Origin of the sequence: Paenibacillus sabuli (genome assembly GCF_014705605.1) — a bacterium.
Lineage (GTDB): Bacteria > Bacillota > Bacilli > Paenibacillales > Paenibacillaceae > Paenibacillus_D > Paenibacillus_D sabuli.
The window spans coordinates 1-57,671 of record NZ_JACXIZ010000019.1 but is presented as its reverse complement, the minus strand read 5'-3'; the positions used below and the strand labels follow the sequence as shown (position 1 = coordinate 57,671).

Here is a 57,671-nt window from a genome sequence, read left to right as displayed (position 1 = left end):
TATATGGTTCCTTGTGCTGGAGCTGGCGATGCTGGGCGTGTTCCTGGCGCGGGACCTCGTGCTTTTCTTCCTGTTTTTCGAGCTTACGCTGATTGCGGCCTTTTTCCTGATCGGCATCTGGGGCTATCAGCGCCGGGAGAAGACTGCGGTCCAATTCCTGATCTACAACGGCATCGGATCGGCGTTGATGCTGCTGGCGTTCCTGATCCTCATCTCGACGGCGGGCATCCGCGTCGAGCCCGGCGATCTGGGCGCTGCGCTTATCTATAGCGGCAGCTACGATCAACTGCTGGCCAATCTGGCCGATCCGCAAGGCTTCGCCAATCAGCTGCCGCAGGAGATGGGCGGCTACAATCCGTTCTATCTGAGCGACGGATTGGCCGGCGCGGTGTTCGTCTTGCTGCTCGTCGGCTTCGGCATCAAGCTGCCGATCTTCCCGCTTCATACCTGGATGGTACGGGTACATGCCGAGGCGCACCCGTCGGTCGTGATGCTGCATGCAGGGGTATTGCTGAAGATGGGGGCTTACGGGTTGCTGCGTTTCGGCATCGGGCTGCTGCCCGCCCAGGCCGAGGCCTGGGGGCCGGCGCTGGCCGTGCTGGGGGCGATCAGCATGCTCTATGGAGCGGTGCTGGCGCTCGTGCAGCGCGACCTCAAGCGCGTGCTCGCCTACTCCTCGGTCAGTCATATGGGGCTGGTGCTGCTCGGCTTTGCGACCTTGCGCGACATCGGCCTGCAGGGAGCGGTTTTTCTGCTAATCTCGCACGGGCTGATCGCGGCGCTTCTGTTTCTGCTGGTCGGCAGTCTGTACGAGCGCACGCATACGACCGAGCTGGACCGCCTGGGCGGACTGGCGCGCGAGCTACCCTTTATGTGCGGCATTCTGCTCGTGGCCGGGCTCGCGCTGCTGGGGCTGCCTGGGCTCTCCGGCTTCGTCGGCGAGTTCCTGGTGCTGCTTGGGCTTTTTGAGACGATGCCCTGGATTGCCGCAGTCGCGGGGCTCGGCTTGGTCATTACTGCTGCATATGTGCTCCGGGCGGTGCTGGCTGTGGCCTACGGCGAGCCGCGCGAGCCCTATGGAGCGCTGCGCGACGCGCGGCTCGTGGAGGCCGCGCCGATGGTTGTCCTACTGTCGTTTATCGTCCTGCTGGGCATCTACCCGTCGCTGCTGACGGGTTCGCTGCAGGACGGGGCCGTCCAGCTGCTGCGGCAGCTGGCGGCAGTCGGAAGGGGGTGAGCGGATGGCTGAACAAGATGTGACCGGACGCCTGTGGGCCAGCGACCTCGGCTTCCTCGTGCCCGAGCTGACGCTGCTCGCTGCCGCCGTCCTGCTGGCGCTGCTGGATCTGGCGCTGCCGCAGCGCTATAGCCGCCAGATTATAGGCTGGCTCGCGCTGGGAGGCATCCTGGCCGCGCTGGGCAGCGTGATCTGGTGGCTGCTGGAGCTCAATCCTTCCGCAGCCGCAGCGCGCCCCCCGGTGCGGCTGCTCGGCGACAGCTATCGGATCGATGACTACGCCTCGGTCATGAAGCTGATCCTGCTCGGCAGCGGGGCGATGGTGCTGCTGCTCGGCCTTGGCAGCGTGCGCAGCGATCCCCAGCTGCCGGACAAGGGGGAGTTCTACACCTTGCTGCTGCCGGCGCTGCTCGGGGCGATGGTGACAGTGTCCTCGGGCGACTTGATTACCTTGTATGTCGGTTTGGAGCTGCTCGCCTTGACGACCTATGTACTGGTCGGCATGCGCAAGCAGGTGTCGCTCGGAGCGGAGGCAGGGATCAAGTACGTCGTGATCGGCGGCATTTCGTCCGCCGTGACCTTGTTTGGCATGTCCTACCTGTACGGCATTACAGGGACGACGCATTTGGGCCAGATCGGCATGCAGATGGCGGAGGCGGCGGCGCGCTACGAGGCTTTTGCTTATATCGGCTTGTTGTTCGTGCTTGGCGGACTGGCCGTCAAGCTGGCGGCGGCACCCTTTCATGCGTGGGCCCCGGACGTCTATCAGGGGGCGGCCACCCCGGTGACGGCACTGCTCGCGGTGATCGCCAAGGCGGCGGTACTGGCTGCGCTGGGGCGCATCTTCTACAATGCGGTGGTCATCCCGGCCGGCGGTCTGCCGGTCGGAGAGGATATGCTGCTGGCGCTGCAGATTTTGGCGGCGGCAGCCATGCTGATCGGGACGCTGGCGGCGCTGCAGCAGCGCAACATGAAGCGGCTGCTGGCGCTGTCGGGGGTCGCGCATGCCGGGTACTTGCTTGTGCCGCTAAGCGTTGGGGTCGCCGGCTTTCAATCCAACAATTTATCTGAGCTGATTTACTATTTGCTGGCATACGCTTTGATGACGCTGGGCGCGTTCGGCGTGACGAGCGCGGTGGCCGAGGCGGCCGGTCACGAGGAGATGAGCGGCTTCGCAGGGATGTATTATCGCTCGCCGGCACTGGCGCTGGCGATGACGGTGCTGCTGCTCTCGCTCGCGGGACTTCCGATCAGCGGCGGCTTCTTCGGCAAGCTGTTCATCCTGTTCGGCGCCGCCCAGCACCATGCCTACTGGCTGGTTGCAGTCATGCTGGGGGCGACGGTGGCTGCGTACTTTATCTACTTCTCCATCCTGCGCCAAATGTTTTTGCGGCAGAGCGACGGGGGAGGACCGATCCGCCTACCGGTGCCGACGGCAGTCGTCATCTGGATCTGCGTCGCCGGAACGCTGGCGCTCGGGCTCGTCCCGGGGCCGGTGCTGGAGTGGATCGGCAGCATCGTCACCTTGCAGGGCGACCTGCTGCTGCATTGATGAGCAAAAGAAGGCCCCAGCCGGGCGCTTGCGGTACCGGCTGGGGCCTCTTTTTGTTACTTGCTTGTTACTTGCTCTTGCTGCCGAGCAGCTTCTCCAATTGGGCATCCAGACCTTGGGTGAATTCGTGTACCTCTGGGATGTTTTGCGCCGTCCCCTCGGACTGCGGCTCATACACCTGCCAGCCGCTGGCCTCCAGCACCTCCAGATATCCGGCGACGATCGTGCCGACAATCGAGTCCGGGCTGGCCGCGACCGTCTCCATGTAGCTGCTTTTCAGCGCATTCTTGATCCGGTAGGTGCCGGCTTCGAACGGATCCGTATTGCTGGATCCGTTGATGTAGCGGGACAGGTAGAGACTCATGAGCGATTTGACTTCGTCGTATTCCTCCGAGCCTGGGTAGGCTTTGAGATAAGCCTCCGCCGCGAGCGCCCGCATTGCCAATTCGTCCCACGGCACGATGAGCGTGCCGTCGCTGGCGGCGGGGTTGTCGGATTCCATCGCTTTTAACGCAATATAGGCTTGCAGATCGGGCGACAGATAGGGATCATATATTTCGAAAGCGCTATAATCTACCATTGGAGCAACGCCGTCCGCAGCCTTCAGCTTGTAAAAGCCGTCGACGGTGGTCTGGAGCAGCGTGCGCACCTCCTCTTCGGCAATGTCATTCATCGCCTGCTCGGAGATCGGCAAGGGCAGGTCGACGAGCACGCGTTGCACCAAAGGTCGCTGGTACGCTTCTTTGAGCTGCTGCAGGTCGGTCCGATAAAAGGTGAACAGATCGCGCAGCATCGCGTCAGCCGTTTCTTGTTCGACCGAAGCAATGTGGGTATCCATAAAGTCGATCAGCTCCGAGGCCTGACGGGCGGCATTCAACTGAGCGCCCCATTGCTGAAGCATGGCCAGGTCCGGTCCGGCGTCCGCTCCGCTGGCGCCCGCGCGCGCATTATTGGAAGTCGGCTTGCTCTCGGCTGCAGGAGCTGCGCCGGTCGGCTGCTCGTCGGCCGCATTGCTGCACCCGCCGATCGCCACCGCGGCCAGCACTGCCGCGCACACCGGTACGAATTTCCGTGCCGGTTTGTGCGGGTTTTGTTCCGTTACGTAGCGCAGCATGCTCGAATCACTTCCTTATGCGTAAGGTAGGCAACGGGTGCCGCTGACGGTCCGGCCCCGCACCGGTTCGTATCCATTATCCTTGGTCTGGCCCGGAATTGCAAGACTCCGCGCGCTTTCTCCATGCAGGGGAATTCGTTCCGGGACGCTGAAAAACTTATCGTTGCCCGAAAGAGCGGCGCATCGTATAATAATATTCGGTTTGCAAAGGTGGCTGGAGCTGCGCGGTTTAGGCAGTGCAAGAAATTCCATTAAATCCCTTACATAGGTCTAGAGTCCCTTTGTTTGTCGAGAAAAAGGAGAATATCCTGCGCGAAGCGAATTTATCTTGTAACGTAGTAGCACTTATTTTATTTATCGAGGTCTAGGGCCATTTATGACAAAATATAACCGGCAACAGCCAAATTGTAAAGATCGGACGGCGGGCAAGGCCAAAACAAATGCCCGCCTGCTGCTGTGTGTGCTGCTCGCATGCGCGCTGGTGCTGCCCTCTTGCTCCAATCTGATAGCTGCCCCGTCGCCCGTTCAAGTCCGTACCGGTCCTCCCTCCGAGATCGGTCTGACCGATAGCTGGCTGCTGAAATGGCAAGATTCCGCCCATCCAACAACGCTTCCGAATACGCAATTGCTGCGCCGTCAGCCCGCTGCCGGCATCGAAGTGGTGAAGCCGGCCCGCGGCGCTGACGCCCAGGCCTGGCTGGAAGAGCTGCTGGCGCTCCCCGAGGTGGAGTATGTTCATCCCAACGGCAAAGTAGAGCTGCTGACGGCCACCTCCGACGAGTCGGCTCCCGACGATCCGGAGCTCGCCAAGCAGAGCTACCTGAAGCTGATCGGGGCGTCCGATGCCTGGAAGGTCGCGCACGACCAGACGGAGCTCACCGTTGCAATCGTCGATACGGGGGTAGATCTTCAGCATTCGGATCTCAAGGCGAATCTCGTCGCCGGCACGAATCTGGTGAAGCCCGGAGCGGATCCGCAGGACGATAACGGTCACGGCACCAACGTGGCCGGCGTACTCGCCGCAGTCGGCAACAACGGCCAAGGCGTCGCGGGCCTGCTGTGGAACGCCAACATTATGCCGGTGAAGGCGCTGGATGCGGATGGCTACGGCGACGAAGAGCGGCTCGGCGAGGGCATCCTGTACGCCATCGAGCACGGCGCCAAGATTGTCCTGCTGTCGGTCGGACTGTACCGGCATTCGCCGTATATGCGGGATATTGCCGAATATGCCGAGAGCAGCGGCGTGCTGCTCGTCGCCGCGACCGGCAACGATGGGCTGAAGCACGGGGACAAGGCGGCAGTCAAGTATCCGGCCGGCTATCCGAGCGTGCTGGCGGTCGGCGGCGCCAAGCCGTCCGGGGAGCCGGAGCCGCGCGCCAATCCCGGCCCGGAGGTCGATGTCATCGCACCTTGGGATGTGTATACGACGAAGCTGGGCGGCGGCTACAAGACGCAGGAAGGCACATCGATGGCCGCTCCGCAGGCGGCGGCAGCTGCCGCGCTCGTATGGGCCAAATACCCCAATCTGAAGCCGTATCAGGTGCGGGCGCTCTTACGACAGACGGCCGAGGATGTCGGGCAGGACGGCTGGGACGAGGCTGCAGGCTACGGGCTGTTGCAGGTCGGCGAGGCTCTGACGGCCAGCTATCGGCCGGATGCTTACGAGCCCAACGAGACCAAGGCCCAGGCGCGCATGCTGCCGATGTATACCAAGCTATCGGCGCAGTTGAATACGGGGAAGGAAAAAGATTGGTTCAAGTTCAAGGTGCCATACGACGGTACGGTCACGCTGCTTTTCCAGGGGCTGACCTCGCCAGGCCAGCCCATGCCACCGGTCAATCTCATTCGGCACGATGCGGATGGCGGGACTGCTGCGGTCAATGTCAAGACCGGCAGCCGCAAGGTGCAGTGGAAGCTGAGCGCGGGGACGTATCATGTGGAGCTGCAGTTGGACGACTCCAGCAGCACGCATGTGCTGCCCTACTTGCTGACGTCCGACTTCAGCATTGCGCCGGATCCGTACGAGAGCAACGACGACAATATCGAGGCGTTCACGCTGCCGCCGCAGAGCCAAACGATAACCGGGAATTTTCATCAAAGCGGAGACCGCGACTGGTTCGCGATTACGTTTGAGCAAGGCGGTACGCTGGATGCCAAGCTCGAGACGGACACGGTCCGCATCGATCCGGCTTTTGCCATCGGCCGCGCAGGCGGGCGAATGGTGGAATTCGACGAATACGGGGACGGGCAGACCGAGCAGACGGATGACTCCACGTCCATCACGGTGACGCCCGGCAAATATTTCATTCGTGTACATAACGCAGCAGCCAGCGACGCAAGTCCTGTAGCGGGCACCTACACGCTCACGCTGGCGCTGCAGACGGTCTATGAGGATCCGAATGAACCGAACGACCGGGCCTACGAGGCGACGTCCGTGAGAGTCGATACCGACTATGTCGGGGTTATCGACGGCAGCGACGACGAGGATTGGTACCAGCTGCGGCTCCAGCAGGAGAGCATCGTCTCAATCAGCCTGGACGATATTCCATCCGGGCGCACGATGACCATGCGCGGGTACGATCGCACGCAGCAAGAACTGTTCACGGTACAGTCACAATCGGGCAAGGACCGCTTGACGACCAATCGGCGGCTCAAGGCGGGCACGTACTATATTCGAGCGACCGCGAATAGCGCGTTTACACATCAGCATTATCACTTTAGCGTGAAGGTGCAGCCGCTCGTTGCCGGCTTCGTCGATATCGACCAGCATTGGGCGCGCGAGGCGATCGTATCGCTGGCCGGGGCCGGGATCGTGAGCGGATATGGCGAATACCGCTTCGAACCGGGCCGCAGCATCACGCGGGCCGAAGCGGTCGCCGTGCTGGTCAAGGCTTTCCGCATCGAGAGCGCGGGTTCGCAGCCGGGCGCCTTCAAGGATGTGCAGAGCGGGCACTGGGCCTACTCTGCCGTCATGCGCGCGGTATCGGCCGGTTGGGTGAAGGGATACCCGGACGGGACCTTTGCGCCCGATGATCCGGTGACGCGCGCGGAGATGGCGGCGATGTTCGGCGCGGCGCTGCGTCTGCAGGGGTCGACGCCGCTGCTCCGTCCATTCTCCGACGTGAGTGTCGAGCACTGGGCTGCGCCGATGCTGCTGACGCTCAAGCAGGCCGGCTGGATCAGCGGGTACCGGGACAATGACTTCAAGCCGGGACAGTCGGCGAGCCGGGCCGAGTTCGCGACGCTCGTCTACCGGGCGCTGTAAGATTGGCCACCTAGGAGGGTGAAGCGATATGGACGGCATAGGCTCCGGCATCGGCATGAATGGTCTGATGTCGATTGTGATTACGCTGCTTAGCATAACCTTTGCCTGGTACGTCATCCAGGAGATCAAGCTGGACACTTGGCTCAAGCGCCCGCGCGGACCGCAGGCGCGGATGCTTCAGGTGCTGCTGGCGATCGTGCTGGGGCATGGATTTGCCCGTTTTATCCTCGACTACCTGCAATGGTCGAGTATGCTGCGCTGGTTTGTCGAATAAGCTGTGTGAAAAAAGTCAACAATGGGTAATACATGACGAAATCAAATGTGAACGGCTCTGCGAATACGTAGGACATGTCGAATTGTGTCGTAACTAAGGGATTTAAGGTTTAGGGTTTCAGAAGCCTGCAGCAGGGTAAGCAAGAGATATGAGTCTGTGGTCACTGTCCTTATTATCCAACAACAAGCGATGTTTCGCAGCGCCCGGGGGGACAAAAAATGAGTAAATTTATAATTAGAGGCGGTCGGCGGCTGTCGGGAACAGTGCGCGTGAGCGGAGCCAAAAATGCAGTATTGCCTATTCTGGCGGCCTCGCTGCTGGCCGAGGAGGGCCGGAGCGTCATTCATGAGGTGCCGTTGCTCGACGATGTCGTGACCATTCGCGAGGTACTGATCTCGCTGGGGGCGAGCATGGAATTTGAACAAGAACGGATGGTCGTCGACGCGTCCGACCTGCGTTCGCACGAAGCGCCGTACGAACTGGTGCGCAAGATGCGTGCATCCTTCCTGGTCATGGGTCCGCTGCTGGCACGGGCGGGCTGCGCCCGCATCAGCCTGCCTGGCGGCTGCGCGATCGGGACGAGGCCGATCGATCAGCATCTCAAGGGCTTCGAAGCGATGGGTGCGCAGATCAATCTTGGGCAGGGATACATAGAGGCCAAGATCGACGGGCGCCTGAAGGGCGCCAAAATCTATCTGGACGTAGCCAGCGTAGGGGCGACGGAGAACATTATCATGGCGGCTGCGCTGGCAGACGGCACGACAATTCTGGAAAATGCCGCTAAAGAGCCGGAAATCGTCGACTTGGCCAATTATATTAACGCGATGGGCGGCAAGGTGCGCGGCGCCGGTACCGGCGTTATTCGAATCGAGGGCGTGGAGCGGATGCGCGGCACTGAGCATACAGTCATCCCCGATCGGATCGAGGCCGGCACGTATATCGTCGCGGCGGCCATTACGGGCGGGCACGTCTACGTCGAGGGAGCGATTGCCGATCACTTGGCGCCGGTCATCTCCAAGCTTCAGGAGATGGGCGTGGACATCGCTGAGGACGAGAACGGCGTGCAGGTCCGCGCCGCTTCCCCGCTGCGGGCGGTGGATGTCAAGACGCTGCCGTATCCCGGTTTTCCGACTGATATGCAAGCACAACTGATGGCCCTCCTTTTGACGTCCGAGGGCACTAGCGTGGTCACGGAGACGGTTTTTGAGAACCGCTTCATGCATGTCGAGGAGTTCAAAAAGCTGCGCGCGCACATCAAAGTAGAGGACCGCTGCGCGATCGTCAACGGGGGCGCCGGGCTGGTGGGCGCCAAAGTATGCGCCACCGATCTGCGCGCCGGTGCGGCGCTCATCTGTGCCGCGCTCAAGGCTGAAGGGATATCCGAGGTCACGGGCGTCCAGCACATCGATCGCGGGTATGTGAACCTGACCGAAAAACTGGCGGCGCTCGGCGCGGACATCTCCCGCGTCGACGAGACGGCCGAGCGTGAAGCTCAGGAAGCCGCAGCCGAGGTGCTGGAGGAGGTCGCCGCGCAAGCAGAGCAGCTCGTGCCGGTAGCCGCGGCGCATGCCCAACCCTCGGAGGAGAAGTCGGGCTATACGCGGGAGAAAGAACAGATTCCCGTGCTCAACAAGGTCCAGCCGACCTGGGCGTAAGCTTTGCGAACGAATGGTATGGCTTGCTGTACACAAAAAGCACGGCCCCTCCCCCGGGCCGTGCTTTTTGTGTACTCAGGGGCGTCATCGCTGCGGAGAAGAGTCCCTGGACGTACCCTGATTCTCGTTCGTTCTATCCTAGTAGACCGGCTCATAGACTATAGCAGCCGGAACGAAAGGAGCTTGGAATGAAATTGCTAGGTTATCAGCGCTTGTATTGGTGGATGGCCTTTTGCGCAGGGATGGCGGCCGTCCTGGTGCTGGCGTTCGGGCTGCGAGATTCGGAATCCGCCGTGCCGCTGCCAGACGCAATTGTTCAATTGCCAGATGCGGCGTCCGGGCCAGGGTCACCTGCGGCGGGATCGACGTCTACGCCGAACGCGGGCTTGGCGGAGGAGTCGAGAGAAGCTGCCGCCAGCGCGCTGAGCAGCGATGTGGTGGAGGCGCGCAGTCTGCTGGGGGGCTTGCGGATCAGCGTGTATTTGAGCGAGACGGCGCAGATCGAGCGCCTGCCTTTAGAACTGTACGTACGCGGCGTATTGGCCGGGGAGATGCCCGCCGAGTTCGAGCTGGAGGCGCTCAAGGCGCAGGCCATCGCCGCGCGCACCTATGCAATTCGCTATCTGCGTGCCCACGGCGCGGGAGCGGAGGCCGGGGGCAGCGATATTACGGACACGGTTCAGCATCAGGTGTACGTGCCGCTCGCCGAGCTGGCGGATGCCTGGCCGGCGGACAAGTCCGCCGCTTATCTGCGCAAGCTCAGTCAGGCCGTTCGCGAGACGCGCGGCATCATCGCGACGTATGAGGGGGAGCCAATCGAGGCGTCTTTTTTCTCGACCAGCGCGGGCCGCACGGAGAATGCCGAGGATTACTGGAGCGCGGCGATCCCGTATTTGCGCAGCGTCGCGAGTCCGTGGGACGCGGCGATCGCTCCGCGCGCGGACGCCGAGCTGGAGCTGTCCGCCGGCGAGCTGGCCGACAAGCTGGGGATCCGTAAAAAAGACCTCGCCAAATTGCGTATCGCAGCGCATACTGCCGGCGGCGCAGTCGCACGCGTGGAGGCGGGCGACCACACCTGGAGCGGCCGCGAGATTCGCGAGCTGCTCGGTCTGGACAGCAGTCACTTCACGTGGCGCAGCAGCGGTCAGCGCTGGAGCATCGTTACGCGCGGCTACGGGCACGGCGTCGGCATGAGTCAGTGGGGCGCCAACGGCATGGCGCGCGAGGGCTACATGGCCGAGCAGATCCTCGCCCACTACTATACCGGAATCCGGCTCGAGACGCTGGATACGCCTAGTGCAACTAACGAAACGGCCCATTAAAAGAATCTGTAAAAATAGCAATCACCTCAGGTATAAAAGAGATTGATGTGGCAACAATGGCTACTGAGGTGATGGAAAATGAATGACCAAAACAAACCGAATGCCAAGCGTGAAGAGGCTCCCCAAACGAACCCGGGAGGTCGCGCTGCCGCACACTCCTCTTCATGGAAGAAGCTGCTGTCGAAAAAATGGGTCACACCGGCAGCATTTATGGCCGCGGCAGCTATTATCGTAACGATCATGTGGGTCTATCAGGGATCGCAACCGCAGCAAGAGACCGCAACCGAGACAAGCGAAACCGAAGAGACCCGGGGCGAGACCGACGTTGCGGTAAACGAGCAGGACCAGGACTTGCCCGTAACGGCCATTGCTGGCGAGAACGCCTTCCAATGGCCGGTGCTGAACAAGGCGGATGTCGAGGTGATCGTGCCGTTCTATGAAGCCGGGGCCACCGGAGAGGAGCGTCAAGCCGCGATGATTCAATCCGGCAACACGTTCAAGCCGCATATGGGCATGGACCTCGCGAAGGCGGATAATACGACATTCGACGTGCTCTCCGTGCTGGGCGGCAAGGTCAGCCATGTCGAGCAGCATCCGCTGAACGGCTACGTGGTCGAGATCGCTCACGCCGACGGCCTGGTGACGGTATACCAAAGTCTGACGGACGTCACGGTCAAGACCGGAGACGAGGTGGCGCAGGGCACGGTGATCGCCAAGGCCGGTCGCAGCGAGCTGGAGAAGGATCTCGGCGTTCATCTGCATCTGGAGGTGCGCCAGGATGGCGAGGCGGTCAATCCGGCCGCGGTGCTTCCGGAGTAAGACGGCATGTCCCGGATCGACGAAGAGCAGGCGGAGGCGCAAGTCTCCCCTGCTTTTTGCCGCGCCGAAAAAAGCGAAAAGTGCTCGTCAATCGGTTCTACGCGCGAAATATTTGTACGAAATAAGCTTGTCACGCTTGGCTACAAAGAATATCTACCCGCCCCCCTCATATAATGTACCAAACTATCTTGAGCAGGGAGGCGGGAACGTGCATGATTACATCAAAGAAAGAACGATAAAAATCGGCCGCTGCATCGTGGAAACCAAAAACACGGTTCGGACGATCGCCAAGGAATTCGGTGTTTCCAAAAGCACGGTGCACAAGGATCTGACAGAGCGGCTGCCGGAGATCAACCCCGATCTTGCGGACCAGGTCAAGCACATTCTCGATTATCACAAGTCCATCCGCCATCTGAGAGGAGGAGAAGCGACCAAGATTAAATACAAAAAAACACCGGGCAAAAAAAGGGAAGTGCTTGCTGCAGGAAAAAGCTGACGTTTTTTTCAACAAAAATAGAGGATTTTCGATCTTGGCGGCGAATGTTTTTTGAATGACGCCTTGAAGGCAGGGTTTATTAACTAGTGTGGGGGACGTACGACTTATGTTGAGCAATGATATCGGAATTGACCTCGGAACGGCCAATGTATCCATTCATGTCAAGGGACGCGGCGTTATTCTGGATGAGCCTTCCGTCGTGGCCATCGAGCAAGACACGAAGCGCGTGCTCGCCGTGGGCGAGGAAGCGCACAAGATGGTCGGAAGGACGCCGGGTAATATTGTCGCCATTCGTCCGCTCAAGGACGGCGTCATCGCCGACTTTGAAATCACCGAAATTATGCTGAAAGCGTTCATTGACCGGGTAGGCGGCCGCAAGTGGTACAGCCGTCCGAGGATTCTGATATGTGCGCCGACGAATATTACCTCCGTCGAACAAAAAGCGATTCGTGAAGCCGCAGAGCGCAGCGGAGCCAGAGAAGTCTTTTTGGAAGAAGAGCCGAAAGCGGCCGCAATCGGGGCTGGAATGGATATCTTCCAGCCCAGCGGCAATATGGTCGTGGACATCGGCGGCGGCACGACCGACGTCGCGGTGCTCTCCATGGGCGATATCGTCACGGCTTCTTCCATCAAGGTCGCGGGCGACAAATTCGATGCGGCCATTATGAAATATATCAAAAACAAGTACAAGCTGCTGATCGGGGAACGGACAAGCGAGGACATCAAGATCAGAATCGGCACCGTCTACGAGGACGGACGCCACGATTCCATCGACATCCGCGGGCGCGATATGGTGACCGGATTGCCGCAGACGATCACGATTTATTCCGCGGAAGTGCGGGAGGCCCTGTGGGATTCGGTCACTTCGATCGTATCGGCAGCCAAGTCGGTGCTCGAGCGGACGCCGCCGGAGCTCTCGGCGGATATCATTGACCGCGGCGTCATCCTGACGGGCGGCGGCGCGCTGCTGGACGGACTGGACGCGCTGCTGGCGGAGGAGCTGAAGGTCCCCGTGCTGATCGCAGAGAACCCGATGCACTGTGTCGTCAAAGGGACGGGCATCATGCTGGACAATCTGGACAAGGTCGCCAAAAAGCTGGGGTAAGAAAGAGAGGGATGCTCAGATGCTAAGAGGCTTATACACCGCCGCTGCCGGGATGGTGACCCAGCAGCGCCGGCACGATACGGTTACGAACAACGTCAGCAACCTGAATACGCCGGGCTTCAAGCAGGTCAATGCGGTCGCGCGCTCGTTTCCGGATATGCTGATCTCCATTATGGCTACCGAGAATTCCCCGCAACGGCCGATCGGCGTTGTCAATACGGGCGTCTTCGCGGAGGAGAGTCTGTCGATGCATCTGCAAGGGGATGTGAAGGAAACCGGGCGCAACTTCGATTTTGCGTTGCTATCGGATATCGAAGTGCCGGGCATGGCATTTGACGCCTCGGGCAAAGCGGTCGATGCGAACGGCGAGGTGACATTTCAGCCGCAGGCCTTCTTCACGCTTCAGAATGACGAAGGCGAAATTCGATATACGCGCGACGGCAATTTTACGCTAGATGAAGCGGGCTCTCTCGTGACAGCGGACGGCTCGAGCGTGCTCGGAGTGGACGGGGCTCCGATTCAATTTGCGCCGGATGCGTTGCCGGACAAGCTGCGGATGACGGCGGACCAGCGCTTCATCGACGAGACGACGGGAGCGGATACCGGCGTCCAATTGTTGATTACGCGCGTGGACAACCCCAATGCGCTCGTGCGCGAGGGCAACAGCAAGTTCAGGGTAGAGGGCGAGGACGCGCTGGCGCAGCCGCTGCCGGCGGGAGAACGCGTCGAGGTGAGACAGGGCTTCCTGGAGCTCTCCAACGTCGACACGACGCAATCGATGATTGACCTGATGGCGGCGGCTCGCGCGTACGAGGCGAATCAGAAGATGGTGCAATATTATGATGCCAGCCTGGAAAAAGCGGTGAACGAGGTCGGCCGCGTCATGTAAAGGAGAGAATGTGATGAACAGCTCCATTATTAACGCTGCGGTATCGATGGGCAGCATGCAGCAAAAGCTCGATCTGCTGGCCGACAATATAGCGAACCTGAATACGGCCGGCTATAAACGCAAGGATGCCACCTTCGAGGATCTGCTTACCAGCATCAAGCAGCAGGACGAGACCTTCCGGCAGCCGGTTAGATTGACTCCGATGGGCTTCAATCAGGGGTGGGGCTCTCGCCTGACGATGGTGGAGTCGGATTTTTCGCAGGGGACGATGAAGGAGACGGGGAATGCCTACGACATCGGCATCCAGGGCAACGCGCTTTTTGAGGTGCAGACCTCCGCTGAGGGCGGACGTGCCTTCACGAGGAGCGGGGCGTTCTATCCATCGCTCAATGGCGCCGGTCAAGCAGTGCTGACGACCACGGAAGGGTATACGCTGATTGCCGAGCATCGGACGGAGGAAGCGGACGGCACGGTGACGCTGACCGAGGGCCCGATCGTCATTCCCGACAACTATGATGTGCGGATCGGCGCGGACGGCCAAGTCACCGGCGTCTCGACAGACGGGTTCACCACGGTCGATTTGGGACAGATTAAGCTCGTGCAGCCCGTACGTCCGAGTGTGCTGACGCCGGTGGCGGACAACCTCTATCTTGTAGCCGACGGCCTGGATGCGGGAGCGGCCTTGCAGGAGCTGGGGGCAGACGAGCGCGACGGCGTGACGCTGATGCAGGGCTACCTGGAGCAATCGAATGTGAATCTTTCGGGCGAGATGGCCGATCTGGTCATGGTGCAGCGGGCCTACCAGTTGAGCGCGCGAGCGCTCAGCTCGGGCGATCGCATGATGGAGCTGGCGACGAGCCTGCGCCGCTGATTGGATGGCGTGGAAGTGATAGCGGAAGGATTGAAGTGAGTATGAGCATGGAACGTCAAGATCGACAGCCTCAGGATGATCCGCCCCGCAAGGGTGTGGAATGGGTACCCGGCAATGTGGAAGGCAGACAGCCCAAGCTGCGCAAAGACAAGCTGCGCGAAGGCGCCGACGCCGCCCCTGCCGCTTCCGATGAAGAGGTGGCGCGAAGGCGTCCGCTCGGACTGCGCATCCTGTTTTGGATTTTACTTAAGAGCATCGTTCCGTTGCTGCTGTTGTTGTCGCTCGTCGGAGGCTTGTACGTCGGATATGCCGTCATCGGCGACGGGCCGAAGGGCGACGTATGGGAGTGGTCGACGTGGAAGCATATGTACGATCTGATTTTTTCGGAATCGTGATCCGATTCCTGACAAAAAGCGGCGCCCGCACCTCCCAAAGGAAGGTGCGGGCGCCGTTTCGGCATGTGCCCGCCACAGGCGGACGGAGGCAGAACTATAGGAAGAGAGCGAGAAGCAAGCCGGTCACGAGCAGATAGCCGCCGATCACGGTCACAGCGAAGGCGGCCTCGCGCGCCTTGGGCACGCGCAGCAGATCGGAGGCGGCGGACACCAAAAGCACCAGGGCCGCGAGCAGTACGACGAGCATCACGAAGAGCGACAGGCGCAAATTGATCAGCGAGCAGAGGCCTGCCAGGACGAAGCCGGCGCCGAAGACGAGCTGCATGGCGCCGATGGACGCAAAAAACGTCCCGAAGCGGAGCTTGGCCTCCCCGAGCCAGCGTCCGGCGGCGTACAGCACGCCAATCATGGCAGCGCTCGAGACGAGCCCGATCACCAGCATTCTGCCGATTATGCGCCAATAAATATCGGCCCGGTAGGCGCTGAACGCGTCAAAGATCGAACTGCTGCCGAAGCCGAAGACGAGGCTTGCCAGCTCGTTGCCGAGCAGCATCGCCCAGATTATGAAGCCGATGAGCGCGGCGGCGACACCGACGAAGCCGTAGACCGGAGCGGCCGGGCCTTCCAGCGACAGTGCCTCGCGCGGCTGCCGCAGCAGCCGGACGAGCACGCCGGGCTCGATACGCCGAAATTGCGCGGCGATGTGCCGCGCGCCTTCGGCGGCTTGGCCGCGCGTCCCGGCGCTGGCCGGATGCGATTGTGCGGCGGCAGCGACCTCGTCGGCGGCCGGACAGGCGTGTGCCTCTCCCGGCTGCAGCTGCTGTCCGCAGGCTGTGCAATAAGCCATGGGATGTTCCTCCTTCGAACCTATGTATTTTGGCATGAATCGACAATGCCTTTACCATCTTACCTGAGAGTGGATGTCGGAGTATGTCGAAACTTGGCGAGACCCTCAAGCTGAAGGACGGTTTTTTTTTGATACGGAGAAAGGTATAATGATTGAGGACCTGTATGGCAGGCTGGAAAGCGAAGTCGGGGCAAAAAAAAGCCCTGTGCGGGAAGCGCGGCTTCCGCGTAAAGGGCTCTTTTATCTCAACCTGCACGACTGCAGTCCGTACAGGGGATACTACTAGTGTGACACAGTGAAGCGCATTTTATTACATACCCCGCTAAAAAAAGAAACGCGCGGAAAGCGCGTTAAAAAGGAGATGGTTAGCTGCTATGCTGACAACCGAACAGATTCAAGCGATTATCCCGCATCGCCATCCGTTTTTGCTTGTGGATCGTATTTTGGAGCTGGATGCGGGCAAGCGTGCCGTCGGGCTGAAAAACGTAACCGTCAACGAACCTTTTTTTGCCGGCCATTTCCCGGGTTATCCGGTGATGCCAGGCGTGCTGATCGTAGAGGCGCTGGCTCAGGTCGGCTCGGTGGCCATCCTGCAGGTGGAGGCGAACCGCGGCAAAATCGGACTTTTTGCAGGCATTGACAACTTCCGCTTTCGCGGACAAGTGGTGCCCGGCGACGCGCTTCGTCTGGAGGTCGAGATTATCCGGCTGAAGGGCATCGTCGGCAAAGGGAAAGCGACCGCCAGCGTCGAGGGCAAGGTCGTGGCGGAAGGCGAAATCATGTTCGCGCTGACGAATAAGTCGGATCACGAAGCGGAAGGGGTGTAGCGCATGGGCGCAAATCAGGAAGCGGCGGTCTTGTATGAAGCGTGGCTGAACGATCCGGCGATCGACGACGCCACCAAGGCGGAGCTGCGCGCGATTGAAGGCGACGCCAAGGAGATCGAGGACCGCTTTTATCGGGAGCTGCAATTCGGAACCGGCGGCCTGCGCGGCGTCATGGGCGCCGGCACGAATCGGATGAATGCTTATACGGTCGGCAAAGCGACCCAAGGTCTGGCTGCCTGGCTGACAAGCCGGGAAACGCAGGCTTCGGTAGTGATCGCCCACGACTCGCGTCACCAATCTCCGGAATTCGCGCTCGAGGCGGCCCTCGTGCTGGCGGCCAACGGCATTGTCGTGCATCTATTCAAAGGGCTGCGCCCGACACCGCAGCTGTCCTATGCGGTGCGGGCGCTCGGCGCGAACGGCGGCATTGTCATCACGGCCAGTCACAACCCGCCTGAGTATAACGGCTACAAGGTGTACGACGGCGAGGGCTGTCAGCTCGTCCCGGACGACGCGGAGCAGGTCATCGCCTATATCGGGCAGGTCGGCGGCTTCGATCGGGTGCGCCGCATGGCGCAGGCCGAGGCCGAGGCCGCCGGACTGCTGCGCTGGCTGGACGAGTCGGCCGATACGCAATATATCGACACGGTCGTGGCGCATGCCGCCAACCGCGAATTGTTGGCACAGGGGATGGGCAATGAAGTGCGCATTATCTACACGCCGCTGCACGGCGCGGGCAACAGGCCGGTGCGGGCCGTACTCGAGCGGGCAGGCTTCGGCCAGGTCAGCGTCGTCGCGGCTCAGGAGCAGCCGGACGGCAACTTCAGCACGGTCGATTCTCCCAATCCCGAGGAGCGCGCCGCCTTCACGCTCGCCCTTGAGCTGGCACGCGAGAACGGTGCGGATCTCATCATCGGCACCGATCCGGACTGTGACCGAATGGGTGCGGTCGTCCGGGACCAGTCCGGCGAATACGTCGCCTTGTCCGGCAATCAGTCGGGGGCGCTGATGATCCACTATTTGCTCGGCCAGCTCCAGGATCGCGGGGAGCTGCCGGCGAACGGCGTCGTCGTCAAAACGATCGTGACCAGCGAGATGGGCGCCGATATCGCTCGCTCTTACGGCGCAGAGGTCGTCAATACGCTGACCGGCTTCAAGTATATCGGGGAGCGCATGACCGGGTATGCGGAGACCGGAGACAAGCATTTTCTGTTCGGCTACGAGGAAAGCTATGGTTATCTGGCCGGCACGTATGCTCGGGATAAGGATGCGGTCATCGCTTCGCTGCTGATCAGCGAGGCCGCGGCGTATTACAAGCGTCAGGGCAAGACCCTCTGCGATGTGCTCGGCGAGCTGTACGATCGCTTCGGCACGTATCAGGAGCAGCTGGAGTCCCGTACGCTCAAGGGGGTGGACGGCCTGCAAAAAATCGTCGCCATTATGGAGGACTGGCGCAGCAACCCGCCTGTCGAGGTGGAGGGCGCCAAGGTGGAGCGGATGCTGGACTACGCTCGCGGGCTGGATGGCTTGCCGCCTGAGAATGTATTGAAATTTATGCTCGAGGACGGGTCCTGGTTCTGCTTGCGGCCTTCCGGAACAGAACCCAAAATTAAAGTTTATTTCGCCGTGTGCGCAGCGTCAGCGACCGATGCTTCGGCAACGATGAACAAGCTCGTGTCGCACGTCATGGCACGAGTGGACAACCAAGCATAGGGAGTGGAACGCGTGCTGCAATCGATGCAAAATCTGAACCGCAAGGCGCGGAAGTGGCTGTGGGGACTCGTCGTCCTCGGGCTGATCGCCGCCGTGCCTTTGACGGTGCTGAGGGTCCAAATGGAGGATTCCTCCAATCAAGTGGAATTTGTGGTGAATTATCGCGATGTGCTGCGCATCGGCTCGTATTACGGGGAGCCCGAGGACTTCGTCGCCGGACAGCTCGAGCATATGCGGGAAGCCGGCGTCACGACGATGGCGGTATTCGAGAGCAATCTGGACGAGCTGAGCTGGGCCGGACGGGTGGCGCTCTACAGCTCCGCCCAGATGGCGCTGCTGCAGGGCGAGCCCGCGCCGGTGAACGCCAACTATGCCTATGTGCTCTTTCCCGATGCGCGTACGGCCGAGGCATTGACGCCGATGATCGAGACGACCTTCGCCAAGGCGGAGGTGCAGGTCGAGCCTTGGGCGTACGAAGGCCGTCCCGGCCTCCTGCTGCGGACGTCTCTGGAGGATGCGGTTGTCAAGACGATGCCGCCCGATCCGCTCGCGCTAGAGGAGATCAGAGCCGCCGGGTTCCAGATTCTGCCGCGCCTATCGGACCGCATCCGTCCGTTCGAGGAGGAGCGGGTCGACGCACTGCTCGCGCAATTCAAAGCGCTCGGCGTCGAGCGCATCCTGTTCGACGGCGCGACGGCGACGGGCTTCGCCGACGAAGCCGAGCTGGGCAGCCTTCGCATATTCGGCGAGCTGCTGAACAAGCACGGCATCGGACTGGTGGCGATCGAGAATTTGAGCAACCAGCAGAGCGGGTTCAACCAACTGGCTTATGCGACCGATTACGACGTGGTGCGGCTGCACTCGCTCTCCGACGCCGAGGCAATGCGGCTCAGCCCGGAGACGATTGCCGATCGCTTCGTCCTGGCGGCCAAGGATCGCAATATTCGCATGTTCTATATGAACAGCCAGCCATTCCGCAGTCTGGAGGAGGGGGGCATTGTCCACTCGCTGGATAACCTCTACGATGCGTTGCGCGGAGACGAAGACAATGCGGGCGCGATTGCGCGCCTTGCCGACTTTGGCTTCTCAACCGGCCAGGCGAAGTCGTTCGATTATCAACACCCGAGCTGGAGCACGCCGCTGAAGGGCGTGGCTGCGCTCGGCGCGATCGCGTTGATTGCGCTGCTCATCGGCGCATTCCTGCCGCTGCTGCTGACGCCGGCCTTCGTGCTCGGACTGATCGGGAGCGCGGGCTTGTATGTGCTGTCGTCTGCTCTGCTCGAGCAGGGGCTCGCGCTCGGCGCTTCCATCGCGGCGCCGACACTGGCGCTGATCTGGGTGCTGAACCGCATCCGGCTGCATACCGAGGGCGATCGCCGCTATGTCGGCGGCAGCTGGGACGAGTCGGATCGCAGGGCAGCTCGATCGGACAAGCTGTTCGGAGGCCAGTGGGTATTCCACGGCCTGCCGGCTGCCCGCAGGCTGACGATGGCAATCGGTCTGTACGTCGCCGCCGCAGTGCTCTCGCTCGTCGCCGTGCCGCTCATTATCGCATTGCTCAACAATGTCACGTATAGCCTGGTGCTGCAGCAATTCCGGGGCGTCAGTCTGCTTCATTTGGCGCCGATCGCGCTTGTGGCGCTGTATGTCTTCTTGTATACAGGGGCTTCGCCGCTGGACAATCTGCGCAAGCTGCTGCGGCTGCAGATTACGGTGCTGTGGGTCGTCGTGGCCGGCGTATTGGGCGTCGCGGGCATGTATTACTTGTCCCGCACAGGCAATTCGGGTCAGGCCAGCAGCGTGGAGATGCTGATCCGCACGACGCTGGAGACAACGATTGGCGTACGGCCGCGCTTCAAGGAATTTATGTTCGCGCATCCGCTGCTGCTGGCCGGTATTTTCCTGGCGCTCCGCTACCGGGCGGCCTGGGTGCTGCTCATCGTCGCGGCGATGGGGCAGCTGTCGATGGTGGATACGTTCGCCCATATTCATACGCCCGTCTATATCTCGGCCATTCGCGTCGCGCTTGGTCTGGGCATCGGCCTCATCTTCGGACTGGTGCTGATCGGGGTATGGCAGCTCGCGGAAGGAGTCTGGAGGAAATGGGGCAAAACGCTCGCAAGCCGGCTGCAACGGTTGTAATATCCGGCTATTACGGCTTCGGCAACAGCGGCGACGAGGCCGTCCTGCAGGCCATCCTGCTCGCGCTTGAAGCAGAAGCCGCAGCCGCGGGTATGGCGATCGAGCCGCTCGTACTGTCGATCCGCCCGGAGCAGACGGCGCGCATGTACGGCGTGCGCGCCGCGCACCGCATGCGCCCGGCCGAGGTGCTGAGCGCGCTGCGCGGCGCGGACGGTCTGATCAGCGGCGGCGGCAGCCTGCTGCAGGATGTGACCAGCGCCAATACGATTCCGTATTACGCAGGCATCCTGAAGCTGGCGCAGTGGCTGCGCAAGCCGACCTTCATCTATGCCCAGGGCGTCGGCCCGGTGCGGCGCGCATGGATGCATCCGCTCATTCGGAGCGTCATGCGCGGCAGTACGTATATCTCCGTGCGCGATGCCGAGTCCGCGCGCTACCTGCAGCGGCTCGGCATCGCCGAGGGGCGCGTCGATGTCGTGCCGGACCCGGTGATGGGCCTGACGCCGCTCGGCGAGCTAGAGTCCGGTCAGTCGGAGCCGGAGTCCGGTATGCCGGTGCTCGGCGTCTCGGTCCGCTATTGGCGCTCGGACCGCGAGGAGCTTCGTCGCATCGCAGCTGCGCTTGGCGCCTTGGCGCGCCGCCGCAAGCTGCGGCTTCGGTTTTTGCCGTTTCATCTGCCGGATGACGCGGCGGCCTCCTCCGAGGTCATGGAACGCTTGGGCGAGCTCGGAGAGAGCGTAGCCGAGCTCGCTCAACCGCAGGATAACCCGCGGCGTATGCTGGCGGAGGTGAGCCGTTGCGATGCGCTGCTCGGCATGCGCCTGCACGCGCTGATTTATGCAGCCGGCGCGGAGGTGCCGATGCTCGGCGTATCCTACGACCCCAAGATCGATCAGTTTCTCGCTCGCTTGGACCTGGAGGCGGTCGGCACGACCGAAGCGCTGGATGCCGGGGCGTTGGCCGATGCGGCCGAAGCGATGTTGAGCGACGCAGAGGGCTGGCGGATGCGGCACCGCGATACGATCGACCATATGAAGGCGGAGGCGAGAAGGCCTGCCCGACGCGTCGTCGAACTACTGCAAGAGCAAATAAAGAGGTGAAGCCTTTGACCAGGCAATACGATGCTGAACCACATAAGGCATCTGCGCTGGCTGACGTGCCGGCGGTGTCGATTTACGGATTGCCGTTTAGCAAATTAAGTATGGAGGAAACAGTAGCGCGGCTGATCGAGGTCGTCAATCGGCGGGAGCCTGCACAGATTGTGACGGGCAACCCGATTATGGTAATGGCGGCGCTCGAGGACGAACGGTATTACCGGGCCATGGCCAGCGCCGATCTGATCGTGCCCGACGGCGCGGGCGTCGTATGGGCGGCCAATTATGTCGGAGAGCCGGTGACCGAGCGGGTCGCCGGGTTCGACTTGCTGCACCGTCTGATGACGGTCGGCGAGTCCAAGCGGTGGCGCGTGTTTTTGCTCGGCTCCTCGCAGGAGGTGGTCGACGAGGCGGCCGCACGGCTTGGCCGACAGTTCCCCCTCGTCACCCTTGTCGGCGCGCGCAACGGTTATTTCGACGCTTCCGAAGACGCACAGGTGATTGCGGAAGTTCGGGCTGCGCAGCCGGACCTGCTTTTTGTCGCGCGGGCCGCTTCGAATCAGGAGCCATGGATTGCCGAGCACAAGGCGGCGCTAGGCGTCCCCCTGGTGATGGGGGTCGGCGGCAGCTTCGACATCATTGCGGGCAAGCTCAAGCGGGCGCCGCTGCTGATGCGCAAGCTGAAGCTGGAGTGGTTTTACCGGTTGCTGAAGCAGCCCTCGCGATTGCCGCGCATGCTGGTCTTGCCGAAATTTGCGCTAAAAGTGATTCGCGAGCGAAAAATGGTGTTAAATCCTCATGGAAGCTCCAAATAAGTCCGATTCCTTTTTCGACTTGCGAAAAATCAGGATTGGATTTCGGGTTTAAGCGGAGTATAATAAGGACCGGCGTAAAAGAAAAGGGGAATTCGAAATGGCCGTTTATTTCGCTGGATTTGCAGTTGCACTCATCCTTTCGCTCGCACTGACACCGCTCGTGCGCCGCCTGGCGTTTGCAATCGGGGCGATCGACAAGCCGAACCATCGCAAGGTGCATACCCGGATTATGCCGCGCATGGGCGGACTTGCGATTTATGTCGCATTTGCGGCCGGTTTGCTTCTCGTGCTGCCATTTGCGCCCGAGGGGCTGCTGAACGATTATGATATGAACCTGATGCGGGCAATGCTGGTCGGCGGCACGTTGATTGTGCTGATCGGCGCGCTGGACGATCGCTTCGAGCTCTCGGCCAAGGTCAAGCTGGCGGGGCAGCTGGTGGCGGCAGGCATCGTCGTGCTCGGCTTCGGCGTTCGCATTAATTTGCTTAACATTCCGTTCGGCGAAACGATGCAGCCCATCGCGGATTGGATCAGTATCCCGCTTACGATCTTCTGGATTGTCGGCGTAACCAATGCGATTAATCTCATTGACGGTCTTGACGGGCTGGCATCAGGTGTATCGGGCATCGCGATCGGCACGATTGCGATTATGGCCGCGCTCATGGGCTTTGAGCCGATTATTTTGATGAGTGTGCTGCTGCTTGGCGGAATTCTCGGCTTTCTCGTGTTTAATTTCCACCCGGCCAAAATTTTCATGGGCGATTCCGGCTCCCTGTTTCTCGGCTTCAGCTTGGCCATGCTTTCCATGCTGGCCTTCAAGCAGGTGACGATCGTTTCCTTCATTACACCACTCTTGATTATCGGCGTGCCGCTTTCCGACACTTTTTTTGCCATCGTTCGCCGCATGGTCAACAAAAAGCCGATTTTTGCGCCGGACAAAGGCCACTTGCACCATTGCCTGCGCGAGCTTGGCTTCAGTCATCGCAAGACGGTGCTGATCATCTACGGCATCGCCGGATTTTTTGGCGCCTGCGCCATCGTGCAAGCTGTGTTCGTGCAATCGGCAGCCGCCAATTGGGTCGCGTTTGCCGTGGTCTGCGTGCTCGTGTTCGGCCTTCAGATCGGCGCCGAGCTAATCGGGCTGGTGGACAAGACGAGACGACCGGTGATCAATTTCCTGCGGCGCGCAATCAATGGATGGAACGCGCAGTCGTCTCGAACAAAGTAACGCAATTTCGTCCACCTTGGCACTTTTTCACCATACATCTAGACGAAAACCTTTTAGACGAAACGTTAGTGTCCTGCAACCAGGGCGTCTCGTTTCGTTTTTTTCCTTTTTTCCTGGTCCCAATTATTCCCTGAGGTCTAAACAATTGGGGAAGGGCCGCCGATAGTATACGTAGAGCTATAATCGCGTCGTGAGCGACGAAGGAGGAATTTCAATTGGCAAGACGAGTAAAGCAGACATTCAGCCTGTTGATGGCGGCTGTCTTGATGGTGACAATGGCGCCTTGGCTGCAGGGGCAAGCGCAAGCAGCGCCGGGCGACCCGTCGGCGTACGTGCAGTTCGACGATTTCAGCACGGATGTGAACTTTCCGACGCCAGTCAATACCTCTGTCATTAATTTGAAGGGGTCGTTTACGGCAGTCAGCTCCGACTCCTTGAGCTTCAAGGTGGAACGCCTGGAGAATGGCGCGGTCGTGGAATCCTCGACTGGCTCCTCCACGCCCCAAATTTCCGGGAGCAATTTTATTTTTGCAGGCATTTCCCTTTTTAATGGGTTGAACCGCGTCTCGGTTATCGCGCGTAACGATAGCGGCAATACGATTGAAGCGCCAGTGTATGTGTACTTTGGCAACGCGCCGTACATTTCAGAGGTGACGCTGGCCGACGGCCGTCCGCTGTCGGACCAGACGCCGGTGCTGGTCAACATCGAGAATCCGTCGATCATTATCAAAGCGACCAACACGACGACCGTGACTGTGAACGGGGTGACGAGCTACAACGGCGGAGCCGGGACGTTCGTGCTGTCGGATCTTAATCTCGATAGCGGGCTGAACAATCTCGCGATTGTCGCCTCCAATGAAGACCGCACCTATGGCCTGGATCGCAAGCTGGTCTATTTCAACGGCGATCCGACGGCCTATAATGTCACGCTCGGCACGACCCTGCTGGACGGCAATCCGACGATTGCCCCAGTGACGGACGCCTCTTCGACCATTTCGGGCAGCCTTGTCTTCCTCAAGCCCGATACGACGACTGCCGCCCCGGCCATTACGGTCGAGATCAAGGATACGCTTGGCGCTTCTGTTGTCGCGCCGACGGCGGCGCCGATCACCGATACCAGCACGAGCTCGGAATGGGTGACTTTTGATTTTGAGACCGCGGCGGGCACGACGGTGCCGAGCAATGGCAATTATGTGCTGGTCGTCACCAGTACGGCCTACAATGGCAGCACCGCCAATTACGCCGTCCCGTTCTCGGTGCGAGATGCGAACTCGCCGTATATTACCGGGACAAGGCAGCTTTACAGCGTGACAGATCCGGCGTCTGTCGGTGGAGAAGTGACGTATGGCTCCGTGACGCAGTTCTCGGACAATACGACGATTTACGAGCTGCCGCTCTACCTAATGGTGGAGACGGAGAACGCGGATCTGGCCGACGATACCGTGACGCTGACGGCTTCCAACGGCGGCCTGACGAAGGCCGATTTTACGGGCAACAGCGGCGCTTACCGCGTGTTCAAAATCACCGCCCTGCCCGAAGGCGAGTCTCGGCTTGACTTTACAGTTACCGAGGGGGGCGGCACAGGCAACACGCACACCGTCTCGCGGACGGTGCAATTTATACCGATTCCAAATATTCAGCCGATGAACGTATACAATGGGCAACAATTCAACGTCGCGGGAGACTTGACGGCGTTCAACCTCAAGCTGAACAACTTCAGCGCCGCCGAGGCAGCCAATGTACGCGTCACGATGAACGGGGTCACCAAGACGGTCGGAAACGCGACGCCGACCGGCGGCGTCTACACCATTCCATTCGGAACTGACCTGAAGCTGGTGCCCGGCACCAACGAAATTGTCTTCAGCGGCACCGCCAACGGCGTACCGGTCACGACCAAGGTGGTCGTCTACCTGTTCTCGGCCGATGAACCGTTCGTCAGCGGCGTCGTGCCGGTGCCGTATATCGTCAATCCTGCAGAATGGACGAGCACCGATCCGCAGGGCAAATACGTGTTGACGGGCACGGACGAGTATACGACCCACGAGAGCCGCGTCGACATCTTGTTCAAGGTCAAAAATCTGGACGACCTGATCATTCGCGTAGACGGGGTGCAGTATGCCCATGCGGCGGTTGATTCTGGCGACAACTCGCTGGATGTCGACAACGCCAACGTCGACCAACTGATTGTCGAAACGTCCAATACGAGCAATCGCGAATACGGGCTGCGGCTCCACGGGCTGCAGCTGCCACAGTCGGGCACGATCAGCATTACGATTGTGACGGCCAATCAGGCGGTCAATGCCAGCCAGACGATCACGATTATTCGCGAGCTTTCGCCTTACATCGTGCTCTCGCCGCTGCTTCCGAATGAATCGGTCGTCAACCAGAATTTCTTGAACGTCGTCATTCAGGCAGAAGGCGCCGACAGTGTGCTGCTCGGCAAGGAGACGATGGTCAAGGGCAGCAACGACATTTTCCGATTGGAATATAACGGGCTGCGTCGCGGCAAAAACAAGATCGGCTTTACCGTCCTGCGCGGCACGGAAGAGCTCGAAGGCGAATTCGAGGTGACCTACGCCGAGTCTCCGACTGTCGGGGCGCAGTACAAGACGGCCATCAGCCGTTCGGGAAAAATCTCGGCCTTTGACAAATCGATCGAAATTGCATTGCCCCGCAACACGTATTTGACGCCGGCCTCGATGACACAGGCGGAAGAAGTCGGACTCGTGGCGGATCAGCAGGTCCTGGTCGGCATCGCGGATACGTACGACGGGCGCACGATCAAGCGCGAGAACATTGACGGGACTATCAATATTGTCTCTTCGGCACCAGGCTTCCTGTACCCGAGGTCGCATTTCGGGTTCGCTTCCGATCTGTTCTGGGTCGATTCCGGATCCGTTGACGATGCAGACGATTATACGTTCAACCCGGCCGCCCACCCGTATCAGAGCGGCAATCAATTTTATGCGCGCAATGAGCAGGAGTGGCTGAAGCCGACGCAGCGCGGAGAGATTACGCTGACATACGACGGCAATCTCACCAATGTTGCGGCCAACAATCTGGGCATCTGGCGCTACAACAACTTTACGCGCGGTTGGGAGAATATCGGCGGAATCGTCAATACGCGCCGCAAAACCATCACCGCTTCCTTTGACGGCTTCGGCTATTATGCCGTCATGGGGCTGCGCTACAGCTACGGCGACATTATCTCGCACGAATACGCCCGCCAGTCGCTCGAGCGAATGCTGGCGAGAGGCGTAATGCTGCCCCGGGATACAAATGATTTCGGCGTCTATGAGAACATCACGCGCGGCGAGTTCGCGCAGATTCTTGTCAAAATGACGGACATCCCGCTCGACTACCTGGGCGAGCTGACGTTCCAGGATGTGCAGGCCTTCGCTATCCCGGGCGCGCTGTGGGACTATCGCTACGTCGAGACGGCGGCGCGCAAGGGGATCGTCCGCGGCAAGGGACCGCGCGTCTTCATGCCGAACGACCCGCTGACCCGCGAGGAGGCGGCGGTAATGATCGCCAGAGCGACGAATCTGTTAAAGGGCGACGAGGATCCCGAGAAGGACCGCATCGACCTGCAAAAAGAATTTACGGATGCGAATCTGGTCACGTACTATGCAGTGAGCGCAGTATTGGCAGTTTTTGACGAAGAATTCATTCTGGGCCTGCCCAATACCTCGGCGCCGGGCACCTTCCGATTCGACCCGATGGCCAATTTGAAGCGTGCGGATACGGCCATTATCGCCGAGCGCGTCATGCGCGAGCTGAAACTGCTGTAAACCTTTCAAAATGCCCCGGCCGGTTGTGCGCCGCCGCCGGGGCACAAGTTTTTTTACCCGATTTGGCTCGCGCGGTAAGGCCGAGTTTAAAGTTTTGCAATCCAATAGACATGTAGGGTATAATGATAGAGCTGTCTGAGCAGGCCAGCGAAAATCACGGCATAGTTTTGGTAAATGTTTATGGTCGACGAATCAGGGGTAACAAAGTATACTGATTCTGTAATCAGCAAGTTGTTGTCGAATTTGGCAAGGCGTACATAGGGAAAATCGTTATTTATTTTTTTTTCCGGAATCGCAACTTTTTTAAATCGGGTGCGTTTAAATACATGTACTCGATCATGAGGCTACAGAACGGGGACGCGTTGTCCACCACCATTTGCAGCAGCAAATATGTCTTTACGCTGCATGGTGCACATTGTATAATGTTATAGTGGTCTAGCGAGTCTACCATTTTTTTCTTCTTGTGTTTACGAGTTTCTGCGACATGTTATTACATAGGGTTGAGCATGTACGCAGACATCATTTTATATACTCGCGCTCTACTCTGGGAAGGGGGTGAATCGGCCGATGAGGGAAACGAGCACTAATTTAAGTTCCAATCCTAACTCTCAACAACCGAAGCATTTTAGAGGAGGAGACAAAAAGGTTATGAAGAAAAGTTTATCTTTGCTAGTTGCCATCGCTATGGTCATCTCCATGTTTGCATCCGTAGCGTCCGCTGCAACCGCAGCTGGCACTAAGCTTGAAGGCTTGGGTATCATTAAAGGTGATCAAAACGGAAATCTTCTTGAGGATTCCACTTGGAAGCGTCAAGACGTAGCAGTCCTGCTGTCCCGTCTGCTGGGCGTAGAGATGGAAGCACAGCAAACTGCGAAATCGCACACGTACGCTGACGTTCGCGGCACGTACTACGACGGTTTCCTGTCCTGGGCTAAAGAAGAAGGTCTGATGGAAGGTCATTCCGCAACGCGTTTCGGCTTTGACGAAGCGCTGACGTACCAGCAATTCGCAGCAGTTGTTCTGCGCGCCTTGGGCGTAGACACGAGCGACTATGCAGCTGTTCCTGAGCTGGCTGTAGAAGCTGGTCTGGTTGCTGAAGGCACGGACTTCGCAGCACCTGCTCTGCGTGGCGCTACGTACGAAGTAATCGTAACGGCACTGGACACGGTCGTTGAAGGTACTGGCCAAATGCTGGGCACGATCCTTGGTCTGCCGGGCTATGAAGTGACTGTGCTTGCGGTTACCGGCGTTGAACAAACTGACGCAGGCGAAATCACGGTTACTTTCAACAAAGCAGCTACTGAAGACGAGCAAGACGATCTGGAGTTCACCGTTGCTCGCGGTCAAATCGAGTACACGATTGACGTTGAGTTCAACGAAGACGGCAATGAAGCTGTACTGAGCTCCGCTTACCTGCCTGCTGGCGACTACACGGTAACGGTTGGCGAAGCTGATCCGATCGCCGTCTCGATTCAGGATGGACGCGTAACGAAGATCGAAATCGGCGCGAGCTCGCTGAAACAAGCTGATGGTCAATCCCTGAACATCAAAGTGTTCAACCAGTTCGGCAAGGAAGTCGAAAATCCGACCAACCTGAACGTAAGCCTGTATAATGCAACGAAACAAGCCAAGGTCGACGCGATCTCGGGAACGAACACGGTTAACGCCAAGTTCAATCTGGGAAATGACACGGTTGCAGAACTGGACGACAACTTCATTGCGACTGTACTGCACACGAGCACGGGCGTGTCGGCTAACAAAACGTTCAAAATCGTGGCTGGCAGCGCAGCGACGTCGATCAAGCTTGGCACGGTTGAGCCGCTTGAAGACGAAACGCGCATCACGGCTGGCGACGACGGTCTGGTCCTGCCTTATGAACTGACCGACCAATACGGCGAAGAAATTTTGCTGGCAGAAGGCGACTATTATCCGGGCACTGTTGGTGATGCGTTTATCGAAGTTGACGGAATCACCTTCTTCTTCAACACGAATGAAATCGTGGAAGCATTCCATGTCGACGAGGATGGCGTGTTGACGTTTGACACGGTTGACCAACAATCGGGCACATTGTTCATCAATGCGGTTAATCCGACGACTGGCGCTACGGGAAGCACGACTGTAACGATCAGCAGCTCGGCGATCGTTGACAGCCTGCAACTGAGCGCGCCAGCCAAGCTGCTTGCTGCTGGCGAAGAAGTTGTGATTCCGTTCGCAGCGACAGATTCCTTCGGCGCTCCGATTGATGGCAGCGACGTTGTCCTGGGTGCGGGCCAAGGCCTTGTTAACATCACCTCGAACCTGACTTTTGCAGCTGGTTACCCGAAAATCAACGGCAAAGGCCAACTGCTCTTCAAATTCGCGGATGATCAAGAAGGCACGGCATACATCTATGCATACGTTACGACTACGAGCAACGGACAAAAACAAGTCGGCTCGCTGCAATTGTCGGTTAACGAGTTGGCCGAAGCGGTTAAAGTTAACGGAACTTCCGTTGCGAAATACTTTGCCCAAACGGCTGCTGTTGACTTCGACGGCGACGACATCACGTATCTCGACAACTACAGCCGCACACAAACGGTTGGTTCGGCAGCGTACACGATTGTGTCGGATAATCCGACGGTCGTGAACTACGTCAACGGACAATTGGTTGCAGGTAATACTACTGGTAAAGCCGAAATTACGATCTCGCTGGACAATGTGGCGGATTCCGACTATACCTTCACGGTGCAAGTCGTGAAAGATTCCGACATCAAATCGTATGAAATTACGGATCCAGGTACGATCTATGGCGGCACGACCGGAAAAGTTGCTGGTCATACCAAAACGATCAAAGTATCGGGTAAACTGTCAAGCGGTACTACGGTTGCGTTGAACCAAGCAACGGCAGTTACCAACATCACGAGCTCCAACACTACGGTATTGGCAGCAGATGTGACTGCAAAAACGATCACGGGTATAGACGAAGGCACCTCGACGGTAACGGCTTACCAAAACGGTACGAAGCTTGCTTCGATCACGGTGACGGTATCCGAAGATGTTCCTGTTGCAACGACTGTTGCATTCGACGAAGACGAATATGAAGTTACTGTAGGCGATACGTTCGACTTTGCGACCGAAGTCACCGTTAAAGACCAATACGGTGTTGCTATGGCGAACCCTGCAGGCTTCCTGACCTCTTCCGATACGGATGTTGCGAGCGTCAACGGCTCGGTGGTTACAGCTGGTGAAGCCGGTCAAGCGACGGTCACGTTCATCGCATCGAATGATGCACAAGCTTCTGTAACGCTGGTTGTTAACAACTAATCGTTACAGTTGATATGAAAAAGCAGGAGCTTCGGCTCCTGCTTTTTTGCTGTCTGTCTTCAATTTACATCAACAGCAGTGTTTTCTCACGGTCTACCGAAACAAAACCCGTCTCCGTGTCGTCTAACTAGTAACAAGGCGAAACGGCTTGCGTCGTCCTTCGGCAACGCTGCACGTTTCGTTCCGAGAAAGATAAGACCCGTATAAGCGATCAGCTTATACTTTCTTATTTTTCAAGAAACAGGAGGAGACTACGTGAACGCTAAGCTTTTTAAACACGGCATTGCCACCGCCGCGGCCTGCGCCCTGCTGCTGCAGCCCGTGCTGCCCGTCGCCCATTCCCTGCTGCCCCAATCGACCGTCGCCGCTGCGGCTGCCAACCCGCTCTCCAGCAAGATTGTCCGTCTGACCAGCAACGCCAGCCTGTATGTGCGCGATGCGCAATTGCTCATGCAGGATCAAAAGCTGATGCTGGCTTTTACTGTAACCATTACGAACAAAAGCACCAAGGAGCTTGATCTGCTCGATTATTGGGTTCGCGTCAAAAGCAAGTCGGGCAAGGTATTTACAGCAGCACTGACCGAAACGGACAAAACGAAAAAAAAGGTTGCGCCTTCTTCTTCGCTTAATCTCACCTACTACGCGACCGTCGACCGCCAAACCAAGCTTACGGATCTTGTGTTCTCTATCGTAAAGTTTGATTTGAATGTAGCTGGCTATGAACGAAATCTCGGCACCATTACATATCCTTCGAACGCCACCGGCGCCACGCCGGTCTTTCAACCGAGCATCATGCTGCTGAACGGCAGCAAGGTCAAAGGTGCGGTCAAGCAATACTTTGTCACCCAGGATCAGGACGGCATTTATTTGACCATTAGTTATTTGGTGGAAAATGTCGGATTCAGCAGTGTAAACTTGTCGAACGTCGGGTTCGCGCTGCAAACGGAGAGCTATTCCGTCTATGATGTGAACGCCGCAGCGCTGGCGCAATTGACGATTCAGCCGAAGGAACGTAAAATCGTGACCGTGCAAGCCAAGCTGCCGAATGTCATCGCAGGCAAACCGGTGAAGCTGATCCCGTACACCAAGGATGAGACGACCAACATTCAACTGCCGGCCGGGCAATTTGCAATTCCGATCCTGCAACCGGCTCCGGCAGTAGCCGCTGGGGCGACGCGCAACGTCTACATGAACGGTGAAATGGTGGCAACGAAGGCCGCGCAAGTGATGATGAACGACGCGAACGGCGAAACCGAGCTGACCGTCGATTTTAAGATCGAAAATATTGGACAAGCGGCAATTGCGTTGCCTGCGCTTTCGTTTGCCCTGAAAACAAGCGATAATGTGACGTACCCGCTGACCTACACGCAGGATGACAAAAACAATCTGTTGCCGCGTATCGCCAGGACGCTCTCGCTGAGTGGGGCGGTGCCGGAGAATAAAATCAAAGGCGCGCAACTGATCGTGCGTACCAGCGCGGCAGCCGGGGAAGAAGGCGGCATACCGGCATCCGGTTATCTGATCGGCTCGTACAAGCTGCAGGGCCCGAGCAGCCAAGAGGGCGGCGTCGGCAGCGCGTATACGTATAATAACGATTACAGTGTCGAATTGGCTGCGATCCAGCGCGCGCCCATGACGAATAACGATGTGTTGACTGCGGAACTGCGTATCACGAATCGCTCCAAATCGGCGAAAAGTACGCCCAATCTGAGCGGCTATTTCCTGATCAACGGGGTCCGCGTCTCCGGTGAGAGCCACACGGTCTCGCTGGACAAGCAAATTAACATCGCGGCCGGTGACTCGTACGACACCTTGGTCTATGTCAATATTCCCTATACGACATCCATTGATACGGTATCGTTCGTCCTGACCGAGCCGGCCGCAGAGGGCGAGGCGCGCAAGCTGTTCCAGTTCACGGACCAGCCGCTCAGCGAATTTGACGATTACGCACCAGCGAGTGGATATGTGATCGATCAGACGGGCAGCCGCAGTCAGGTTGACGTCCGGACGACGCGCTTGTTCAAAGGAAGCAACGGCGGCAACTATTTTTATACGGAATTCGAATTGACGAATCAGGAGCCAAGAGCCGCGCAGCCGGCTCGCATCGGTGGCTACCTCGAGGATGCCAATGGCCAGCTGGCCCCGATCGAGCTGACGCAAGTCGTCGAGAAGGTCATGCCGAACGGGAAAATTCTGCTCAGCGGCTGGAGCAGCCTGTCCAAAACGTTTGACATCCAAAATTATAAGCTGGTATTCGGGCAGGCACTGTCCGAGCAAGGCGGCGGCGAAGAGGAGCCGACGCAATCGGTCATTGTCAAGCCGGCGGTGTACGATGTCGTGGATGCCGCGCCTACTCTCGATACGGATCTAGAGGATATTTCCTTCTCGGCGTACAGCTTGAGCTTGCGCGACATTGTAGCGAACTTGCATGTTACGGGCGCCTTCAGCGTCGAAGGCATTCGCCTGGAGCTGGATTACGACCTGGCTGTCGACAATGCGTATGATTTTGTGTCGGACGGTCACAAGCTGCTGCTGGAATTCGTGAACCAGGATCAGATTGGCACGACATATTCACACGAAGTCGAGCTGTTCGAGGCCGCGGAAGGCAGCGGCGCGCCGGTCATGATCGAAGGCACGAACAAGCCGCTGGAGCTGATTTTTAACGATCCGGTTGTCCAAGGCAAGATTGCCGAATACGATACGTTTACCTTAAATGTGTATGATGTGTTCGGCAATGCGAAGCTGCTGATCGGCTCGAAGGAAATCAATTGGTTTGGTCGCTGATGATTCAATAGCAGGGAAGGTGACGTTTACTCCATGAAAAAGCACATTGTGAAACTGACAGCAGCCTGTGTGGCGATTACACTCGGGGTCGTAATCGGGACCCATCTGTCCAGTCAAGCAGACGGGGCCGATGCCAAGCCCGGCTCCGCCGACGATCCGGTGGTGACCAAAAGCTATGTCGATCAGCTCTTCAAGCAGATGGGCGGCGAGCTCCCGGCCGGCGGCGATAATGGCGAAGCGGGAATCGCTGCAGCGATGGAGGTCGTGCTCGTCCCGGCCGGCAAAAAAATTGTCGCCGAGGAGGAGGGCACCGAATTCATTGTGCGTTCGGGACGCGCGGTGGCCTACAGTGCGGACAAGGACGGCATCTCCAATCTGACAGCGGGCAAGGATCTGACAAATGGCACAGCGGCAAGCAAGAATCACCTGCTGCTGTCGCCAAGGCCCGGCAGAGGCGTCACGCCCGATCCGAAGGTGCAAAACAATACGTTGATCGTGCTCGTCAAAGGCAAGCATGCCATTACAGCCTATTAATGGTTCGGGCACACGGAACTTCCGTTGCTGACAATATGTAACCCGCTTCGTCCTTGGCCTGTCGGCAGATACTAAACGCATCTCACTATTGGAGGTGTGTATCGATGGCAGGTCGCAGCAATCAAAAAGTGGTGCCGGCATGCAAGCCCGCGCTGGATCAAATGAAATACGAAATAGCCGCAGAGTTGGGACTGTACGTCCATTCCGGCTCGTCCCCGGCCGGAGGGGCAGATGCCGAATTCGCCGGCGAACTGGGCGCGCAGCACAACCAAGCCGCGCATGTGCCGTGGAGTCAGCTGGCGACGCGGGAGGCCGGCTCGGTCGGGGGAGAAATTACCCGTCGTATCATTCAACAAGCACAGCAAGGGCTTCACTAATCTATTTCTTTGACTCAGGACTCTCCAATTCATAGGGGGAGTCCTTTTTTAAGCTTTATTCAAGGTTCATGCGCTTAAATGACCTCAGGGACGAAACCCAATTATGGAAATGAAGGCTCTGGAGGGATGCGTGTTGAAAGGACAGATCATTAAATACGGACTTACGATTGCAACAGCTTGCGCAGCGTTGCTGCAACCATCGTTGTTGCCGCAGATCGGGCAGTGGCCACAAGCTCCCAGCGCTGCAGCGGCAACTTCAGCTCAGGCATCAGTCGAATTGGAAAAGGGAACCAGTATGTATGTGCGCGATGCCGGACTGTTAATGCAGGATCAGCAGCTGGTGCTGGCATTTACAGTCACGATCGCGAACAATAGCGGGAGCGAGCTTGACTTGCTTGATTACTGGGTAACCGTTAGCGGCAAATCCGGAAAAGTCTATAAGGCGATTCTCGCCCAGACTGACCAGACGAAAAAAAAGCTGTCTTCCTCGTCATCCGTTAACCTCACCTATTACGCTACGGTTGATTCGGGCGTACGGCTTCGTGATTTGACCCTCAAAGTAATGGCCTTTGACCTCTCCGCAACAAATTTCGAGCGTACCCTTGGCACACTTACATATCCCGAAGAAACGACGAGTGGAACTCCGGTATTTCAGCCGGATGTGCTTCTTATTAACAATGCAAAAGTGAAAGGTGCAATCAAGCAATACTTTGTTACTCAGGATCAAGACGGTATGTCTGTCACGATCAGTTACCTGGTTGAAAACATCGGATTAAGCAGCGTCGAACTTTCGAATATCGGATTGGCGCTGCAAACGGAAAGTTATTCCGTGTTCGATGTCGATTCACAGGCACTGTCAGAGCTGACGCTGCAACCGAAGGAACGAAAAATAGTGACGGTTCAAGCCAAACTACCAAATGCCGTGGTCGGAAAATCCATTGTATTGCTCCCATATCGACGGGACGAGGCATCCGGACTGCGTTTGCCGATCGGACAATTCGCCATTCCGCTGCTGCAGCCGGCTCCTGCGGTAACGGCTGGCGCGATCAGAAAGGTGTATATGAACGGCGTCATGGTTCAGACCCGAGTCGGACGTGTGACAGTGCGGGACGAAGACGAAGAAACCGAGATCGACGTTGCGTTTGCGATTTCCAATACTGGAAATGAAGCGATTGCGCTTCCTGATTTGGAATTTGAATTGCAAACAACGGCAGGCATCGCGTACCCGTTGACCTATGCACCGGATACGGACAAGACTACGTTATTGCCGCAAATTGAGCGCACCTTGACACTGAGCGGGACGCTGCCGGCCTCGGCATGGACGGGGGCGGAGGTTGTCGTTCGTACAAGCGGTGTAGCGGCGGTAGACGGCAGCTCAAGCGGCTCGGGCTACTTGCTCGGCATGTACAAGCTTCCGGCGCCACATGCTCAGGAGGGCGGAGTAGGCAGCACGTATGTGCATGATTCCGGCTATGAAGTACGGATTGCCTCTATCCAGCGTACCACGTCGACTGATTCCGATGCGTTGACGGCAGAATTGACGATTACGAATCGGTCCGACGCTTCGATCAAGCCGCCGGATTTAAGCGGATATTTTGTGGTGAACGGGGTTCGCGTTGCGGGGACGAGCCGGACGGCGGCGTTGGATCCGCAACTCGATATAGCGGCGGGAGACTCGATTCGTCAGCTCGTCTACATTCCCATTCCGTATACGACTGAGATCGAGGAGGTGGCGTTTATCCTGACTGAACAATCGGAGTCGGACGAGTCGATCAGGCGCTTTCAATTTAACGAGCAGCAGTTGACGCCGTATAGCGAATACTCCGAATCCGATGGCTACGTTGTAGGCGCAGAAGGGGCGAGGAGCCGCGTTCAAGTTCACGCCACTCGTTTGTTCGAGGGGAGCTTGGGACGTACCTTTTATACTGAATTTGAAGTGACGAATGAGGAGCTGCGCGCGGCGCAGACGGCCTCGCTTGCCGCCTATATCGAGGACGGGAACGGTCAGCTTGCCACGCTGCAACTGACATCGATGACAGAGAAGGTGAAGCCCGGCGGCACGATCCTGCTTAGCGGCTGGAGCAATCTGTCCAAAACATTTGATAGCCATAACTATAAGTTGATTTTTGGCCAATCGCTGCCAGATGAGCTAGCATCGTCTGGCGAGGAAGAGGTGCTTGTTCGCCCGGTCGTCTATAACGTGCACGAGCAACAACCGGAACTAAATACGACGCTGTCGGACATCGCCTTCTCCGCCTATAAGCTGACGCTGCGCGATGTGGTGGGCAACCTTCATGTTACCGGGGCGTACAGCGTAGAGGGGATTCGCCTGGAGATGGCTTACGATCTGGAAGTTGACGAAACCTACGATTACGTGGCGGGCGGCCACAAGCTGCGGATTGAGTTCGTCAATCAGGACCAGATCGGTGTCACCTATGCGCAGGAGGTTGAGCTGGCAGAGACATCTTCAGACGCTCAGACGTTGGTCGCCGGCTCGGATCAACCGCTTGAACTGCGCTTCAGTGATTCGGCTGTGCAGGGCAAGATCGCCGATTATGATACCTTTGAAATCAATGTCTACGATGTCTACGACGGGGCGGAGCTATTGATCGCCTCCAAGGAAATCAACTGGTTCGGGCGGAGTGAATAAAGAGGGGGAGAGCCATGAAAAGCAGTCGAATCCGGCGGTGGATCGCCATCGCCGCAGTCATCATCGTAGCAACTGGAGCGGGCTATGCCGGCTACACCTGGTACCAGGCGCATCATGTGTCAAGCAGCGCTGCGGCAGCAGTCACTTATATGGAGATGCCCGTGACCAAGGGGCGAATCACCCAAAGTGTGTCCGGATCAGGCTCTATCGGTCTCGCAGAGACTGAGACGGTACTGGTCTCGGACGCGGCGACGATCGCCGAGGTACTGGTCCAGGAGGGAGACAGCGTGAAGGCAGGGGACGTGCTAGCGACGTTCGAGGGAGAAGATGTCTCGCTCGCGATTCAAAAAGCCGAGCTGTCGCTAAAGCAGCAGCGGATGTCGCTGGAGTCGGCCGAGACCAGCTGGAAGACGCTGCGTGCCTCCGGTGCGGAGGATAAAGAAATGGAGGCGGCCGCAGTCAGTATTCAAAACGCGCAACTGGCGATTGAACAGACTGAACTGGAAATTGTTGAATACCAGAAAGAGGCTGATCCGCCCGATCCGCTCATCGCACCTATCGACGGTACGGTCACGGCGGTGAATGTCAAAGCGGACGAAAATACCTCGGCACGTCAGGAAGCATTTGCGATCGTGAACTACGACAAGTTAAACATGACGATATCGGCGGATGAGCTGGATATTACCAAGCTGAATATCGAACAAACGGCGCGCATCACGCTGGATGCACTGGAGGGTCGAACGCTCGGAGGGCGTGTTGTCGAAATTGCAAAGGAGGGGAGTGCGTCCAACGGCGTGGCGACCTTCCCCGTAACGGTCGCACTGGACGAGGCAGATCAAGTGCTGCCAGGCATGTCGGGACAAGTGGAGATCATCATTACCGAGAAGGAAGACGCCCTCATGGTGCCTGTTGATGCTGTCGAAATGATGGGAGATCGGTACTATGTGCGCGTCGCGGACGGCTCGTCGACAGGAGCGGACGACGCGGGAGAAGCGGCCACACTTGAGCCATCGGAACCTGGAAGTCGGGCCGGTCAGAGCGGGCCCGACTCGCTAAGGGGGGCGGACGACGGCACGGAGGAGGCGCGGAGCGAGCGCTTTAACGGCCCCGCCGGCGCTCCGAGCGGCGGCTTCGGGGCCGCGACCTCGGAAGGCGGTCTGCGCGAAATAACCGTCGGGATTACTACTGATTCGTATGTCGAGGTGCTCTCCGGGCTGAGCGAAGGCGATCGGGTGCTCATTGCAATCAGCACGACGGAGAATTCCAATACGGAACAAATACAAGGGGGGTTCCCTGGCGGGGGAATGGACTTTGGCGGCGGCATGCCCAGCGGCGGCATGGGCGGTGGCACGGGGGCCGGAGGGATGCGAGGCGGCGGCATGGGCGGAGGTCGCTCATGATGAGTGCGCCGGGTAGCAGCCTTATTCGATTGGAGCAGCTATGCAAGTCCTATACCATGGGCGGACAGTCATTTCTGGCACTCGATCATATTACGCTTGACGTGCGCGAAGGGGATTTTATGGCGGTGGTCGGTCCTTCCGGATCGGGGAAGTCGACCTTGATGAATGTGCTCGGTTGCCTAGATCAGCCGAGTAGCGGCACCTATTATCTCGATGGCGTGGAAGTGGAGCGGCTTTCGGATAATAAGCTGGCAACGATTCGAAATCAAAAGATCGGGTTCATTTTTCAACAGTATCACCTGCTGCCCAAGCTGAGGGTCATCGACAATGTCGAACTGCCGCTCATCTACCGCGGGATGTCGCGGCGCGAACGACGGGAACGGACCATCGAGGCGCTACAGAAGGTCGGACTGGGCGATAAATTGCATCATCTCCCGAGCCAGCTCTCCGGCGGCCAGCAGCAGAGGGTCGCGATTGCGCGCGCGCTGGCCGGACAGCCGCCGTTGTTGCTCGCGGATGAACCGACAGGCGCGCTCGACAGCCGGACCAGTCGGGAAGTGATGGCGCTGCTACAGGAATTGGGAGGAGAAGGGAACACGATCGTCCTGATTACGCATGACCCGGCGGTGGCCGCGCAGGCGAGGCGCGTCGTCCGTATTTCGGATGGACGGCTGACCGAGGAGAAGGGGGCCGTCTCATGAAGCTGACACAGGGATTGCGGATGGCGTGGCATAGTGTATATAGTCAGAGAATGCGAACCGCGCTTACCGTCCTCGGTATGATGATCGGCATTGCATCCGTAACCATCATGGTCGCCATCGGCAATGGGACGGCCGAGCAAGTCAAGAGTCAGATGCAGGGACTGGGAACGAATCTGTTGACTGTCAATGTCGTCGGACGCGGAGCGACGACCAGCATCTCGCTGGAGGACGCAGAGGCGCTTGTCGACATTGAGGGCGTCTCGGCATCCGCTCCGGTCATCACCGGCAATGTGACGGCGAAATACAAGGCTGCGACGTACTCGACTTCGATTGCTGCAAGTACGCCATCGTATGCAAAAGTGCGAGAGTACGAGGTGGCGCAGGGACGATTTATCAAGGAGATCGATGGCGCATTTGCGCAAAAGGTGGCTGTCATCGGCTCCGAGGTCGCGGAGGAGCTGGAGCTATCCGATCCGGTCGGCGAAAAGTTGACGCTCGGCGGCATTCCGTACACGATTGTAGGCGTATTGGCGGAGAAGGGCAGCTCTTCCGGCGGCTCCAATGACAATCTGGTTGTCGTGCCCATCCAGACGGCGCGCGTCGTTTTGCAGACGAATGCAATTCGAACCTTATATGTGCAGGCTGCCGGCGAGCAGCAGGTCGATTCGGTGCAGAGCGCATTGGAGTTCAATTTGCAGCGTTTTTTTCGCAATGATGAGAATAGTTACAGTGTCTTTAATCAAGCAGATCTGCTGGAGACGGTGACGGCTGTGTCCACCTCAATGTCGACAATGCTGACCTATGTGGCAGGGATTTCGCTGCTGGTCGGCGGCATCGGCATTATGAACATGATGCTCGTATCCGTGACGGAACGTACCAGGGAGATCGGCATCCGCAAGTCACTTGGCGCCAAGCGACGCGATATTATGCTGCAATTTCTGGTCGAGGCGGCACTGATCGGCGGATTGGGCGGTATCGCGGGCGCTGCTGCGGGCGCCGGGGGAGCTGGGTATGCCGGCAAGCTGATGGATTCTCCGGCGTCGGCATCGACGGATATCATGCTGCTGGCAGTTGCGTTTTCGATGGGCGTGGGCGTGCTGTTCGGGTTTCTACCGGCGCGACGCGCTTCCAAGCTGAATCCGGTAGATGCGCTGCGGCACTAAATCTGGCGGGAATCGCCCGGCCGCCTGATTGACATTTCGCGGCAGATCGAGTATCATTTTGACCTAGAGAGTTTCGAGCGGCCTTTTCCATATCGGAAAAGGTTGATTTTTTGTAACCACAACCGGCCAGCCGGAAGCGATTATTTATTTCTTGTTTGTAGGAGGTTGAGAAATGGCGATTAAAGGTAGACATCTGTTTACTTCGGAGTCGGTGACCGAAGGACATCCCGATAAAATCTGCGATCAGATCTCGGATGCGGTGCTTGATGCATTTCTGGAGGTCGATCCGTTCGCGCGCGTGGCGTGCGAGGTCTCGGTCGCAACGGGCCTCGTCCTGGTCATCGGCGAAATCAGCAGCCGGGCCGACTATGTCGACATCCCGGCGATCGTGCGCAGCAAGATCAAGGAGATTGGCTACACTCGGGCTAAATATGGCTTCGACTACAACACGTGTGCGGTGCTGACCTCGCTCAATGAGCAGTCTGCCGATATTGCGCAAGGTGTAAATGCGGCCATCGAGACGCGCGACGGCAAGGACATCCGTCAGGAGAATGAGGATATCGGTGCCGGCGACCAGGGTCTGATGTTCGGCTATGCGACCAACGAGACCCCGGAGCTGATGCCGCTCCCGATCGCACTCTCGCATCGTATCGCGCGTCGGCTCTCCGAGGTCCGCAAGGACGGCACGCTCGCCTATCTGCGTCCGGACGGCAAGACGCAGGTGACGATCGAATATGTGGACGGCCAGCCGCAGCGCGTCGATGCGATCGTCGTCTCGACCCAGCATGCGGAGGAAGTGACGCTCGAGCAGATCCAGCGCGACATCCGCGAGCATGTCATCGCGCCCGTCGTACCGGAGAAATGGCTTGACGACGCTACGAAATACTACATTAACCCGACTGGCCGTTTTGTCATCGGCGGCCCGCAGGGCGATGCTGGCCTGACCGGCCGCAAAATCATTGTCGACACGTATGGCGGCTATGCCCGTCACGGCGGCGGCGCCTTCTCCGGCAAAGACCCGACGAAGGTCGACCGCTCGGCCGCCTATGCCGCGCGCTATGTGGCCAAAAACCTCGTCGCCGCCGGCTTGGCGGACAAGTGCGAGATTCAGCTGGCCTATGCGATCGGAGTCGCCAATCCGGTGTCGATCAGCGTCGACACGTACGGCACCGGCAAGGTTGCCGAAGAGACGTTGGTCGAGCTGATTCGCGGCAATTTCGATCTGCGTCCGGCAGGTATTATCAAGATGCTCGATCTGCGGCGCCCGATTTACAGCCGGACGGCGGCTTACGGCCACTTCGGCCGCACGGACATCGATCTGCCATGGGAGCGCGTCGACAAGGCCGAGCAGCTAAAGGCTGGCGCTGGCGTCTGAATGGCGAACCATTCGCTGCACGATGGTGTGCAGTTGGAAAAACCCGCATGCCTTCTGGCATGCGGGTTTTTTCGCGGAAGGATCGAACGTATAGGATTGGGCTAGGCGTGCTCGGGGATTAGAGTCTTCTCATCTATCGTAACTTTTCCGGCCAAGTCGGAGTCTATTACTAATAGACTTCGAGAATGGGAGAGTTGCAATTACATATGCGAACCTACAAAAAATCGACGAATGTGATCGATCATTATCGCCGGGTCCGCAGCGTGCGTGCGCTGCTGCGCAGACGGGTGCTCGTCGCCGCGCTGAGCGGCGCGCTGCTCGTGCAGCCGCTGGCCGCGGTCCTGCCGGGGGGCGCGCCGGGTGTCGCGGCTGCGGCCTCGCAGTCGGCGCTAGCGTCGCAGGGCCTGTCGCTGGTCCGCGAGGAGATGGTCACGTCGGGCGCCAAGCGCTATGACTACACCTGGCGCGGCACGCGCAGCGGATCGAGCGTGCGCGCGAATGTGCATGTCCTGGAGGTAGACCTGACCGATCCTTATGTCGAGCTGGATGTGATGAGCGGCCATGGCGGCGCAGCCATCGCCAGCCGAGAGGCGATTACCGGGATGGTTCAGTCGACCGGCGCGGTCGCCGGGATCAACGCGGACTATTTTTCGACCTCGGCCGAAGGCGTGCCGATGGGCCCGCAGATCCACGGCGGCGCGCTCATGACCAGCCCGTCCATGCTCAAGGGCATGTATGCTTTTGCGCTGGATCAGAACCGCAAGCCGGTAATCGATCAGTTCGGCTTCGAGGGGCAGATCATTGCCGCTGACGGCAGCGTCTTCCCGCTAACGGGTATCAACCAGACCTCATATAGCATGGAATTGGAGAGCGGCAATCAGCTCAGCCATGTCAATGCCATGTATATCTATACCGACGCCTGGAAGAGCTCCGAGCGTCCGAACACGGCGAACAGCGGTACGACGCCGACAGAGGTGCTCGTGCAGAACGGCATTGTCATGCAGATCTCGGACAAGGCGTCCTTGCCGGTCGGGCCTCCGGCCGATGGTTATATTCTGCGGACCCATGGCGACGCGGCGCAGTTCGTTCGCGATCATCTCACGGTCGGCTCCGCGATCCAGGCGGATTACAATCTGGTCTCCCTGACGACAGGAGCGCCGAAGAGCGTGTCCGCGTATCAGATGATGGTCGGCGGGCATACGATTCTCGTCGAAGAAGGCAAGGCCGCCGCCTACTCGCGCGATGTGTCGAACATCAGCGGCTCGTCGGCGACCTCGCGTACGGCAATCGGGTACTCGCGCGATGGCAGCACCGTCTATATGATCACCGTGGAGAAGTATGGCGACAGCAGCGGGATGACGCTCAATGAGCTCCAGCAGACGATGACAGCGCTCGGCGTATGGAAGGGGCTGAACCTCGACGGAGGCGGCTCGACGACGATGGTGGATCGCCCGCTCGGCCACTTCAATACCGGACTGGCGCACAATACCCAGAATAGCGGCGGTACGGAGCAGCGTCGCGTCGTCAACGGCATCGGCGTGTATACAAATGCGCCGCAAGGCCAAGTGAAGGGCATCACGGTCAGCGGCCAGAATGTGCTGTTCGTCGGGCAGCAGGCCGAATACAGCGTCAAAGCGTACGATACGTACTATAATCCGGTCGATCCCGGTGCCATGAACGCGAAGTGGCAGCTCGGCAAGCCGCTCGGCAAGCTCGCAGGCTCGACCTTGACCGCGACCAAGCCGGGCACGACCAAGATACAGGCGAGCGCGGGCTCGGCAGCGGGCCACACGATGCTCGAAATCATCGGACCTGAGCAAATTGTACAGATGAGCGTCACCGCGGCGAGCGATGCGCTCAAAGACGGGGCGGTGCTCGACGTCACAGTGCAGGCCACGCTGGACGACGGGCGCGTGCTGCGCGTGCCGGCAGAGTCGCTAGACTGGGAGCTGCGCGGCTTTACCGGCACAGTCGCAGGCGACAAGCTGCAGGTGAAGAAGGTCAACGCCGGAGCCAATGCCGGCTATGCGATCGCGCGCTACCAGGGCTATCCGGCCGTAGCCGTATTCGCAATAGGCGATGCGGTGAGCCAAAAAATGTGGGCTGACTTTGAACAGAATGATTACGGCGTCTCCTTCAAGCCGCTGCCAGCGCAGACGAAGGGGACGGCAAGCGTGGTCAAGGGCGAGGTGAACGGCAAAGCATCGTCCATACTGCGCATTGCCTACGACTTCACCGCGGGCAGCGGCAGCAAGTTCGCCTATGCCGAGCTCGGCAAGGGCGGCATCGCCGTCGAAGGCCAGCCGCTGGCGATCGAAGCGGACGTGCTGGGCGACGACAGCGGCAACTGGCTGCGCATGGAGATTGAGGACGCGGGCGGCAAGACGCACTATATCCAGCTCGCGCAGCCGGTGGACTGGACGGGATGGCGTCATGTGACAGCCGATCTCCAGGGTATGGGGATCGCATATCCGATGACGGTCAAGCGTATCTACGTCGCCAATCCGGAGAACGGTCAGGAGACGCGCGCCGCAACGGGAGCGGTCGCGCTCGACAATATTCGGCTGACGTATCCTGCCGCCTTGGTACAGCCCGATCTACCGCGCATCGAGCTGGTTGCGGGCAGCCGCAGCGCGACGATTGGCGGTGCGAAGACACAGCTTGAGGTAGCGCCGCTAATCCTGAACGGGACGACGTACCTGCCACTGCGCTTCGTCGCCGATGTGGTGCAGGGACAAGTGGCCTGGGACAACGAGGCGAAGCGGGCGACCTTTATCCGCGGCGGCAAGATGATGGACGTCTGGCTGGGCAGCTATGACTACGTGTTGAACGGCGCCCGACTGAGCGGCGAGGTCAAGCCGATCCTGCGCAATGGCCGCACGCTCGTGCCGCTGCGGCTCGTCTCGGAGCAGCTCGGCGTCACGATCGGCTGGGAGAATGCGACTAAAAAGATTACCATTCAGTAATTTCACGCGATAAACGGGTTTTATGGTATGATAGTCATACGATCCCTTTGCAGAAAGTGGGCCGATTGCACGTGAATTTTGAAGTCAACGACATCGATCGCGTCATCAAGAACGCGATTACGGTAATGGAAGACAGCAAGTATCAGATTTTTGAGATATGCGAGGCTGCGCGCAAGGAATTGATGCTTCTGGGCAAGGAGCTCGAGCAAGTCTTCAAGGAGACGACAGAGACGATCGACAAAGTCGATCGTCTCGAGCTCGATTATCGGCGCTCGCGCATTCGGCTGACCGAGGTGAGCCGGGATTTCGTACGGTACAAGGAAGCCGATATTAAGGCGGCGTACGAAAAAGCGACCCAGATTCAGCTGGACCTGATGGTCTTTCGGGAGAAGGAAGCGTATCTGAAGGCCAGGCGCGACGACCTGCAGGCGCGGGTCAAGAGCATTGAGCTGTCTGTCGAGCGGGCGGAGACGATCAGCTCGCAAATGAACGTGGTGCTGGAATATTTGTCCGGCGATCTGAACAACGTGACCCGTATTCTGGAATCGGCCAAGAACAGGCAGCTGATCGGGCTCAAAATCATTTTGGCGCAGGAGGAAGAGCGCAAGCGCATCTCCCGCGAGATTCATGACGGTCCTGCCCAATCGCTCGCCAATTTAGTGCTTAGGACGGAAATTGTCGAAAGAATGCTGAGCAAGCAGGAATTTCGAATGGTACAAGACGAATTAATAGATGTGAAAGGTCAGGTCAGGTCCGGACTCGAGGAAATCCGCAAAATTATTTTCAATTTGCGACCAATGGCCTTGGATGATCTGGGACTTGTTCCTACTTTGCGGAAATACGTCCAGGATTTTGAAGAAAGACTTCGAATACGCACAACTTTTGAAACCGTAGGCCGGGAAATCCGATTGCCGTCCGCCATGGAGGCGGCCATCTACCGTCTGGTTCAGGAGGCTTACACAAATGCGATGAAGCATGCCAATCCTTCCATTGTTTCACTTGAGCTAACGTATCAGGCGCAGATGGTCAAGATCGTGATCCAAGACAACGGAAGCGGCTTCCATGTCGATCTTGTCCAAGCGCGAGCGCAGGAAAACTCCAGCTTCGGACTGATCGGAATGCAAGAGCGGGTCGAGTTGCTGGAAGGGAGGATGGAAATCGAATCGGAGATTAATGCGGGAACGAAGATTACGATTCATATCCCGATCAATGCGGAGCAGCGAAAGGAGTAACTGATGATGGAAACCAGACCAGCAGCAGGTCGCAAAATCAAGGTTCTGATTGCGGACGACCACCAGCTTTTTCGAGAAGGACTCAAACGTATTTTGAATATGGAAGACGACCTGGAAGTAATCGGGGAATGCGGCAACGGCATTCAGGTATTGGAATTCTGCAATTCTGAAGTGCCGGAGATTGTGTTGATGGATATCAACATGCCGGTCGAAAACGGCGTCGCCGCCACCGAACGGCTGCGCGACATGTTCCCGGATGTCAAAGTCATCATTTTGTCGATTCATGACGACGAGAGCTATGTTTTTGAAACGCTGCGCAAGGGCGCGTCAGGCTATCTGCTCAAGGATATGGAAGCAGAGGCGCTCATCAATGCGATTCGCTCGGTCGTCAGCGGGCACGCCTATATTCATCCGAAGGTGACGGGCAAGCTGATTAACCAGCTGCGCCGTATGACGTATCTCGACGAAATCGGCGCCGTCTCCCAGGGCGGCGCGGTCTCCAAGGATGCCGGCGTCAAGTTCGTAGCGGGCGAGAACAACCCGCTTACGCGCAGAGAGGCCGAGGTGCTGCGGCTGATGGCGGAGGGCAAAAGCAACAAGCTGATCGGCGAATTCCTGTATATTAGCGAAAAAACCGTCAAGAACCACGTCAGCAGCATCCTGCAGAAAATGGAGGTTGACGATCGCACGCAAGCGGTCATCAGCTCCATCAAGAACGGCTGGGTCACATTGTAAGCTTCCGCAGCATGACCTGAAAGCGAGCAGACTATGGACGGGTCTGCTTCCCAATCAAGACGGCCTCGGTATGGATGACCGAGGCCGTCTTTCTTATATATAGATTTGGCTTCGGAACGTCACTTGTGCCGCGAGCCCGGCGGCTGTTGCCGACACCAGTGGGCGGCTGTGCGCATATAATGCCACAAAAAGGGAGGTGGCATGATGGTCGCCGTCTTTGCAGGCATCCTGTGCTGCTATCTGGTCGCCGTACTGGGGGTTCATCTTGCGGCGCGACGTGCGCGTGGACCCGGCTATGCTGCGCGGCATTATGTCCTGATCGGCGGAACGGGCGAGCTGCGGCTCGAGGCTTATATACGCGCGCTTCGCTGGTACGCCCTCTCTTCGGGCCGGGCGGTCCGCATTACATTGGTGGACCGGGGAATGGGAGCGGAACAATATGCTGTATGGCGCCGTCTGGCCAGGGAGGGCGATGCATGGGTGGATGGGGAAGCGTCCACGGGGGCGGAGGCGCTGCAGCAGTCCGAAGTGTTGCAGGGGACGATGATGAGGCCGGAGTCGATCGTGAGGCCAGAGAAAATGGTGCAAGAGCGTACCTCTGCTGCGGAGGCTCTGCTGACGGCTCCCCGTTCGTTTCCGCGCCATGCCCCGCATGTACTCGTCGATCTGCGGGATCCGTACCAGCTGGAGCGGCTACCGGTCCGATTGGTCCGATTCCCTGATCATGGTCCAGGTTGAATTTTTCGGAAGAACGAGGTACACTGAAATTCGATAGTGCTATTGACGGGAAGCACCCGCGCTAGCGCAGGCTTCGGCTTGCGAGCGGGTGCTTTTTTGTGTTGGCGAGGGAGGATTACAAGGAGAGGAGCGGGTGCGCGTGCGAGGCTGGGTGTATACCGTTGCGCGAGGAGCGGAAAGTGAAGCCTGGGCTACGGTCGTACCAAAGCTCGACCAGGCGTATTGGGCGCAGCAGCGCGAGCTGAGGCGCGAGTCTGCCGGCGCGGGGAGCGGGGACGAGCTGCGCATGCTGGTCTATGAGCACAGTCTGCCGCTGGGAGCGGCGTTGACTGCTGCGGAGCTGTACAACGATGCGGAGCAGGGGCGGCGCCATGCAGGCGCAGGCATAGGCCAGCAGGAACGCCTGGCGCGCAGTATAGCAGAAGCGCAGCGCAGGCTGGCGGCTGAAGGTGTGGGAGCGGTCGCCGATCTGCGAAGGGCAAGCCGTGACGGGGCAGCCCGACTAGGAAGCGGTTATCTAGGGGCCGGGCATCAAGGAGCAGCCGCAACAGGGGCCGCGGAAACAATCGCAGCCGGGATCGTGCGGCTGCGGTATACGGAGCCGGGCTCTGCTCCAGTGCCGGAAATAGGGCGACGCGATGCACTGGGCGAGCCGCTGCGTCAGGCCGCGGAAGCGGCGGCGGCGCTCTTGCGCGGGCGGGCGCTGCTGCATGAGGAAGCGATCGCGTTGCTGACGAACGCGGGCATCGCGACGCCGGGCAGCTGGGGCTGGGACGCGGTGCTGCAGCTCGCCGCCCTGCAGCGCTGCAGCGGCCTTCGCCTCTGCGCGGCTGTTGCGGCGCAGGAGGACGCTCGCGGCTGGCTGCGGCGGCTGCGTCCGCAGCATCGGCTTCAATGCCGGCGCTGCGGCAGCGGCCGGGAGCAACTGCGGCGCACCCGGTGCGCGGCCTGCGGCGATGCCTGCGCGTATTGCGAGGCATGTCTGAACATGGGCAAGGCGCGCGCTTGCGGCCTGCTGGTGCTGGGCGGAGCGGTACCGGCGGCTAGCTCGTCGCAAGGCGCCGTGTCGGGAGCCAGTGACTCGCTCGGTTCAGGGCGGGGGGCCAGTATCACGGACGCCTTGGTATTCGAATCAAGCGATCTGAACCGGATGTCCGAAGCCCGTGCTTCGCACGGCGTTGCCGCTTTTGGCGCAGCCTCCGGCGCGGTCGCGTCCGTCGCAGCGGAGGCAGCAGCTGACGCCCCACTGCAGCGTTGGGGGCTTAGTCCGGCACAGCGCGCGGCGACGGTCGCAGCCCTGGCTTTTATGCTCGAGCGGCAAGCCCTCGCGCTGAGCTCAGGTGCTGCGCCAGTGCTGTCTGCGCCGTCTCCGGCGTTCCTGGCTGCGCGCGATCGAGCCTCGCGGGACTTTCTCCTATGGGCGGTCACGGGCGCGGGCAAGACGGAGATGATCTTTCCGCTGATCGAGGCGGCGCTGCGTCGCGGCGGCCGCGCGCTCGTCGCGACGCCGCGGCGGGACGTCGTGCTCGAGCTGGATCCGCGGATTCGCAAGGCGTTTCCCGAGGCGCGTGTCACGACGCTCTACGGGGGCAGTCCGCAGCGCTGGGAGCGCGGGCAGATTACGCTGGCAACGACGCACCAGCTGTTGCGCTTCGCCGGCGCCTTCGAGCTGGTGATCGTGGACGAGCTTGATGCGTTTCCCTATCACGGCGATCCGATGCTGCATGCGGCGGCGGACCGGGTCTGCACGCCCGGCGGGACCCGGATCCTGCTGTCCGCGACCCCGCCGCCGTCGCTGCAGCGTGAGGTGCGCAAGGGCCGGCTGGCGCATGCGCGAGTCCCGGTGCGCTATCATCGCCATCCGCTGCCCGAGCCGGCGGTGCTTGCCGTACCGGCGGTCCGCGCGCTGTGCAAGGAGCGCCGTCTCCCCCGGCGGCTGACGACAGCGCTGCGGGAGTCGCTGGAACGCGGCGCCCAGATATTTGTTTTTGTCCAGCGCATCCGCGATGTCGGTCCGCTGGTCGCGCTGCTGCGGGCGGCAGGTCTGCAAGCGGCGATGGCGGGCACCTCCTCGAAGGATGAGGCAAGGACGGAGACGGTCCAGGCCTTCCGGCAACGGGCTGTTCGCCTGCTCGTGACGACGACGATTCTCGAGCGCGGCGTGACGGTGCCGAGGAGCGATGTGTTCATCCTGGATGCCGACGGACCGTTGTTCGATGCGTCGTCACTGGTGCAAATGGCGGGCCGGGCCGGCCGAGCAGCCGACGATCCGCACGGCCGAGTGTATTTTTGCAGCCCGGCCCGCAGCCGCGCGCAGCATGCCGCGATCCGGCAAATCCGGGAGATGAACAAGCTGGCGAAGCGTCGCGGCTACCTGATCGCGGACGATGCACCGCAAAGGAGAAAAAAATGAGCGCCGGGCGTTGGCGCGGCTGGCTCGAGCAGGGGAGCAACCGGTTGCTGGCCCTGCTGGCGCCGGGGCCGGCCGCTTGCCTCCTATGCGGTAGGCAAGCGGCCGCTCCGGGCCCTCAAGAGGCGCAGCAGTCGCATGTGCGCCGGCAGCCGCTCTGCCGCGGCTGCCGGGAGGCGATCCCGTGGATCGAGGCGATCAACTGCTATTGCTGCGGGCGTACGATCCGCTGTCCGGACTGCGTGCGCAGGGGCGGCGCCGCCTTCGTATGGAGCCGCAGCGCGGTGCGCTATGACGCGAGCATGCGAGCATGGCTGGCGGCTTACAAGTATCGTGGCGAAGAGAGGCTGGAGCCGCTGTTCGCGGAGATGCTGGAGCCCGTGCTGCAGCGCATGACGGCGGAGCTGCTACGGCGGCTGGAGACTTCGCCGAAGCGGGCGGCCGTGGTAGCGGATGTCGCCGGCAGGCAGCTCCCCGCGGCGGCGATCGCCGCTTGCTGGGACGGCATCGCCTACGTGCCGGTCAGCACCGCGCGCTTGCGCGAACGGGGCTTCAATCAAGCGCAGCGCATGGCGGCCCTGCTGGGCCGGCGCTACGGCATACCCGTACTGCCGCTGCTGGTGCGGACCCGGCACACGCTGAAGCAGAGCGGCAAGTCGCGCTGGAGCCGGCTTCGGGACATGCAGGCGTTGTTCGACGCCGCGCCGGAAGCTGGCGAGCGGCTTGCACGCCTCCGCCAGTCACGCGCCAAGGCACGACAAGGTCCGGATTCGCCGCGCACTGCATGGCGGCCAGGTCCGGACGCGCCGCACGCTGCACGGCGGCCAGGTCCAGATGCGTCACCAGCTGCATGGCGTCCAGATGCGGGCGAGCCGTCCGCCAAGGGGCAGCCTCTGCGCTTGCTGCTCGTGGACGACATCTACACGACCGGCAGCACCCTGGACGGCTGCGCCGACGCGCTGCGGCGCATCAGCGACCTGCCGATAGAAATCTACGGGCTGACCTGGGCGCGGGCTTGAGGGGCATGTCCCAAGAAAAGTAGTGAAAATTACCCGCCAATCCGGTAAAATGAAGGAAATCGTTGTGGTACGAAGGAGGCGCGCAGACATGAGTCTTGATAATTGCCCGCGCTGCGGCAAGCTCTATGCCAATAATTTCCGAGACATTTGCCCGGCTTGCATCAAGGAAATTGATGAGGAATATACGCGCTGTTCGGATTACTTGCGGAAGAATAAAGGCGCAACGCTGCAAGAGTTGTCCGAGGGCACAAACGTGACGATCCGGCAGATTCATCGCTTTATACGCGAAGGCCGCATCTCCATTATGGAGGGTCCGAACCTGACCTATGCTTGCGAGAGCTGCGGCAAGGCAATTCGGGAGGGAAGCATGTGCATGGAGTGCAGGGGGCGGTTTGCGAAGCAATTTAAGGACGCGACGGTAATGCCTGAGCGTGACGAGAAGAAGAGCCTGCGAGACACGTATCAAACTGATAAAATGCGGGACTGGCCCAAATGAATTCGCCATGCACTCTACATTTTCAGCTTATTCTAACCGATAACCTTTATAGATAAAGGAATCGGTTTTTTTAAGCCGGAATCGAAGAGGTGACCAATCGTGAAAATTAATGAACCTGGCCGAATCGGCATGGTGAACGCATACCAAAAGCATCAGGAGCAGGCCTCCGACGCAGGACCAAAGGCGAAGCGGACCGATAAGGTGCAAATTTCGGCGGAAGCGCATCAATTGCTGAGCAGCAGTAAAGTAGATACCGCAGCTAAGGCAGAGCGGATGCAATCCCTCAAGCATGAAGTTGCGACCGGAACGTATTACGTGGATGCCAGTAAGATCGCAGAAAAGCTAGTGTCGTATTTCAAGCCGGACGGAAAGGCGTGAGTATATGTCGTTAGCGGAGCTTATCCAAACGCTCGATCACCAAGCTGCGATTTATAAGCAACTGCTGGACATTGCAGAGGCCAAGACCGCTGTATTGGTCCGAAACAATGTGGAGCAGTTGAATCAATTTTTACAAAAAGAGCGCAAGCTGGTTACGGAAGCCGAAAGTCTGGAAGTGCGTCGTGCGCAGTTGACCAGCCGTCATTTTGCGACAATCGGATATCGAGGAACCGGATATACAATAAGCGAGTTGATTCGATCGACGCATCATTCGGAACCCAAGCAGCAGCTGATAGAAATGCAGCAGGCGCTTGCGAGCATGCTGGAGGAACTGAAACGCCGTAACGAACTGAATCAACAGCTTGTCCGGCAGTCGTTGGCCTTTGTCGACTATTCCGTCAGTTTAGTCGTCGAAGATCCGTCGGAAGATCTGATCTACAAGCATCCGCAGAAGCAGCTTGCCATGAACGGCAAAAATAGAATGTTCGATTCGCGGGCATAGGAAGGGAAGAGTGTCAATGAGATCCACGTTTCATGTTCTGGAAACCGCCAAACGCAGCTTGTTTACGCAGCAGGCGGCGATTAACACCGTCGGCCATAATATTGCCAATGCCAATACTTCTGGGTATTCCCGCCAAGTGGTGGGCATGGTGGCCGGCCGGCCGATTGAAGCGGTGGGCCTGAGTCGTTCGACGGCGCCCGGGCAGCTTGGCACAGGCGTGGAATTCACCTCCATTGAACGCGTGCGGGTTGCCTTTTTGGACGATCAGTTCCGCAATCAAAGCAAATATCTCGGTAGCTGGTCGGTACAGGCGGACACGCTGGCCAAGCTTGAGGCGGTTGTCAATGAACCCGGGGATACGGGCATCCGCACCGTGCTCGAGAATTTCTGGAATGCATGGTCCGATCTTAGCAAGGATCCCGAAAGCATCACCGGCCGCAAAATCGTACGCGAGAACGCACTGGCACTGGTTGATGCCTTTAATCAGACAAGCAGGCAACTCTCCGATCTAAGCCAGGATCTGACATCCAATATTGAGGTCAAGGCGACCGAAATCAATACCATTACCAAAACCATTGCCTCACTCAACAATGAAATTCGGCGTATAGAAGGCTTGGGCGATCACGCGAACGATCTGCGCGATCAACGGGATCTGTTGACGGACCAGCTTTCGCAAATCGTAAATATTAACGTGACCGAGAACGAGTCCGGCTACACCATTAATATGGGGAACGTCAATCTGGTTGATGGGCAGACCGCGACCGAGGTGACGGCTGCATCGCTCGAGAGCGCTTATAGCTCGGGGAATCTGAACAACGGCGAGGTATTCGGCATGATTGTCTCGCGCGATGTCTATGTTGCGGAATACCAAGGACAATTGGATCTGTTGGCCAACACGCTGGCAAACGGCGAAATGGAAGTCACGATCCCCGCGGGGTCGGTGCTGCCCGGAACGACGACGCCCTTGGCCACGGATACCGTTATGACGGTCAATGGCATCAATGGGTTGCACCAACTCGGTTATACGCTGGAGGAACCGCTGGCAACGGGATTGGACTTCTTTACGTTCGAAGCAGGATCTACAGGGATTACGGCTGCCAGTATTCGATTGAACCCGGCAATTGAGTCGGATACGAACAAGATCGCCAGCTCGTTACGTACGACGACGGATGCGGGACCGCCTCCGGTGTCGACAGCGGTGAAGGGCAATAATACACTGGCGCTGTTAATGTCGGAGCTCAAGAATATTAAATTCAGCTTTGACGAAACGGCGGCAGGCGGCGGCGTTTACGATTCAACATTGTCCAACTATTATAACGGCATGGTCGGTTCGCTCGGTGTGCAGGCACAGGAAGCCAATCGACAATATGAAAATGCCAGTATTCAGACGGAGCAGGTCGACATGAGCCGTCAATCGGTCAGCGGCGTATCGCTGGACGAGGAAATGTCGAATTTGATCAAATACCAGCATGCCTACAGTGCCGCTGCGCGTATAATGACTGCCTTTGACGAAATGATGAATAAATTAATTAACGGCACAGGCGTAGTCGGCCGTTAATCAGTGTGAGGAGGATGACCGATGTTACGTGTGACGCCCGGCATGATGCATATGCAGCTATCGCGCAATATTAACCGTAATTTGTCGCAAATGCAGCAGTTGCAGAATCAGACCTCTACCGGCCGCAAAATCAATAACCCTTCCGACGACCCGGTCGGCATTACGTATTCGTTGCGCTATCGCACGGAAATTGCAGCAAATGAGCAGTACCAGGAGAATGTCGATTCGGCGTTGTCTTGGCTGGACTTTAACGACACAGTGCTGGCACAAACCGGCGATGTCCTCGCTCGGCTGAAGGAATTGACCGTGCAAGGCTCAAACGGGACTAACCCGGATGTATCGTTAGATAACATTAGTAAAGAGATTCGCCAACTGAAAGACCAGTTGATCGAAATTGCTAACAGCGAAATCAACGGAAAGTATGTATTTAACGGCCAGATGTACAGCGAGCGCCCGTATAACACCTCTGACCCGGCTTTTGATGCGGCTAGCGTCGTAACCGACGAGGCGGCAATTAACTATGCCGTCGGCGTCAACGTTTCGTTGAAAATTAACATATCCGGCAATGAAGTATTCGGAGCACCGGCAGAGGCGGATAATCTTTTTGCAACTATTGATCGTATCGTAACTGCGCTAGAATCGGGTCAATATGCAGATGTGACCGCGGAGCTCGGCAATATTGAATCGCGTATGGACAAAACCTTGATCGCGCGAGCAGAGATCGGGGCAAAGGTCAATCGGGTTGAATTGATGCAAAATCGGCTGGCGGACCTCAAATTGAATTTAACCGATCTGCAATCCAAAACCGAAGATGCCGATTTCGAGAAGCTGTTGATCGACTCCAAAATCAATGAAGCGATTTATCAGGCGTCGTTGTCCGTCGGCGCTAAGATCATCACGCCCTCGTTGTTAGACTTTATCCGATAATTGGCGGTGAAGCTGTATGAAGATGCCGATTATGCAAGCCGACACGAAGTGGGGGAGGATCGGGATCCAGACGCAGCCGGGCCAGTACGAGATACGAACACATCGTGCCGACGTACAGGTTGAGACAACGCCGGCTCAGGTAACGGCGGTAACGCCGCTGCCCGAGCTCTCCATCGACCAGAGCAAGGCGTGGGAGGCGTTGAACGGAGGCAAGCCGATGGCGTTCTGGAATCGAATTTACTCCCAGATCCCGAGCATCGTCCAGCAAAATATAGCACGAATTGTCGAGCGTGGAAATCAGATGGCGGATTTTCGTCTCAAACGCAACCCCATTCCGGATATGGCATTTGAGCAAATAGGGCGGCATACTTCGGACATTGAATACTTCGGTCCACCCTCGGTCGATAATGTCGATCTTCATTTCACAGTGTATCCGGCAGAAATCGATGTTGAACTGGGCACGCTCGATGTACAGGTGACGCCACGCAAGCCGGATATTACGTACCATCGCGGCAATGTGAACGTTTATATGGAGCAGTATCCTTCCTTGCACTTGTCGGTGCTCGGATTGGATGCTCGAATGTAGAAGCCGCTAAGCTGCTGGTCCCATTCGCATGTATGGGATCAGTAGCTTTTTTAATCGCAATTCGTTATGCTTTGATCAAAAGGAAGGGGGAAGAAAAATGGAGGTTCAAACTAGCCATTTCGGCCTTCTGGACGTGCCAGAGAGCGAGCTCATTCGATTTCCGAAGGGGTTGCCAGGCTTCGAAGAATGCACCTTATTTATTATGGTGTCGCCTGAAGAAGACGAGCCCTTTTCGTTTTTGCAATCCGCCCAGCGGATGGAGCTCGTATTTGTGGTGGCCGATCCGTTTCTGTTCTATGCAGAATACGATTTTGAGCTGCCGCATGCAGCGCTCGCGGAGCTGAACATTTCGTCGCCGGAGCAGGTTCTGATTCGAGGTATTATCAGTATGGGAGATGATCCGGCCAAGACATCGATTAATCTTGTTGCTCCGATTGTCGTGAACACAGACGCCCGTATAGGCAAACAGGTGGTGCTGGCGGCTACGCAGTACAAGACACGGCACCCGATATTTTCAAATAGTTCTTCCGGCTCAGTTTTGAAAGGAGGCTAATCGATGCTTGTCCTTTCTCGCAAAAAAGGGGAATCGATCATTCTACAGGATAACATTGAGATTACGATAGTGGAAACCGGTTCCGATCAAGTCAAAATAGGCATAGTTGCTCCGAAAGAAATTGAAATTTTGCGCAAAGAGCTGTACCAATCCGTTAGAGAATCGAATGAGCAATCCTCTGCTCCGGCAGCGGGCTTGTCGGTCCTGCGCGAGCAGCTGAAAAAGCTGAAAAAAAAAGATTGAAGCTATAATGAATTTGTAGAAATACGCCGATATACAAAGTAGAATCGCGCGGAGGGCGGCCGACCTTCGTGTGAGGGACCACATGGATGTGGGAAACGAATTCAGGGAGGAATTTTTTTATGCGTATTAATCACAACATTACCGCGCTTAACAACCACCGTAATATGGGTCTGAACAACGTGGCTGCAGGAAAAAGCATGGAGAAGCTGTCCTCGGGTCTGCGCATCAACCGTGCGGCTGACGATGCAGCCGGTCTGGCTGTTTCTGAAAAAATGCGCGGTCAGATCCGTGGCCTCGAACAAGCGCAGCGCAACGTTCAAGACGGTATCTCGTTCGTGCAGACGGCTGAGGGCGCAATGAACGAAGTTAGTGCCATGCTGACGCGTATGAAAGAGCTGAACGTGCAAAAGCTGAATGGAACGTATAGCGCTACGGACAAATCCAATATTGATGTCGAGCTGGATGAACTGGGTGAGCAGATTGACAGCATCTTGGACGATACACAATTCAATGGCATCTCGATTACGGTTTCAGCAGGCGTTGACATTCAAGCCAATGACGATAGCCAAGTAATCAATATCGCTGGAATTACGACTACGGGGGTTTATGGTCTCGACAGTGCTACGTCGCTGGGAGCCATCGAGACTGCTATTGAGAACGTAGCTACAGAACGTGCGAAGCTGGGTGCCTCGCAGAATCGTCTGGAGTATACGTCCAATAACCTCGGGACAACCGTTGAGAACCTGACGGCGTCTGAATCGCGGATTCGGGATACGGATATGGCGAAGGAAATGGTTGAGCTCACCAAAAACAATATTTTGCTGCAAGCGTCGCAAGCCATGCTGGCGCAAGCGAACCAGGCACCGCAAGGCGTGCTGACGCTGCTTCGTTAATCAATAAAACCTATACTTAAACTATTCCACATGGACGTGGAATTTTAATTCAGGGAGGAAACTAATCATGCGTATTAATCATAATATTACAGCGTTGAACAACCACCGCAACATGGGCCTGAACAATGTAGCAGCTGGTAAAAGCATGGAGAAGCTGTCGTCGGGTCTGCGTATCAACCGTGCAGCTGACGATGCGGCCGGTCTTGCCGTATCTGAAAAAATGCGTGGTCAAATCCGCGGTCTGGAGCAAGCGCAGCGCAACGTTCAAGACGGTATTTCGTTCGTACAAACAGCTGAGGGTGCAATGAATGAAGTCAGTGCCATGCTGACCCGGATGAAAGAACTGAACGTACAAAAGCTGAATGGAACGTACAGTGACACGGATAAGGATAACATTGACGTGGAGCTGGGTGAGCTGGGTGAACAAATCGACAGCATTATGACGGACACCACTTTTAATGGCATTCATATCACGTCCAACGTCACCATTCAATCCGATGACGATTCTCAAACGATTTCGATTACCGGAATTGCTACAGGTTCGTTCTCGGGTCTGAATGCTTCAAGTACATTGGCTGATATCGAGGCGGCAATTGAAGCCGTGTCGACTGAACGTGCCAGCCTTGGTGCTACGCAAAACCGCTTGGAGTACACGTCCAACAACCTCGGTACCACCGTGGAAAACCTGACGGCGTCC

The 57,671-nt window shown here is 58.4% G+C and carries 46 protein-coding genes (1 of these 46 running past the window's edge); 44 read left to right on the top strand and 2 right to left on the bottom strand.

What is annotated here, in order from left to right; all coding sequences use genetic code 11:
* Together IDH44_RS11785 and IDH44_RS11780 are read left to right on the top strand one after the other, a co-directional pair.
* Positions 1 to 1,237: the 3' portion of a complex I subunit 4 family protein gene (locus tag IDH44_RS11785; protein ID WP_190917861.1), read on the top strand. The gene continues 386 nt to the left of window position 1, outside the view; only the last 1,237 of its 1,623 coding nucleotides appear in the window; its start codon lies off the left edge, out of view; it ends in the stop codon at positions 1,235 to 1,237.
* 4 nt (positions 1,238 to 1,241) lie between these two features.
* Positions 1,242 to 2,789, top strand: coding sequence for an NADH-quinone oxidoreductase subunit N (locus tag IDH44_RS11780; protein ID WP_190917860.1), 1,548 nt, complete (start codon positions 1,242 to 1,244; stop codon positions 2,787 to 2,789).
* Between the two features lie 67 nt (positions 2,790 to 2,856).
* Here IDH44_RS11780 and IDH44_RS11775 read toward each other — a convergent pair whose 3' ends face one another.
* Positions 2,857 to 3,903 (bottom strand): hypothetical protein, encoded by a 1,047-nt coding sequence (locus IDH44_RS11775; RefSeq protein WP_190917859.1) that lies wholly within the window; start codon positions 3,901 to 3,903, stop codon positions 2,857 to 2,859.
* A 376-nt stretch (positions 3,904 to 4,279) separates the two neighbouring features.
* On the opposite strand from IDH44_RS11775, the gene IDH44_RS11770 reads away from it, so the two are divergent.
* The 10 genes from IDH44_RS11770 to IDH44_RS11725 all read left to right on the top strand — a co-directional run bounded on the left by IDH44_RS11770 (position 4,280) and on the right by IDH44_RS11725 (position 14,994).
* Positions 4,280 to 7,168, top strand: a complete 2,889-nt coding sequence (locus tag IDH44_RS11770; RefSeq protein ID WP_190917858.1) for a S8 family peptidase — start codon at positions 4,280 to 4,282, stop codon at positions 7,166 to 7,168.
* A gap of 28 nt (positions 7,169 to 7,196) precedes the next feature.
* Complete coding sequence (locus IDH44_RS11765) at positions 7,197 to 7,442, top strand: DUF1146 family protein (protein ID WP_190917857.1); 246 nt, start codon at positions 7,197 to 7,199, stop codon at positions 7,440 to 7,442.
* Between the two features lie 218 nt (positions 7,443 to 7,660).
* Positions 7,661 to 9,097, top strand: coding sequence for a UDP-N-acetylglucosamine 1-carboxyvinyltransferase (gene murA / locus IDH44_RS11760; protein WP_190917855.1), 1,437 nt, complete (start codon positions 7,661 to 7,663; stop codon positions 9,095 to 9,097).
* 188 nt (positions 9,098 to 9,285) lie between these two features.
* Positions 9,286 to 10,419: a stage II sporulation protein D gene (gene spoIID / locus IDH44_RS11755; RefSeq protein ID WP_190917853.1), complete on the top strand. Its 1,134-nt coding sequence runs from the start codon at positions 9,286 to 9,288 to the stop codon at positions 10,417 to 10,419.
* A gap of 78 nt (positions 10,420 to 10,497) precedes the next feature.
* The gene (locus IDH44_RS11750; protein WP_190917851.1) at positions 10,498 to 11,238 is read left to right on the top strand and encodes a M23 family metallopeptidase; all 741 of its coding nucleotides are present in this window, start codon (positions 10,498 to 10,500) and stop codon (positions 11,236 to 11,238) included.
* 208 nt (positions 11,239 to 11,446) lie between these two features.
* A complete protein-coding gene (gene spoIIID / locus IDH44_RS11745; protein ID WP_190917849.1) occupies positions 11,447 to 11,734 on the top strand; it encodes a sporulation transcriptional regulator SpoIIID in 288 nt (95 codons plus the stop codon).
* A 106-nt stretch (positions 11,735 to 11,840) separates the two neighbouring features.
* Positions 11,841 to 12,839: a rod shape-determining protein MreB gene (gene mreB, locus IDH44_RS11740; RefSeq protein ID WP_190917848.1), complete on the top strand. Its 999-nt coding sequence runs from the start codon at positions 11,841 to 11,843 to the stop codon at positions 12,837 to 12,839.
* Positions 12,840 to 12,858: 19 nt separating this feature from the next.
* The gene (locus tag IDH44_RS11735) at positions 12,859 to 13,728 is read left to right on the top strand and encodes a flagellar hook-basal body protein (protein ID WP_190917847.1); all 870 of its coding nucleotides are present in this window, start codon (positions 12,859 to 12,861) and stop codon (positions 13,726 to 13,728) included.
* 13 nt (positions 13,729 to 13,741) lie between these two features.
* Positions 13,742 to 14,599: a flagellar hook-basal body protein gene (locus tag IDH44_RS11730; protein ID WP_190917846.1), complete on the top strand. Its 858-nt coding sequence runs from the start codon at positions 13,742 to 13,744 to the stop codon at positions 14,597 to 14,599.
* Between the two features lie 41 nt (positions 14,600 to 14,640).
* Entirely contained in the window at positions 14,641 to 14,994 is a 354-nt protein-coding gene (locus IDH44_RS11725) for a DNA-directed RNA polymerase subunit beta (RefSeq protein WP_190917845.1), read from the top strand.
* Between the two features lie 94 nt (positions 14,995 to 15,088).
* On the opposite strand, the gene IDH44_RS11720 is transcribed toward IDH44_RS11725, so the two are convergent.
* On the bottom strand, positions 15,089 to 15,841 hold the full coding sequence (locus IDH44_RS11720; RefSeq protein WP_190917843.1) for a hypothetical protein: 753 nt from the start codon (positions 15,839 to 15,841) through the stop codon (positions 15,089 to 15,091).
* A gap of 374 nt (positions 15,842 to 16,215) precedes the next feature.
* On the opposite strand from IDH44_RS11720, the gene fabZ reads away from it, so the two are divergent.
* The 32 genes from fabZ to IDH44_RS11560 form a co-directional block, all read left to right on the top strand.
* Entirely contained in the window at positions 16,216 to 16,668 is a 453-nt protein-coding gene (gene fabZ, locus IDH44_RS11715; protein WP_190917841.1) for a 3-hydroxyacyl-ACP dehydratase FabZ, read from the top strand.
* 3 nt (positions 16,669 to 16,671) lie between these two features.
* Positions 16,672 to 18,381 carry a phospho-sugar mutase gene (locus IDH44_RS11710; protein ID WP_190917839.1) on the top strand — a complete coding sequence of 570 codons (1,710 nt, stop codon included), beginning with the start codon at positions 16,672 to 16,674 and terminating at the stop codon, positions 18,379 to 18,381.
* A gap of 12 nt (positions 18,382 to 18,393) precedes the next feature.
* Complete coding sequence (locus tag IDH44_RS11705) at positions 18,394 to 20,523, top strand: DUF5693 family protein (protein WP_397326766.1); 2,130 nt, start codon at positions 18,394 to 18,396, stop codon at positions 20,521 to 20,523.
* Complete coding sequence (gene csaB, locus IDH44_RS11700) at positions 20,484 to 21,623, top strand: polysaccharide pyruvyl transferase CsaB (RefSeq protein ID WP_190917837.1); 1,140 nt, start codon at positions 20,484 to 20,486, stop codon at positions 21,621 to 21,623. Before IDH44_RS11705 ends, csaB begins: the two co-directional genes overlap by 40 nt.
* 101 nt (positions 21,624 to 21,724) lie before the next feature.
* The gene (locus IDH44_RS11695) at positions 21,725 to 22,432 is read left to right on the top strand and encodes a WecB/TagA/CpsF family glycosyltransferase (protein WP_190917835.1); all 708 of its coding nucleotides are present in this window, start codon (positions 21,725 to 21,727) and stop codon (positions 22,430 to 22,432) included.
* A gap of 97 nt (positions 22,433 to 22,529) precedes the next feature.
* Complete coding sequence (locus IDH44_RS11690; protein ID WP_190917833.1) at positions 22,530 to 23,660, top strand: glycosyltransferase family 4 protein; 1,131 nt, start codon at positions 22,530 to 22,532, stop codon at positions 23,658 to 23,660.
* Positions 23,661 to 23,875: 215 nt separating this feature from the next.
* Positions 23,876 to 27,451: an S-layer homology domain-containing protein gene (locus tag IDH44_RS11685; protein WP_190917831.1), complete on the top strand. Its 3,576-nt coding sequence runs from the start codon at positions 23,876 to 23,878 to the stop codon at positions 27,449 to 27,451.
* 648 nt (positions 27,452 to 28,099) lie between these two features.
* Positions 28,100 to 30,754 carry an S-layer homology domain-containing protein gene (locus tag IDH44_RS11680; protein WP_190917829.1) on the top strand — a complete coding sequence of 885 codons (2,655 nt, stop codon included), beginning with the start codon at positions 28,100 to 28,102 and terminating at the stop codon, positions 30,752 to 30,754.
* Positions 30,755 to 31,009: 255 nt separating this feature from the next.
* Positions 31,010 to 33,538, top strand: coding sequence for a DUF4352 domain-containing protein (locus IDH44_RS27160; protein WP_190917827.1), 2,529 nt, complete (start codon positions 31,010 to 31,012; stop codon positions 33,536 to 33,538).
* 33 nt (positions 33,539 to 33,571) lie between these two features.
* Positions 33,572 to 34,072, top strand: coding sequence for a hypothetical protein (locus IDH44_RS11670; protein ID WP_190917825.1), 501 nt, complete (start codon positions 33,572 to 33,574; stop codon positions 34,070 to 34,072).
* A gap of 104 nt (positions 34,073 to 34,176) precedes the next feature.
* The gene (locus tag IDH44_RS11665; RefSeq protein WP_190917823.1) at positions 34,177 to 34,449 is read left to right on the top strand and encodes an alpha/beta-type small acid-soluble spore protein; all 273 of its coding nucleotides are present in this window, start codon (positions 34,177 to 34,179) and stop codon (positions 34,447 to 34,449) included.
* Between the two features lie 133 nt (positions 34,450 to 34,582).
* Positions 34,583 to 37,099 carry a hypothetical protein gene (locus IDH44_RS11660; protein ID WP_190917821.1) on the top strand — a complete coding sequence of 839 codons (2,517 nt, stop codon included), beginning with the start codon at positions 34,583 to 34,585 and terminating at the stop codon, positions 37,097 to 37,099.
* A 14-nt stretch (positions 37,100 to 37,113) separates the two neighbouring features.
* Complete coding sequence (locus IDH44_RS11655) at positions 37,114 to 38,499, top strand: efflux RND transporter periplasmic adaptor subunit (protein ID WP_190917820.1); 1,386 nt, start codon at positions 37,114 to 37,116, stop codon at positions 38,497 to 38,499.
* Positions 38,499 to 39,200, top strand: coding sequence for an ABC transporter ATP-binding protein (locus tag IDH44_RS11650; protein WP_190917983.1), 702 nt, complete (start codon positions 38,499 to 38,501; stop codon positions 39,198 to 39,200). The genes IDH44_RS11655 and IDH44_RS11650 overlap by 1 nt, the downstream gene beginning before the upstream one ends.
* Complete coding sequence (locus tag IDH44_RS11645) at positions 39,197 to 40,363, top strand: ABC transporter permease (protein WP_190917819.1); 1,167 nt, start codon at positions 39,197 to 39,199, stop codon at positions 40,361 to 40,363. Before IDH44_RS11650 ends, IDH44_RS11645 begins: the two co-directional genes overlap by 4 nt.
* A 172-nt stretch (positions 40,364 to 40,535) precedes the next feature.
* Complete coding sequence (gene metK / locus IDH44_RS11640) at positions 40,536 to 41,738, top strand: methionine adenosyltransferase (RefSeq protein WP_190917818.1); 1,203 nt, start codon at positions 40,536 to 40,538, stop codon at positions 41,736 to 41,738.
* Positions 41,739 to 41,944: 206 nt separating this feature from the next.
* Positions 41,945 to 44,704 carry a stalk domain-containing protein gene (locus IDH44_RS11635; RefSeq protein ID WP_190917817.1) on the top strand — a complete coding sequence of 920 codons (2,760 nt, stop codon included), beginning with the start codon at positions 41,945 to 41,947 and terminating at the stop codon, positions 44,702 to 44,704.
* Positions 44,705 to 44,775: 71 nt separating this feature from the next.
* Positions 44,776 to 45,936, top strand: a complete 1,161-nt coding sequence (locus tag IDH44_RS11630; RefSeq protein WP_190917816.1) for a sensor histidine kinase — start codon at positions 44,776 to 44,778, stop codon at positions 45,934 to 45,936.
* Positions 45,937 to 45,942: 6 nt separating this feature from the next.
* Positions 45,943 to 46,671 (top strand): response regulator, encoded by a 729-nt coding sequence (locus IDH44_RS11625; RefSeq protein ID WP_190917815.1) that lies wholly within the window; start codon positions 45,943 to 45,945, stop codon positions 46,669 to 46,671.
* A gap of 201 nt (positions 46,672 to 46,872) precedes the next feature.
* Complete coding sequence (locus tag IDH44_RS11620) at positions 46,873 to 47,409, top strand: hypothetical protein (protein ID WP_190917814.1); 537 nt, start codon at positions 46,873 to 46,875, stop codon at positions 47,407 to 47,409.
* Positions 47,410 to 47,548: 139 nt separating this feature from the next.
* Positions 47,549 to 49,822, top strand: coding sequence for a DEAD/DEAH box helicase (locus IDH44_RS11615; protein WP_317890163.1), 2,274 nt, complete (start codon positions 47,549 to 47,551; stop codon positions 49,820 to 49,822).
* A complete protein-coding gene (locus IDH44_RS11610) occupies positions 49,819 to 50,838 on the top strand; it encodes a ComF family protein (RefSeq protein ID WP_190917813.1) in 1,020 nt (339 codons plus the stop codon). Before IDH44_RS11615 ends, IDH44_RS11610 begins: the two co-directional genes overlap by 4 nt.
* An 88-nt stretch (positions 50,839 to 50,926) precedes the next feature.
* Positions 50,927 to 51,334 carry a TIGR03826 family flagellar region protein gene (locus IDH44_RS11605; RefSeq protein WP_190917812.1) on the top strand — a complete coding sequence of 136 codons (408 nt, stop codon included), beginning with the start codon at positions 50,927 to 50,929 and terminating at the stop codon, positions 51,332 to 51,334.
* 99 nt (positions 51,335 to 51,433) lie between these two features.
* Entirely contained in the window at positions 51,434 to 51,712 is a 279-nt protein-coding gene (flgM, locus tag IDH44_RS11600; RefSeq protein WP_190917811.1) for a flagellar biosynthesis anti-sigma factor FlgM, read from the top strand.
* 4 nt (positions 51,713 to 51,716) lie between these two features.
* The gene (locus tag IDH44_RS11595; protein WP_190917810.1) at positions 51,717 to 52,214 is read left to right on the top strand and encodes a flagellar protein FlgN; all 498 of its coding nucleotides are present in this window, start codon (positions 51,717 to 51,719) and stop codon (positions 52,212 to 52,214) included.
* A gap of 16 nt (positions 52,215 to 52,230) precedes the next feature.
* Positions 52,231 to 53,772, top strand: coding sequence for a flagellar hook-associated protein FlgK (flgK, locus tag IDH44_RS11590; protein ID WP_190917809.1), 1,542 nt, complete (start codon positions 52,231 to 52,233; stop codon positions 53,770 to 53,772).
* Between the two features lie 21 nt (positions 53,773 to 53,793).
* Entirely contained in the window at positions 53,794 to 54,699 is a 906-nt protein-coding gene (gene flgL / locus IDH44_RS11585) for a flagellar hook-associated protein FlgL (RefSeq protein ID WP_190917808.1), read from the top strand.
* Positions 54,700 to 54,715: 16 nt separating this feature from the next.
* Positions 54,716 to 55,285: a DUF6470 family protein gene (locus IDH44_RS11580; protein ID WP_190917807.1), complete on the top strand. Its 570-nt coding sequence runs from the start codon at positions 54,716 to 54,718 to the stop codon at positions 55,283 to 55,285.
* Between the two features lie 97 nt (positions 55,286 to 55,382).
* The gene (fliW, locus tag IDH44_RS11575; protein WP_190917806.1) at positions 55,383 to 55,838 is read left to right on the top strand and encodes a flagellar assembly protein FliW; all 456 of its coding nucleotides are present in this window, start codon (positions 55,383 to 55,385) and stop codon (positions 55,836 to 55,838) included.
* A gap of 3 nt (positions 55,839 to 55,841) precedes the next feature.
* Positions 55,842 to 56,081, top strand: coding sequence for a carbon storage regulator CsrA (gene csrA, locus IDH44_RS11570; RefSeq protein WP_190917805.1), 240 nt, complete (start codon positions 55,842 to 55,844; stop codon positions 56,079 to 56,081).
* 119 nt (positions 56,082 to 56,200) lie between these two features.
* A complete protein-coding gene (locus IDH44_RS11565) occupies positions 56,201 to 56,974 on the top strand; it encodes a flagellin N-terminal helical domain-containing protein (RefSeq protein WP_190917804.1) in 774 nt (257 codons plus the stop codon).
* Between the two features lie 67 nt (positions 56,975 to 57,041).
* Positions 57,042 to 57,671, top strand: a 630-nt coding sequence (locus IDH44_RS11560) for a flagellin (RefSeq protein WP_190917803.1), incomplete at its 3' end; no start/stop codon positions are given.

What these genes read in the sequence shown, in the direction of transcription:
- IDH44_RS11670 (WP_190917825.1), top strand. Translation starts at nt 33,572, where the DNA reads ATGAAAAAGCACATTGTGAAACTGACAGCAGCCTGTGTGGCGATTACA.
- IDH44_RS11780 (WP_190917860.1), top strand. Translation starts at nt 1,242, where the DNA reads ATGGCTGAACAAGATGTGACCGGACGCCTGTGGGCCAGCGACCTCGGC.
- IDH44_RS11730 (WP_190917846.1), top strand. Translation starts at nt 13,742, where the DNA reads ATGAACAGCTCCATTATTAACGCTGCGGTATCGATGGGCAGCATGCAG.
- IDH44_RS11565 (WP_190917804.1), top strand. Translation starts at nt 56,201, where the DNA reads ATGCGTATTAATCACAACATTACCGCGCTTAACAACCACCGTAATATG.
- fabZ (WP_190917841.1), top strand. Translation starts at nt 16,216, where the DNA reads ATGCTGACAACCGAACAGATTCAAGCGATTATCCCGCATCGCCATCCG.
- IDH44_RS11750 (WP_190917851.1), top strand. Translation starts at nt 10,498, where the DNA reads ATGAATGACCAAAACAAACCGAATGCCAAGCGTGAAGAGGCTCCCCAA.
- IDH44_RS11610 (WP_190917813.1), top strand. Translation starts at nt 49,819, where the DNA reads ATGAGCGCCGGGCGTTGGCGCGGCTGGCTCGAGCAGGGGAGCAACCGG.
- fliW (WP_190917806.1), top strand. Translation starts at nt 55,383, where the DNA reads ATGGAGGTTCAAACTAGCCATTTCGGCCTTCTGGACGTGCCAGAGAGC.
- IDH44_RS11645 (WP_190917819.1), top strand. Translation starts at nt 39,197, where the DNA reads ATGAAGCTGACACAGGGATTGCGGATGGCGTGGCATAGTGTATATAGT.
- IDH44_RS11775 (WP_190917859.1), bottom strand. Translation starts at nt 3,903, where the DNA reads ATGCTGCGCTACGTAACGGAACAAAACCCGCACAAACCGGCACGGAAA.
- csaB (WP_190917837.1), top strand. Translation starts at nt 20,484, where the DNA reads ATGGGGCAAAACGCTCGCAAGCCGGCTGCAACGGTTGTAATATCCGGC.
- IDH44_RS11720 (WP_190917843.1), bottom strand. Translation starts at nt 15,841, where the DNA reads ATGGCTTATTGCACAGCCTGCGGACAGCAGCTGCAGCCGGGAGAGGCA.
- IDH44_RS11580 (WP_190917807.1), top strand. Translation starts at nt 54,716, where the DNA reads ATGAAGATGCCGATTATGCAAGCCGACACGAAGTGGGGGAGGATCGGG.
- mreB (WP_190917848.1), top strand. Translation starts at nt 11,841, where the DNA reads ATGTTGAGCAATGATATCGGAATTGACCTCGGAACGGCCAATGTATCC.
- IDH44_RS11595 (WP_190917810.1), top strand. Translation starts at nt 51,717, where the DNA reads ATGTCGTTAGCGGAGCTTATCCAAACGCTCGATCACCAAGCTGCGATT.
- IDH44_RS11650 (WP_190917983.1), top strand. Translation starts at nt 38,499, where the DNA reads ATGAGTGCGCCGGGTAGCAGCCTTATTCGATTGGAGCAGCTATGCAAG.
- IDH44_RS11735 (WP_190917847.1), top strand. Translation starts at nt 12,859, where the DNA reads ATGCTAAGAGGCTTATACACCGCCGCTGCCGGGATGGTGACCCAGCAG.
- murA (WP_190917855.1), top strand. Translation starts at nt 7,661, where the DNA reads ATGAGTAAATTTATAATTAGAGGCGGTCGGCGGCTGTCGGGAACAGTG.
- IDH44_RS11635 (WP_190917817.1), top strand. Translation starts at nt 41,945, where the DNA reads ATGCGAACCTACAAAAAATCGACGAATGTGATCGATCATTATCGCCGG.
- IDH44_RS11665 (WP_190917823.1), top strand. Translation starts at nt 34,177, where the DNA reads ATGGCAGGTCGCAGCAATCAAAAAGTGGTGCCGGCATGCAAGCCCGCG.
- IDH44_RS11770 (WP_190917858.1), top strand. Translation starts at nt 4,280, where the DNA reads ATGACAAAATATAACCGGCAACAGCCAAATTGTAAAGATCGGACGGCG.
- IDH44_RS11690 (WP_190917833.1), top strand. Translation starts at nt 22,530, where the DNA reads ATGGCCGTTTATTTCGCTGGATTTGCAGTTGCACTCATCCTTTCGCTC.
- IDH44_RS11625 (WP_190917815.1), top strand. Translation starts at nt 45,943, where the DNA reads ATGGAAACCAGACCAGCAGCAGGTCGCAAAATCAAGGTTCTGATTGCG.
- IDH44_RS11710 (WP_190917839.1), top strand. Translation starts at nt 16,672, where the DNA reads ATGGGCGCAAATCAGGAAGCGGCGGTCTTGTATGAAGCGTGGCTGAAC.
- IDH44_RS11620 (WP_190917814.1), top strand. Translation starts at nt 46,873, where the DNA reads ATGATGGTCGCCGTCTTTGCAGGCATCCTGTGCTGCTATCTGGTCGCC.
- IDH44_RS11695 (WP_190917835.1), top strand. Translation starts at nt 21,725, where the DNA reads ATGGAGGAAACAGTAGCGCGGCTGATCGAGGTCGTCAATCGGCGGGAG.
- flgK (WP_190917809.1), top strand. Translation starts at nt 52,231, where the DNA reads ATGAGATCCACGTTTCATGTTCTGGAAACCGCCAAACGCAGCTTGTTT.
- csrA (WP_190917805.1), top strand. Translation starts at nt 55,842, where the DNA reads ATGCTTGTCCTTTCTCGCAAAAAAGGGGAATCGATCATTCTACAGGAT.
- flgL (WP_190917808.1), top strand. Translation starts at nt 53,794, where the DNA reads ATGTTACGTGTGACGCCCGGCATGATGCATATGCAGCTATCGCGCAAT.
- IDH44_RS11605 (WP_190917812.1), top strand. Translation starts at nt 50,927, where the DNA reads ATGAGTCTTGATAATTGCCCGCGCTGCGGCAAGCTCTATGCCAATAAT.
- IDH44_RS11655 (WP_190917820.1), top strand. Translation starts at nt 37,114, where the DNA reads ATGAAAAGCAGTCGAATCCGGCGGTGGATCGCCATCGCCGCAGTCATC.
- metK (WP_190917818.1), top strand. Translation starts at nt 40,536, where the DNA reads ATGGCGATTAAAGGTAGACATCTGTTTACTTCGGAGTCGGTGACCGAA.
- spoIID (WP_190917853.1), top strand. Translation starts at nt 9,286, where the DNA reads ATGAAATTGCTAGGTTATCAGCGCTTGTATTGGTGGATGGCCTTTTGC.
- IDH44_RS11725 (WP_190917845.1), top strand. Translation starts at nt 14,641, where the DNA reads ATGAGCATGGAACGTCAAGATCGACAGCCTCAGGATGATCCGCCCCGC.
- IDH44_RS11765 (WP_190917857.1), top strand. Translation starts at nt 7,197, where the DNA reads ATGGACGGCATAGGCTCCGGCATCGGCATGAATGGTCTGATGTCGATT.
- IDH44_RS11680 (WP_190917829.1), top strand. Translation starts at nt 28,100, where the DNA reads ATGAAGAAAAGTTTATCTTTGCTAGTTGCCATCGCTATGGTCATCTCC.